Annotated in this window: 62 protein-coding genes, 4 tRNA genes and 1 pseudogene (1 of these 67 only partly in view); 35 read left to right on the top strand and 32 right to left on the bottom strand. The window is 42.9% G+C overall.

The genetic code is table 11. The features are described 5' to 3' along the window. The 4 genes from metC to D9A03_RS07360 form a co-directional block, all read left to right on the top strand. Positions 1-42: the end of a cystathionine beta-lyase gene (metC, locus tag D9A03_RS07375; protein WP_120496560.1), read on the top strand. Its footprint begins 1,140 nt before the window's first position; 42 of the gene's 1,182 nt are visible here — the last part of the coding sequence; the start codon falls outside the window, past its left edge; its stop codon occupies positions 40-42. An 11-nt stretch (positions 43-53) separates the two neighbouring features. Beyond that, positions 54-449 carry a phosphoribosyl-AMP cyclohydrolase gene (gene hisI / locus D9A03_RS07370; RefSeq protein ID WP_120496559.1) on the top strand — a complete coding sequence of 132 codons (396 nt, stop codon included), beginning with the start codon at positions 54-56 and terminating at the stop codon, positions 447-449. 203 nt (positions 450-652) lie between these two features. After that, positions 653-1,432: a two-component system response regulator gene (locus D9A03_RS07365; protein ID WP_120496558.1), complete on the top strand. Its 780-nt coding sequence runs from the start codon at positions 653-655 to the stop codon at positions 1,430-1,432. A 93-nt stretch (positions 1,433-1,525) separates the two neighbouring features. Beyond that, positions 1,526-1,846: a peptidylprolyl isomerase gene (locus tag D9A03_RS07360; protein WP_120496557.1), complete on the top strand. Its 321-nt coding sequence runs from the start codon at positions 1,526-1,528 to the stop codon at positions 1,844-1,846. Positions 1,847-2,264: 418 nt separating this feature from the next. Here D9A03_RS07360 and D9A03_RS07355 read toward each other — a convergent pair whose 3' ends face one another. Beyond that, the gene (locus tag D9A03_RS07355; protein ID WP_162938020.1) at positions 2,265-2,993 is read right to left on the bottom strand and encodes a protein phosphatase CheZ; all 729 of its coding nucleotides are present in this window, start codon (positions 2,991-2,993) and stop codon (positions 2,265-2,267) included. Between the two features lie 250 nt (positions 2,994-3,243). Between D9A03_RS07355 and D9A03_RS07350 the strand changes: the two genes are divergently transcribed. The 13 genes from D9A03_RS07350 (at position 3,244) to D9A03_RS07290 (ending at position 16,915) form a co-directional block, all read left to right on the top strand. Continuing rightward, entirely contained in the window at positions 3,244-4,245 is a 1,002-nt protein-coding gene (locus D9A03_RS07350) for a BMP family protein (protein WP_120496555.1), read from the top strand. A 60-nt stretch (positions 4,246-4,305) separates the two neighbouring features. Then, complete coding sequence (locus D9A03_RS07345) at positions 4,306-5,958, top strand: ABC transporter ATP-binding protein (RefSeq protein ID WP_174233637.1); 1,653 nt, start codon at positions 4,306-4,308, stop codon at positions 5,956-5,958. Next, positions 5,955-7,088, top strand: a complete 1,134-nt coding sequence (locus tag D9A03_RS07340) for an ABC transporter permease (protein ID WP_120496554.1) — start codon at positions 5,955-5,957, stop codon at positions 7,086-7,088. Before D9A03_RS07345 ends, D9A03_RS07340 begins: the two co-directional genes overlap by 4 nt. Further along, positions 7,081-8,055: an ABC transporter permease gene (locus tag D9A03_RS07335; RefSeq protein ID WP_174233636.1), complete on the top strand. Its 975-nt coding sequence runs from the start codon at positions 7,081-7,083 to the stop codon at positions 8,053-8,055. The genes D9A03_RS07340 and D9A03_RS07335 overlap by 8 nt, the downstream gene beginning before the upstream one ends. A 1-nt stretch (position 8,056) precedes the next feature. Continuing rightward, entirely contained in the window at positions 8,057-8,479 is a 423-nt protein-coding gene (gene cdd / locus D9A03_RS07330) for a cytidine deaminase (RefSeq protein ID WP_120496553.1), read from the top strand. Further along, entirely contained in the window at positions 8,451-9,269 is an 819-nt protein-coding gene (locus tag D9A03_RS07325) for a purine-nucleoside phosphorylase (RefSeq protein WP_120496552.1), read from the top strand. Before cdd ends, D9A03_RS07325 begins: the two co-directional genes overlap by 29 nt. A gap of 4 nt (positions 9,270-9,273) precedes the next feature. After that, complete coding sequence (gene deoC / locus D9A03_RS07320) at positions 9,274-10,029, top strand: deoxyribose-phosphate aldolase (RefSeq protein WP_120496551.1); 756 nt, start codon at positions 9,274-9,276, stop codon at positions 10,027-10,029. After that, entirely contained in the window at positions 10,029-11,351 is a 1,323-nt protein-coding gene (gene deoA / locus D9A03_RS07315) for a thymidine phosphorylase (protein ID WP_120496550.1), read from the top strand. The genes deoC and deoA overlap by 1 nt, the downstream gene beginning before the upstream one ends. 1 nt (position 11,352) lies before the next feature. Next, complete coding sequence (locus D9A03_RS07310) at positions 11,353-12,573, top strand: phosphopentomutase (protein ID WP_120496549.1); 1,221 nt, start codon at positions 11,353-11,355, stop codon at positions 12,571-12,573. Positions 12,574-12,626: 53 nt separating this feature from the next. Further along, positions 12,627-13,595 carry an adenosine deaminase gene (locus D9A03_RS07305; protein WP_254054989.1) on the top strand — a complete coding sequence of 323 codons (969 nt, stop codon included), beginning with the start codon at positions 12,627-12,629 and terminating at the stop codon, positions 13,593-13,595. A 39-nt stretch (positions 13,596-13,634) separates the two neighbouring features. After that, entirely contained in the window at positions 13,635-14,222 is a 588-nt protein-coding gene (locus D9A03_RS07300; protein ID WP_120496548.1) for a thymidine kinase, read from the top strand. Between the two features lie 127 nt (positions 14,223-14,349). Next, positions 14,350-14,931, top strand: coding sequence for a hypothetical protein (locus D9A03_RS07295; protein WP_120496547.1), 582 nt, complete (start codon positions 14,350-14,352; stop codon positions 14,929-14,931). 64 nt (positions 14,932-14,995) lie between these two features. Beyond that, complete coding sequence (locus tag D9A03_RS07290; RefSeq protein ID WP_162938019.1) at positions 14,996-16,915, top strand: PAS domain-containing sensor histidine kinase; 1,920 nt, start codon at positions 14,996-14,998, stop codon at positions 16,913-16,915. A 9-nt stretch (positions 16,916-16,924) separates the two neighbouring features. Here the strand turns inward: D9A03_RS07290 and D9A03_RS07285 are convergent, their stop codons facing one another. From D9A03_RS07285 to D9A03_RS07270, 4 genes are all read right to left on the bottom strand, one after another. Beyond that, positions 16,925-17,338 carry a biopolymer transporter ExbD gene (locus tag D9A03_RS07285; protein WP_120496545.1) on the bottom strand — a complete coding sequence of 138 codons (414 nt, stop codon included), beginning with the start codon at positions 17,336-17,338 and terminating at the stop codon, positions 16,925-16,927. 3 nt (positions 17,339-17,341) lie between these two features. Continuing rightward, positions 17,342-17,782, bottom strand: a complete 441-nt coding sequence (locus D9A03_RS07280) for a biopolymer transporter ExbD (protein ID WP_120496544.1) — start codon at positions 17,780-17,782, stop codon at positions 17,342-17,344. A 3-nt stretch (positions 17,783-17,785) separates the two neighbouring features. After that, positions 17,786-18,460, bottom strand: a complete 675-nt coding sequence (locus D9A03_RS07275; protein WP_120496543.1) for a MotA/TolQ/ExbB proton channel family protein — start codon at positions 18,458-18,460, stop codon at positions 17,786-17,788. A gap of 192 nt (positions 18,461-18,652) precedes the next feature. Continuing rightward, the gene (locus tag D9A03_RS07270) at positions 18,653-19,141 is read right to left on the bottom strand and encodes a GNAT family N-acetyltransferase (protein ID WP_216825408.1); all 489 of its coding nucleotides are present in this window, start codon (positions 19,139-19,141) and stop codon (positions 18,653-18,655) included. A gap of 143 nt (positions 19,142-19,284) precedes the next feature. On the opposite strand from D9A03_RS07270, the gene D9A03_RS07265 reads away from it, so the two are divergent. Beyond that, positions 19,285-19,605 (top strand): dATP/dGTP pyrophosphohydrolase domain-containing protein, encoded by a 321-nt coding sequence (locus D9A03_RS07265; protein ID WP_120496542.1) that lies wholly within the window; start codon positions 19,285-19,287, stop codon positions 19,603-19,605. On the opposite strand, the gene D9A03_RS07260 is transcribed toward D9A03_RS07265, so the two are convergent. Next, on the bottom strand, positions 19,602-20,354 hold the full coding sequence (locus tag D9A03_RS07260) for a hypothetical protein (protein ID WP_120496541.1): 753 nt from the start codon (positions 20,352-20,354) through the stop codon (positions 19,602-19,604). The two genes, D9A03_RS07265 and D9A03_RS07260, sit on opposite strands and share 4 nt — an antisense overlap. Before the next feature lie 134 nt (positions 20,355-20,488). Continuing rightward, entirely contained in the window at positions 20,489-21,049 is a 561-nt protein-coding gene (locus D9A03_RS07255; RefSeq protein ID WP_120496540.1) for a hypothetical protein, read from the bottom strand. 184 nt (positions 21,050-21,233) lie between these two features. On the opposite strand from D9A03_RS07255, the gene D9A03_RS07250 reads away from it, so the two are divergent. After that, entirely contained in the window at positions 21,234-21,458 is a 225-nt protein-coding gene (locus D9A03_RS07250) for a hypothetical protein (protein ID WP_162938018.1), read from the top strand. Between the two features lie 180 nt (positions 21,459-21,638). On the opposite strand, the gene D9A03_RS07245 is transcribed toward D9A03_RS07250, so the two are convergent. The 3 genes from D9A03_RS07245 to D9A03_RS07235 form a co-directional block, all read right to left on the bottom strand. After that, positions 21,639-21,715 (bottom strand) — tRNA-Arg (locus D9A03_RS07245). Between the two features lie 20 nt (positions 21,716-21,735). Then, positions 21,736-22,041: an ETC complex I subunit gene (locus D9A03_RS07240; protein ID WP_120496538.1), complete on the bottom strand. Its 306-nt coding sequence runs from the start codon at positions 22,039-22,041 to the stop codon at positions 21,736-21,738. A gap of 48 nt (positions 22,042-22,089) precedes the next feature. Then, positions 22,090-22,166: transfer RNA gene (locus tag D9A03_RS07235), tRNA-Pro, on the bottom strand. Positions 22,167-22,393: 227 nt separating this feature from the next. Between D9A03_RS07235 and D9A03_RS07230 the strand changes: the two genes are divergently transcribed. Continuing rightward, on the top strand, positions 22,394-22,732 hold the full coding sequence (locus D9A03_RS07230) for a DUF1491 family protein (RefSeq protein ID WP_120496537.1): 339 nt from the start codon (positions 22,394-22,396) through the stop codon (positions 22,730-22,732). An 88-nt stretch (positions 22,733-22,820) separates the two neighbouring features. Here the strand turns inward: D9A03_RS07230 and D9A03_RS07225 are convergent, their stop codons facing one another. Continuing rightward, complete coding sequence (locus D9A03_RS07225; RefSeq protein WP_120496536.1) at positions 22,821-24,398, bottom strand: peptide chain release factor 3; 1,578 nt, start codon at positions 24,396-24,398, stop codon at positions 22,821-22,823. Between the two features lie 308 nt (positions 24,399-24,706). Here D9A03_RS07225 and D9A03_RS07220 point away from each other — a divergent pair, with 308 nt between their 5' ends. Continuing rightward, a complete protein-coding gene (locus D9A03_RS07220; protein ID WP_120496535.1) occupies positions 24,707-25,393 on the top strand; it encodes a TylF/MycF/NovP-related O-methyltransferase in 687 nt (228 codons plus the stop codon). 354 nt (positions 25,394-25,747) lie between these two features. Then, complete coding sequence (locus tag D9A03_RS07215; RefSeq protein WP_120496534.1) at positions 25,748-26,050, top strand: hypothetical protein; 303 nt, start codon at positions 25,748-25,750, stop codon at positions 26,048-26,050. 32 nt (positions 26,051-26,082) lie between these two features. Here the strand turns inward: D9A03_RS07215 and D9A03_RS07210 are convergent, their stop codons facing one another. Further along, a complete protein-coding gene (locus tag D9A03_RS07210) occupies positions 26,083-26,469 on the bottom strand; it encodes a DUF192 domain-containing protein (protein WP_254054988.1) in 387 nt (128 codons plus the stop codon). Positions 26,470-26,813: 344 nt separating this feature from the next. Here D9A03_RS07210 and D9A03_RS07205 point away from each other — a divergent pair, with 344 nt between their 5' ends. Continuing rightward, the gene (locus D9A03_RS07205) at positions 26,814-27,644 is read left to right on the top strand and encodes a universal stress protein (RefSeq protein ID WP_120496533.1); all 831 of its coding nucleotides are present in this window, start codon (positions 26,814-26,816) and stop codon (positions 27,642-27,644) included. Between the two features lie 92 nt (positions 27,645-27,736). Here D9A03_RS07205 and D9A03_RS07200 read toward each other — a convergent pair whose 3' ends face one another. Further along, positions 27,737-29,194, bottom strand: a complete 1,458-nt coding sequence (locus D9A03_RS07200) for a sodium:proton antiporter (RefSeq protein WP_120496532.1) — start codon at positions 29,192-29,194, stop codon at positions 27,737-27,739. A gap of 315 nt (positions 29,195-29,509) precedes the next feature. Here D9A03_RS07200 and D9A03_RS07195 point away from each other — a divergent pair, with 315 nt between their 5' ends. Both D9A03_RS07195 and D9A03_RS07190 read left to right on the top strand, forming a co-directional pair. Further along, complete coding sequence (locus D9A03_RS07195) at positions 29,510-29,749, top strand: hypothetical protein (protein WP_120496531.1); 240 nt, start codon at positions 29,510-29,512, stop codon at positions 29,747-29,749. A gap of 301 nt (positions 29,750-30,050) precedes the next feature. After that, positions 30,051-30,521 carry a helix-turn-helix domain-containing protein gene (locus D9A03_RS07190; RefSeq protein ID WP_120496530.1) on the top strand — a complete coding sequence of 157 codons (471 nt, stop codon included), beginning with the start codon at positions 30,051-30,053 and terminating at the stop codon, positions 30,519-30,521. A 164-nt stretch (positions 30,522-30,685) separates the two neighbouring features. On the opposite strand, the gene D9A03_RS20190 is transcribed toward D9A03_RS07190, so the two are convergent. From D9A03_RS20190 to D9A03_RS07180, 3 genes are all read right to left on the bottom strand, one after another. Then, the gene (locus D9A03_RS20190; RefSeq protein WP_255312357.1) at positions 30,686-30,811 is read right to left on the bottom strand and encodes a hypothetical protein; all 126 of its coding nucleotides are present in this window, start codon (positions 30,809-30,811) and stop codon (positions 30,686-30,688) included. 151 nt (positions 30,812-30,962) lie between these two features. Beyond that, positions 30,963-31,316 carry a hypothetical protein gene (locus D9A03_RS07185; protein WP_120496529.1) on the bottom strand — a complete coding sequence of 118 codons (354 nt, stop codon included), beginning with the start codon at positions 31,314-31,316 and terminating at the stop codon, positions 30,963-30,965. Next, the gene (locus tag D9A03_RS07180) at positions 31,294-32,406 is read right to left on the bottom strand and encodes a phosphotransferase family protein (RefSeq protein ID WP_120496528.1); all 1,113 of its coding nucleotides are present in this window, start codon (positions 32,404-32,406) and stop codon (positions 31,294-31,296) included. The genes D9A03_RS07185 and D9A03_RS07180 overlap by 23 nt, the downstream gene beginning before the upstream one ends. 75 nt (positions 32,407-32,481) lie before the next feature. Here D9A03_RS07180 and D9A03_RS07175 point away from each other — a divergent pair, with 75 nt between their 5' ends. Beyond that, positions 32,482-33,132 carry a DsbA family oxidoreductase gene (locus D9A03_RS07175; RefSeq protein WP_120496527.1) on the top strand — a complete coding sequence of 217 codons (651 nt, stop codon included), beginning with the start codon at positions 32,482-32,484 and terminating at the stop codon, positions 33,130-33,132. A 9-nt stretch (positions 33,133-33,141) separates the two neighbouring features. Here the strand turns inward: D9A03_RS07175 and D9A03_RS07170 are convergent, their stop codons facing one another. The 3 genes from D9A03_RS07170 to dctP form a co-directional block, all read right to left on the bottom strand. Then, positions 33,142-34,419, bottom strand: a complete 1,278-nt coding sequence (locus tag D9A03_RS07170) for a TRAP transporter large permease (RefSeq protein ID WP_120496526.1) — start codon at positions 34,417-34,419, stop codon at positions 33,142-33,144. A gap of 9 nt (positions 34,420-34,428) precedes the next feature. Beyond that, the gene (locus D9A03_RS07165) at positions 34,429-34,911 is read right to left on the bottom strand and encodes a TRAP transporter small permease (protein ID WP_162938016.1); all 483 of its coding nucleotides are present in this window, start codon (positions 34,909-34,911) and stop codon (positions 34,429-34,431) included. A gap of 132 nt (positions 34,912-35,043) precedes the next feature. Further along, a complete protein-coding gene (gene dctP / locus D9A03_RS07160) occupies positions 35,044-36,033 on the bottom strand; it encodes a TRAP transporter substrate-binding protein DctP (RefSeq protein WP_120496524.1) in 990 nt (329 codons plus the stop codon). A gap of 250 nt (positions 36,034-36,283) precedes the next feature. Here dctP and D9A03_RS07155 point away from each other — a divergent pair, with 250 nt between their 5' ends. The 3 genes from D9A03_RS07155 to D9A03_RS07145 are packed head-to-tail and all read left to right on the top strand — an operon-like array spanning position 36,284 to position 37,924. Next, complete coding sequence (locus D9A03_RS07155) at positions 36,284-37,006, top strand: metallophosphoesterase (protein ID WP_120496523.1); 723 nt, start codon at positions 36,284-36,286, stop codon at positions 37,004-37,006. 37 nt (positions 37,007-37,043) lie between these two features. Next, positions 37,044-37,298, top strand: a complete 255-nt coding sequence (locus D9A03_RS07150; RefSeq protein WP_120496522.1) for a zinc ribbon domain-containing protein — start codon at positions 37,044-37,046, stop codon at positions 37,296-37,298. Beyond that, positions 37,295-37,924, top strand: a complete 630-nt coding sequence (locus tag D9A03_RS07145) for a hypothetical protein (protein WP_120496521.1) — start codon at positions 37,295-37,297, stop codon at positions 37,922-37,924. The genes D9A03_RS07150 and D9A03_RS07145 overlap by 4 nt, the downstream gene beginning before the upstream one ends. Positions 37,925-37,965: 41 nt before the next feature. Here D9A03_RS07145 and mfd read toward each other — a convergent pair whose 3' ends face one another. Continuing rightward, positions 37,966-41,448 carry a transcription-repair coupling factor gene (mfd, locus tag D9A03_RS07140; protein ID WP_120496520.1) on the bottom strand — a complete coding sequence of 1,161 codons (3,483 nt, stop codon included), beginning with the start codon at positions 41,446-41,448 and terminating at the stop codon, positions 37,966-37,968. Positions 41,449-41,521: 73 nt separating this feature from the next. After that, positions 41,522-41,800: a succinate dehydrogenase assembly factor 2 gene (locus D9A03_RS07135; protein ID WP_162938015.1), complete on the bottom strand. Its 279-nt coding sequence runs from the start codon at positions 41,798-41,800 to the stop codon at positions 41,522-41,524. 129 nt (positions 41,801-41,929) lie between these two features. Here D9A03_RS07135 and recG point away from each other — a divergent pair, with 129 nt between their 5' ends. Next, positions 41,930-44,011, top strand: a complete 2,082-nt coding sequence (gene recG, locus D9A03_RS07130; protein WP_120496518.1) for an ATP-dependent DNA helicase RecG — start codon at positions 41,930-41,932, stop codon at positions 44,009-44,011. Positions 44,012-44,021: 10 nt separating this feature from the next. Here the strand turns inward: recG and D9A03_RS19850 are convergent, their stop codons facing one another. From D9A03_RS19850 to D9A03_RS07090, 7 genes are all read right to left on the bottom strand, one after another. After that, a complete protein-coding gene (locus D9A03_RS19850) occupies positions 44,022-45,470 on the bottom strand; it encodes a DUF502 domain-containing protein (protein WP_216825407.1) in 1,449 nt (482 codons plus the stop codon). 146 nt (positions 45,471-45,616) lie between these two features. Beyond that, positions 45,617-46,435 carry a phosphodiesterase gene (locus D9A03_RS07115; protein ID WP_120496517.1) on the bottom strand — a complete coding sequence of 273 codons (819 nt, stop codon included), beginning with the start codon at positions 46,433-46,435 and terminating at the stop codon, positions 45,617-45,619. 3 nt (positions 46,436-46,438) lie between these two features. Then, positions 46,439-47,485 (bottom strand): ABC transporter ATP-binding protein, encoded by a 1,047-nt coding sequence (locus D9A03_RS07110; protein WP_120496516.1) that lies wholly within the window; start codon positions 47,483-47,485, stop codon positions 46,439-46,441. Continuing rightward, on the bottom strand, positions 47,482-48,282 hold the full coding sequence (locus tag D9A03_RS07105; RefSeq protein WP_120496753.1) for an ABC transporter permease: 801 nt from the start codon (positions 48,280-48,282) through the stop codon (positions 47,482-47,484). The genes D9A03_RS07110 and D9A03_RS07105 overlap by 4 nt, the downstream gene beginning before the upstream one ends. A gap of 4 nt (positions 48,283-48,286) precedes the next feature. Further along, positions 48,287-49,102: an ABC transporter permease gene (locus D9A03_RS07100; RefSeq protein ID WP_120496752.1), complete on the bottom strand. Its 816-nt coding sequence runs from the start codon at positions 49,100-49,102 to the stop codon at positions 48,287-48,289. Positions 49,103-49,173: 71 nt separating this feature from the next. Further along, positions 49,174-50,172, bottom strand: a complete 999-nt coding sequence (locus D9A03_RS07095) for an ABC transporter substrate-binding protein (RefSeq protein WP_120496515.1) — start codon at positions 50,170-50,172, stop codon at positions 49,174-49,176. Beyond that, positions 50,169-51,269 (bottom strand): LacI family DNA-binding transcriptional regulator, encoded by a 1,101-nt coding sequence (locus D9A03_RS07090; RefSeq protein WP_162938014.1) that lies wholly within the window; start codon positions 51,267-51,269, stop codon positions 50,169-50,171. Before D9A03_RS07090 ends, D9A03_RS07095 begins: the two co-directional genes overlap by 4 nt. Before the next feature lie 587 nt (positions 51,270-51,856). On the opposite strand from D9A03_RS07090, the gene dcm reads away from it, so the two are divergent. The 4 genes from dcm to D9A03_RS07075 are packed head-to-tail and all read left to right on the top strand — an operon-like array spanning position 51,857 to position 54,813. Further along, complete coding sequence (gene dcm, locus D9A03_RS07085) at positions 51,857-53,110, top strand: DNA (cytosine-5-)-methyltransferase (RefSeq protein ID WP_120496513.1); 1,254 nt, start codon at positions 51,857-51,859, stop codon at positions 53,108-53,110. Continuing rightward, on the top strand, positions 53,103-53,555 hold the full coding sequence (locus tag D9A03_RS07080) for a very short patch repair endonuclease (protein ID WP_120496512.1): 453 nt from the start codon (positions 53,103-53,105) through the stop codon (positions 53,553-53,555). Before dcm ends, D9A03_RS07080 begins: the two co-directional genes overlap by 8 nt. Further along, positions 53,552-53,701, top strand: coding sequence for a hypothetical protein (locus D9A03_RS19750; protein ID WP_162938013.1), 150 nt, complete (start codon positions 53,552-53,554; stop codon positions 53,699-53,701). The genes D9A03_RS07080 and D9A03_RS19750 overlap by 4 nt, the downstream gene beginning before the upstream one ends. Beyond that, complete coding sequence (locus tag D9A03_RS07075; RefSeq protein ID WP_120496511.1) at positions 53,701-54,813, top strand: type II restriction endonuclease; 1,113 nt, start codon at positions 53,701-53,703, stop codon at positions 54,811-54,813. The genes D9A03_RS19750 and D9A03_RS07075 overlap by 1 nt, the downstream gene beginning before the upstream one ends. 11 nt (positions 54,814-54,824) lie before the next feature. On the opposite strand, the gene D9A03_RS20185 is transcribed toward D9A03_RS07075, so the two are convergent. The 4 genes and pseudogenes from D9A03_RS20185 to D9A03_RS07060 all read right to left on the bottom strand — a co-directional run bounded on the left by D9A03_RS20185 (position 54,825) and on the right by D9A03_RS07060 (position 55,983). Beyond that, a complete protein-coding gene (locus tag D9A03_RS20185; RefSeq protein WP_256386290.1) occupies positions 54,825-54,959 on the bottom strand; it encodes a hypothetical protein in 135 nt (44 codons plus the stop codon). Positions 54,960-55,192: 233 nt separating this feature from the next. Continuing rightward, a pseudogene (locus D9A03_RS07070) lies at positions 55,193-55,454 on the bottom strand (transposase); the annotation flags it as partial. A gap of 231 nt (positions 55,455-55,685) precedes the next feature. Beyond that, positions 55,686-55,772 (bottom strand) — tRNA-Leu (locus D9A03_RS07065). 123 nt (positions 55,773-55,895) lie between these two features. Beyond that, positions 55,896-55,983 (bottom strand) — tRNA-Leu (locus D9A03_RS07060). Positions 55,984-56,444: 461 nt separating this feature from the next. Between D9A03_RS07060 and D9A03_RS07055 the strand changes: the two genes are divergently transcribed. After that, a complete protein-coding gene (locus D9A03_RS07055; RefSeq protein ID WP_120496509.1) occupies positions 56,445-56,807 on the top strand; it encodes a TraR/DksA family transcriptional regulator in 363 nt (120 codons plus the stop codon). The last annotated feature ends 36 nt before the right edge of the window (positions 56,808-56,843 follow it).

Here is a 56,843-nt window from a genome sequence, read left to right as displayed (position 1 = left end):
ATTATGGATCTAGAGGCTGGCTTCAAAAGAATGTCTCAATAGGAAATATCCTGATGAATAATTCCAAACTGGATAATCTTCTCTCCAGCCTCAAATTTAATGATCAAGGTCTTATCCCTGCCATTGCACAGGATAATGTTAGAAATGACGTCCTCATGATGGCCTGGATGAACAAGGAATCTATCAAAGAAACTTTCGACACTGGCCGTGTCTGTTACTGGTCAAGATCCCGACAAAAACTATGGAAAAAAGGTGAAACATCAGGACAGCATCAAGAGCTCGTCGATTTTCTCATCGACTGTGATCGGGATACCGTTCTGGTAAAGGTAAAACAGCATGGAGTCGCCTGTCACACTGGTCGACGCAGTTGTTTTTACCTTTCAGTATCCGAAAATGGCGACACAACGGAAACCATGGACGTTGAAATAGATCCTAAAGATCTCTACTGATTTAGTATCTATGAAGAAATAAAACCCAAAGCTGTTCTGAATAATCAGAACAGCTTTTTCTATTCCCCCTTTCATCTAATGGCTTAAAGCACGTTAAAAAAATCAAAAAAAACCAGATAACTATCTGGAATATTAGCAGAGCATTAACCCATTCACTCTATCTTGTGCCAAATATACAAATCAAAGATGTTAGGTGTGTGAATATGAATTCAGGTTCTGTTATCAGCGAAGAAGAAGCAGACAAACTCGCTGAAAGCGAAATGTTGGATGAAGCAAGAGATGTAGCATCCAGCCTGGAAGTCAACCTCCAGCAAGTAAGAACAGGTGGACTGGACGGAAAAACCGCTGCGGAACGTTTAGCGCAAGATTCGTCAAATCTCAGATTTAAAGCAAAATCGGTTAACATCCCGGGTTTAGCAGCTATTACCCACCGGCTGGATGAATATCTTGCTGGCCTAACAGATCTTGAAGACAAACATATTCAAGATCTTCAGACCTATAGCGATAAAATTTCTGCCCTACTTGATGGCGAAGCTTTACCTACAGAAAACATTGCCGAAGTTGTGCGCTCTATGCCGCACCAAATTACTTTCAATGTTGAAGATATCGAGATTACAAACACAGAGGTACTGCTGGTTATTCCACAAAAAACGGCCGGTAAGGTTGTTGCTCGCGAACTAGCCGCTTGTGGATACCGCGTAACATCACTCACAGAGCCTTTGGAAGCAATCACAATGATTCTGGAAACCAAACCAGATCTTGTCATTACATCAATGGTTATGCCACGTCTTGGTGGGGCTGACCTAGCCTGTGCCCTGAAAGCCATGCCATCAACCAAAAAATCTCATGTCGCCGTTCTGACCAGCTTGCCATCAGATCACCCTGACATGCAGGAATTACCAATGAATGTTGGCGTTATTCGCCGAGGAACAACCTTTGGTGATGATCTGGCAGATGTCTTGCAAAAATTTAATATTACCTAAAAGTAAAACAGGCATTGCTCATTTTGAGCCGCACGTTATGTATAAGGGGAATTTACCCCGCATAATGTGCGGTTCTTTTTATGGAGAAATACTATGTCTGATCAAGTACGCGCCTCACACATCCTTCTAATGTACGAAGGTTCCATGCGCTCTACTGCTACCCGCTCACAAGAAGAAGCTCAAACTCTCATTCAGGATCTTAAAACACAGATCGAGGGCGGTGCCGCGTTTGCCGATCTGGCCAAAGAACATTCTGACTGTCCATCAGGTAATGAAGGTGGTGATCTCGGCCACTTTGGTAAAGGCATGATGGTTCCAGAATTTGAAGCATCCGCCTTTTCGATGGAAATCGGTCAAACAAGTGATATCGTTGAAACTTCCTTTGGATACCACCTTATTCAACGCACTGAATAAGGCAGAATTAACAAAACTCTGCTCTAACTGATGCTAGCAAACTCAGCAGAACAGATATAGGGAGCAGGTTTTAGAAGCGAAAAGACAGGTCACCGTCGCCACACAAGACATCGAAAATCTATCCAGACATGATTAAAATCAATAACAACTGGAAAAAACTGATTGCTTCGATATATCTGGCGGCGGTATTTGTTTCTTGTCATTGATCCCCCCCTGAGCTTCATGAAAGCATTGAGCTTCATATTGAAGAATATTGGCGCTTTGAGGGTAAAACCATACGACATTTGACGAATGGTTCCGTTATTCAATTCAGCTCTTCTGCTCACATATTAGAACAGCTTGCCGCTGATCTTGATGAAAATAGAAAAAGCGGGAAAATCTCCCCGCTTTTTCTTTATATTATCGTTATATGTAATATTTAATCAAACAACGCATCAATATCATCTTGGGTGATGCCCTCGTTTTCAGCAGCAGGTCCATTCATAAGCTGATCATCGCCTTCGCGTCCGTCTTCAGAGCCAACAGGCAAATCTATGAAGGCTTCAGCCCCCCAAATATTAATCATGGATACAATACGATCTTCAATAAATCGAAGAGTATTGATAATCTTTGTCATTCGCTGACCAGTTATATCCTGAAAGTTTGAAGCTTCCAGAATTGTAATGACATTGTTTGCAATCTTGTCACAAGCCGTTTGCACATCCGTATCATCACTCATTAAAGCTGAAAGTTCGTTGACAGTCGCTTCTATCTGTTCGTTCGCATCCAGAATATTGTTTGTAGCCGTTTCAGTTGCCATTACAATTGCATCAAGCTCATTCGTCGACTGAGCAAAAGGATCATCAACATCGTCAGGATGCTTGATCTGAGCAATCTCTTTTTTTGTCTTGCCGATCATCCGAACCATCTGGGCAATTTCAACCCGGACATCTTCCGCATCATTATAACTTTTTTCTGCATCAGTTTGTTGAGCAGATGGTTGACGAACCGCCGCATTGGATTGTTTCAAGGCAACAATTTCAGACCTCAGTTCATTTATAGATTCAAACAATTGCATGTTTGAAACCTTGGCATCAGGCGATAACCCTCTACGAAGACGAACCCCTCGTTCCGCAGCATATTCTTTTCTTGGTTCGTTTCTACTCATCATTTACTCCCAAAAATCCCCCGGATTTGATAAAAACAATAACCCAACAAAATTAATGAAAATTGAATATGTTGTTATTTTTGCGATTAAATTTCATATTAATTTGACCAATTGAACAATTTTCTGTCCTTTGGCATTAACGATTGGTTGAACATATTGGCTTTTTGCCTCACCATATGTACTCGAGTCCGGTAAAAATCGGATCATGACAAAAAAATTTATAACTGATAGACAGGGATGGGACTCACAAATGAAAAAACTATTCCAGACGGTTGCAGCATCAATTATTGCACTAACAGCTACAGCCTCACACGCCGAAGATATCAAGCCAGCTGTAGTTTTTGATATGGGTGGTAAATTCGATAAATCCTTCAACGAAGGTGTTTTCAACGGCGTAGAGAAGTTTTCAAAAGAAACAGGTATTAAATATCGTGAGTTCGAAGTAACAAATCCTTCGCAGCGCGAACAGGCAATTCGTAAAATGGCACAACGTGGCGCAGACCCGATCGTAGGTGTCGGCTTTGCCCAGGGACCAGCCATTGAAAAAATTGCAAAAGAATACCCTGATGTTCGTTTCACAATCATCGATTCTGTCGTTGACTTGCCAAACGTCCAATCCGTTGTTTTTAAAGAACACGAAGGATCTTTCCTTGTTGGTGTTCTGGCTGCAATGGCCTCCGAAAACCAGAAAGTCGGTTTTATTGGCGGCATGGATATTCCGCTTATTCGTAAATTTGCGTGTGGTTATGCTCAAGGGGCGAAATACGCCGTTGGGTCCGCCGAGGTGTATAGCAATATGACCGGTACAACGCCATCAGCCTGGAACGATCCAAGTAAAGGCAGTGAGCTTGCGAAAAGCCAGTTTGATAAAGGTGCCGATGTTATCTTTGCTGCAGCAGGCGGGACCGGTATCGGTGTTTATCAAGCAGCTAAAGATGCTGGTAAATACGCCATTGGTGTGGATTCAAACCAAAACCATCTACAACCGGGTACAATGCTGACATCTATGATCAAAGGCGTTGATGTTGCTGCATATAATGCGTTTAAAACTGCAATGGATGGTACTTGGAAACCAGGAAAACATGCTCTTGGGCTTGCTGAAAATGGTGTAGATTGGGCACTGGATGACAACAACAAGTCCCTTATTACTGACGCGATGAAAGACAAAGTAAAAGAAGCACGTGATGGTATCATTTCCGGTTCCATCTCTGTTCATGATTTCACATCAGATAACAGCTGCCCTGCTCTGTAACCGGGTAACCCGGTAACCGATCTGAAATCAGAAAACTAAAATCAGATACTAGGTTTTTCTATGAGCGTAGAACGCATCAAGACCCAAGGGTCTGAGGCGGTGGGGGGGCAATCAGCTCCCCCACCCTCTATTGAACTGCCCGCTATTGAACTGAGAGCAATCAGTAAAAGCTTCGGCCCTGTAAAAGCGAACCAAAACGTCGATCTAAAAGTTCTCCCCGGAACTATTCACGGTATCATAGGTGAAAATGGTGCAGGAAAATCGACGTTGATGAGTATCCTTTACGGATTTTACGAAGCAGATAGCGGCGAAATTCTTATCAATGGGCAAAAAAAGAAAATTCACTCATCAAGAGATGCAATTTCCTATGGCATTGGTATGGTTCACCAGCATTTTATGCTCGTAGAAACCTTTACCGTACTTGAAAACGTTATGCTGGGTGCAGAAGGCGCCCCTCTTTTAAACAAAAGCAGTCAATTTGCCAGGGAAGAACTTTTCAAGCTTTCAAAGGAATACAGCTTGGCCGTTGATCCCGATGCGATGACAGGAAACCTCCCCGTTGGTCTTCAGCAACGGGTGGAGATTCTCAAAGCCCTCTATCGCGGTGCTGAAATTCTCATTCTTGACGAACCGACTGGTGTCCTGACACCACAAGAGACAGATCAGCTTTTCAAAATCCTTGATATCCTGCGCAGTCGCGGTGTGAGTATCATCCTAATCACGCACAAGCTCCAAGAGATCATGGCAATTACAGATCGCGTTTCTGTAATGCGTGCGGGAACGATGGTCTCGGAACGGGAAACATCAGAGACATCCAAAAACGAACTTGCTGAGTTAATGGTCGGGCGAAAGGTTCTTCTGGAAGTCGATAAAACTGACCCTGATCCGGGTGAAATTTTGCTGGAAGCCAAAAACCTTTCCTATAAAGAAGATGGCGTCACCAAACTGGATGATGTCTCTATCACCCTTCGTGCTGGTGAAATTGTCGGCATTGCAGGTGTATCCGGAAACGGTCAGACAGAATTGCTCGCAGCATTAAGTGGCATTTGCCCGCTTCAAACCGGATCTATTGACATTGGCTCTGTTCAAATCACACCCAAAAATCATAAAAATCCGAAAGAGTTTAGAGAATTAAGTGTTGGTCATGTTCCCGAAGACAGACATCGTATGGGAATGGTAACCGCCTTTAGCGCACAAGAAACTGCGATTATGGGGTTCCACGAAGATCCTGCCTATAATGGCAAGATCCTGATGGATAACAAAGCTGTTCAGGAACACTGTACCCGATTGATGCAGGACTATGACGTCCGTCCGGAAGATCCCAAACTGAAATCGGCTAATTTCTCTGGCGGGAATCAACAAAAACTGGTTCTTGCCCGTGAAATGGACCGACGTCCCGAAGTTCTTCTTGTTGGCCAACCAACACGAGGTGTTGATATCGGCGCTATTGAATTTATCCACAAAAACCTGATTGCCATGCGCGATGCTGGGTCTGCAATTCTTGTGGTCTCAGTGGAACTTGAAGAAATCATGTCCTTAAGTGATCGCATACTGGTCATGTTCGAAGGTCGTATTGTTGGCGAAGTCGCAGGTAAAGATGCAGATGCACGCCAACTCGGCCTTCTCATGGGGAATGCAGGCACACAGTCCAAGACAAGCTCTGAGCAAGACAACACTAATAACACGACACACTCAGAGGAGATCCCGGCATGAGCAGTCCTAGCAAAGCCCTTCCCGCATGGATTGATGCTGGTGTCATTCCCTTGATCAATATTTTACTGGCATTTTTTGTTTCCGGGATCGTTATTTTAATTATTGGTGAAAATCCTATAGAAGCAGTAAAAATTATAATCTATGGAGCTTTTGGGAACGATTATAATTTAGGCTATACCCTTCATTATACAACGAACTATATCTTCACTGGATTAGCTGTCGCTGTTGCTTTCCACGCAAGCCTTTTTAATATCGGTGGCGAAGGTCAAGCCTACATCGGTGGCTTGGGTGTAGGTTTGCTTTGCCTAGCCCTGGACCAATATGTTCCCTTTTGGATAATTTTACCTCTCGCTATTGCTGCTTCTGGCCTTTTTGGTGCAGCCTGGGCCTATGTTCCTGCTTATCTCCAAGCTTATAGAGGCAGCCATATTGTTATCACAACGATCATGTTCAATTTTATAGCTTACAGTGTAATGAATTATCTGTTGGTCAATGTCTTGATTGAACCTGGCCAAATGTCCCCTGAAAGCCGTGATTTTCTTGCCTCAGCTCAAATGCCAACAATGCAGGAAGCTGTTGGGTGGTTTGGAATAGATATTGAAAAATCACCGCTTAATCTTTCAATACTTCTTGCTCTATTTAGCTGTGTTTTTGTCTGGTTATTTATCTGGCATACACGTTGGGGCTATGCCATTCGGATGTTTGGATTTAATGAAAATGCCGCAAACTATAGCGGAATTAATACACAACGTTTAGTCGTTGGCACGATGTGCCTTTCCGGTGTTTTAGCTGGATTTGTAGGTATCAACGAGATTATGGGAAATCATAACAGGTTAATGCTTGATTTTATCACTGGTGCGGGATTCACAGGTATTGCGGTTGCACTGATGGGGCGTAACCATCCCTTCGGCATTGTTATCGCCAGCCTTTTGTTTGGGGCACTTTATCAGGGCGGTGCCGAGTTATCTTTTGAAATTCCAACCATACAGGTGGAGATGGTTAAGGCTATTCAGGGTCTCGTCATCCTATTCTGTGGTGCATTGGCTTATATGACCAGACCAACAATTGAACGTATTTTTACGGCCATTGTTGAAAGCAACGGTACAGCAAAGGAGCAGACAAATGGATGATTTGTTCCTATTACTTTTATCTACGCTAGATTCAACCCTGCGAGTGTCTGCACCGCTGGTGCTTTGCGCGATGGCCGGAATTTTTTCGGAACGATCCGGTATCATCGACATCAGTTTGGAAGGTAAACTTCTTGCTGCTGCTTTTGCCGCCGCCGCCGTCGCAGCGGTTAGTGGATCTGCATTTATTGGCTTGGGTGCGGCCATAGTTACCTCTGTCCTCATGGCGCTTTTACATGGTTTTGCCTGTATTACCCATCGCGGAAACCAGGTTGTGAGTGGACTTGCCATCAACATTCTCGCTTCAGGCTTAACGGTAACACTTGGCGGTGCATGGTTCCATAAAGGTGGCCAGACACCAACACTTAGTGGTGATGCTCGCTTTTCGCCCTTAACATTACCCGGGGTAGATTTTCTGTCAGAGATCCCGTTTTTGGGTACCATGTATGTTGAGTTAATTAGTGGTCATAACCTTTTGGTTTATATTGCATTCCTAGCCGTTCCCATTACTTGGTGGGCACTTTACAAAACACGGTTTGGACTGCGCTTGCGTGCTGTCGGGGAAAACCCGCAGGCTGTTGATACAGCGGGTATTTCTGTAACGCTCCTGAGGTATCGCTCTGTTATTATTGCTGGTATACTCTGTGGTATTGCAGGGGCTTATCTGTCCACAGGACAAAATGCAGCATTCGGTAAAGAAATGTCTGCCGGGCAAGGTTATATTGCCCTTGCGGCGATGATTTTTGGTAAATGGAAACCTGTACCGGGCCTTCTCGCCTGCATGCTTTTTGGCTTTCTTGATGCAATGGCTGTAAGATTACAGGGGGTCGCGCTGCCGGGTATTGGCGAGATACCTGTCCAGTTTATGCAGGCGCTGCCTTATGTTCTGACTGTTATCCTGCTGGCTGGCTTTATAGGCAAGGCTGTTGCACCAAAAGCCATTGGCCGTCCTTATGTAAAGGAACGTTGAGATGGAACGATCAGCAATCATGACTCAACTACGAGAGAACATGTCACGGGCATATGCCCCCTATTCCAAGTTTCATGTTGGATCTGTGATAAAATCAACAGACGGGCAGTATTATAATGGATGTAATGTCGAGAATGCTGCCTATCCGTTAGGTATATGCGCCGAAAGCGGCGCGATTGCGGCCATGGTACAAAACGGCAGCCGCGAAATAGCTGAAATTTATATCATGGGTGATGGTGATGCACTCGTTACACCCTGTGGCGGATGCCGACAAAAAATTCGTGAGTTTGCAAATGCAAAAACACAAATTCACATCTGTGGCCCCGAGGGATTACGGAAAACCTTTACAACCGAAGACCTCCTACCCTTTTCATTTGGACCTGATAATTTGAATAATGACGAACCCAAATCAATCCTCGAATGAGGCTTTAGACATTATTCGGAGCCGCCTTAATGGCGTTATCCCAAAGTTAGCTATCATCCTCGGGTCAGGACTTGGCCCCCTTGTTGAAGCTGTACAAGACCCAACGACAATTTCATTTACCGATCTCCCCGGCTTTCCATGCCCTTCCGTCGAAGGACACGCCGGATCTTTGATCCTTGGACAAATCAACGGAATAGAAGTTCTCATTCTACAGGGCAGAAGTCATTATTATGAACATGGTGATGCTACTGGTATGCTGATAGTGATTGAGACAATCAAGGGAATTGGCTGTAAGCAGTTGATTTTGACCAATGCAGCCGGAAGCCTACGTGATGAAGCCGGCCCTGGAAGCCTGATGCTGATTACAGATCACATTAACTATTCCGGTATGTCGCCGCTAATCGATTCCAGCGGAAATGATCGTTTTGTTGATATGACCGATGCATATGATCCAAACATACGAAACATCCTGAAAGTTGTTGCCGATGAAAATGAAATCAAGCTGTATGAAGGTATTTACATGTGGTTCTCCGGGCCAAACTTTGAAACGCCTGCAGAAATAAGAGCAGCAAAAATCCTTGGTGCAGATGCGGTTGGCATGTCTACTGTACCCGAAGTTATTCTGGCAAAACGCGCAGGCATTCCAACTGCAGCGATGTCCATTATTACAAACTATGGTGCCGGTATGAGTGATACAGCCCTGACCCATGAACAGACGATGAAAAATGCTAAAATTGCCACTGATAATTTAATTAAACTGATAAGTAATTACTTAAAGAATTTGAGGTAAGCTCATGACAAAAAACGCAAAATTGTCTTTAAGTTTGTTGGACCTCACAAGCCTTTCTGCTGATGATACAAACGAAAGCATCCAAACCCTCTGTTTGAAAGCTCTCACACCATTTACGTCTGTTGCAGCTGTCTGTGTGTTTCCTTCTTTTCTCTCCATCTGCCAAGATGAATTAAAGGGAAAGGATGTCAAATTTGCTGCAGTCGCCAATTTTCCTTCGGGTGGTGAAGGACTGGAAGCAGCCATTTCACAGACCAAAAACATCATAACACTTGGTGGTAACGAAGTTGATCTGGTTATCCCCTACAAAGAATGGATCGCCGGCAATAAAAGCTCTACACCCGACATGATACGTGCATGCAAAGATATTTGCGGTGATCAAGTAACACTCAAGGTCATTCTGGAAAGTGGTGCGTTTGAAAATATGAAAAGTCTTTACGACTTAAGTATTGCGGCTATTAATGCCGGGGCAGATTTTATCAAAACCTCAACAGGAAAAACAGACGTATCAGCCACAATCGAAGCCGCAGAAACTATGTTAAAAGCGATCAAGGATAGTGATCAAAAATGCGGTTTCAAAGCCTCTGGAGGTATTAGAACTCATGCACAAGCTGTTGAGTACATAGAGCTTGCTCAAAACATTATGGGTGAAAACTGGGTCTGTGCTGATAACTTCAGATTTGGCGCGAGTGGCCTTTTGAATGACCTTTTATGCGTTTTGGGTCAAACGACTGATTCTGAACAAAAAAGCACCTACTAATGTTTCTTCCCCAAGAAGTAATCCGAAAAAAACGTGAAGGGCAAGAACTTAGCAGCGATGAAATCGCCTATTTTGTCAAAGGAATTACATCTGGCGATATGAGTAACAGCCAAATTGCTGCCTTGGCAATGGCTGTGTTCTTTCAGGGGATGAGTATTACTGAAACCGTCAATTTAACTCAATCCATGACAAGGTCAGGCGAGAAAATTGGCTGGTCAGAATTACACGATTTAGGCCCTGTGCTGGATAAGCACTCAACAGGCGGTGTCGGAGATAAGCTAAGCTTGCTGGTGGCACCAATCATTGCCGCCTGTGGCGGATATGTCCCTATGATATCAGGTCGCGGTTTAGGACATACTGGTGGTACATTGGACAAACTGGATGCAATTCCCGGATACCAAACATCGATTAATATTAAACGCCTGAAATCCATCACAAAAACTGCGGGCTGCGCCATTGTCGGCCAAACAGGTGATTTGGCCCCCGCGGATAAACGTTTTTATGCTATAAGGGATATTACAGCGACCGTTGAAGCCATCCCCTTGATCACTGCATCCATCCTGTCCAAAAAACTATCAGCTGGGTTGGATTGTTTGATAATGGATATCAAGGTTGGCAGTGGTGCCTTTTCCAGCACTCTGTCCATGGCCGAAAAGCTAGCCGAAACCATCGTAAACGTTGCCAATGGCGCTGGCTTACCAACCAGAGCCCTCATCACGGATATGGATCAGGTACTTGGCTCAACAGCAGGAAATGCTTTGGAAATAAAAGAAGCCTGGTCATACTTGTCTGGCGGTCAGAAAGAAGAGCGTACTGATATTATAAACATGTCCTTATGCTCAGAGCTTTTAATTCTGGGTAATCTGGCAAAAACACATGATGACGCACATAATAAGGTCATAACCGTTTTATCCAACGGCAAAGCTTTGGAACATTTCCAGAAAATGATTTCTGGCTTGGGTGGTCCTACAGATTTTTGTGAAAGGCCCGATAGTTATCTGCAATCTGCAAAATACTGCGAAGACATCTATCTGGATACATCAGGGTATCTAGCTTCTATGGATACACGGGAAATCGGTATGGCCGTTGTTACCCTCGGTGGCGGTCGTTCCAAAGCAGGTCAGGAAATTGATCATGCCGTAGGTTTTGATCACATTGCTCCCCTTGGAACACGAGTTGATTCAAAGTATCCCGTTGCACGTATTCACGCCAATTCACAAGATCAGTTAGCACGAGCAAAAGCTCGATATCTAAATGGGCTGACTGTGGTTGATAAAGCTCCCAAACAACAACACCCAATTTTAAAATCATTAGTAAATTAATATGTCTAGAGCTTTTATATTATTGATGGATTCATTTGGTATTGGCGGTGCGCCGGATGCTGAAAGTTTTGGAGATAAAGGCTCAAACACCCTCGGGCATATTGCCGAACAGTGTACAATAGGCAATGCGGATAAAAAAGGCGTCAGGCATGGCCCTCTTTATCTCCCTAACATGGAAATCATTGGGTTAGGACATGCTGCCTATCAAAGTACTGGCAACTATCCCAAAGGATTTAGCTCTCAAATCAAAGCCACAGGATTACACGGTGCTGCCAGCGAAATAAGTAAGGGCAAAGATACACCAAGCGGGCATTGGGAAATTGCGGGTGTCCCCGTCAAGTTTGACTGGGGATACTTCCCGGACAAAATGCCTTGTTTTGACGACTCACTTCTGGATGGCATAGTTAAAGTTGGCAATCTACCCGGCGCCTTGGGGTTATGTCACGCATCCGGCACAGAGATTATAGCGCGCTTTGGCTTGGAGCATATCAAAAGCAGCAAACCGATTATTTATACCTCGGCAGATAGTGTTATTCAGATTGCTGCTCATGAACAAAGCTTTGGTCTAGAAAGGCTTATTGATCTTTGCGAAAAAATACGAATTCTTGTCGATCCCTATAACATTGGCCGTGTTATTGCTCGTCCCTTTGTTGGCAATGCTCCGGATAATTTTGAGCGTACAGGAAACAGGCGTGATTTTAGCGTTTTGCCACCTGCTCCAACCCTACTGGACAAAGTAAAAGAAGCCGGTCGGGAAATGATAGCCATTGGTAAAATTGCTGATATCTATGCGCATCAGGGACCTACACAGGTTATTAAAGCGTCGGGTCATGATAACCTTTTCCAACGTACACTGGAACAAGCTATAAAGGCGCCTGACGGCTCATTAACCTTCACCAACTTTGTTGATTTTGACAGCTTGTATGGACACCGACGTGATGTAGTCGGATATGCAGCAGCACTTGAAGAATTCGACAGAAAACTTCCAGAGCTCATTTCAATACTGAAAGACGATGATCTGGTAATTATCGCTGCAGATCATGGCTGCGATCCAACCTGGACCGGCACGGATCATACCCGGGAAAATATACCTGTTCTTGCTTTTGGTCCCCAAATTAAAGCACAAAATATTGGCACCCGGGAATGCTTTGCAGATATTGGACAGAGCATCGCTTCCTTCTTGGGAGTAGGTACCTTGGAAGCAGGAAAATCATTTTTATAACTCCTTGCTTTTAAAAGTCAGGAAGCACTGAAATACAAGAAAAAGTGAGATATATGATGGTTCTAAAAGCTGAGTTACACGCACATCTGGAAGGAACAACTTCTCCGGATCTTGTCAAACGTCTGGCACAGCGTAATTTAATGGACCTGCCTGATGGCCTTTTTAATGCCGAGGGAAATTACTGCTGGACGACATTTCTTGAATTCCTGAAAGCTTATGATCTTGCAAGTGCTGTGATCAAAACGCCTTTGGATTACAGGGATGTCACTTACGAATATCTCAAACAATGTGCTTATGAAGATGCCATTTACGTAGAGGTAATGTCCTCTCCCGATCACGCGGCTATGGCTGGTATGGGGTATCAGGATCATTTGGATGGTATCATTGCCGGCATAGAGGATGCTGAAAGAGATTTTGGTATCACTGGACGTATTATTGTTACCTGTGTGCGGCATCTTGGACCAGAACAGGCGGTTCATGTTGCCAAACAGACAGCTGCGATTCCACACCCCTTTGTTGTTGGTTTCGGCATGGGCGGCGATGAAAATGCCCATCATCCTTCTGATTTTTCAAAAGCATTTCATATAGCCCACGGCGCCGGGTTATCATGTAACGTGCACGCCGGAGAAATGGCCGGACCAGAGAGCATTATTGCAGCACTTGATCACCTGCCGGTTAAACGTATTGGACACTGCGTGAGATCAATTGAAAACCCCGATCTTATATCTCGCCTAATTGACGAAGACATAACCCTCGAAGTATGTCCTGGAAGCAATATTGCTCTTGAAGTTTATCCTGATTTTGACGCCCACCCCTTCCTGAAATTACGCGATGCCGGTTGTAAAGTAACCCTGAGTTCTGATGATCCGCCATTCTTCCACACTTCTATAGGAAATGAATACACTATTGCATCGCAAGAATTTAACCTAAGCGATCAGGATTTAGTCGAGATCACAAAGTGTTCTATAGAAAATGCTTTTGCTGACCAAGCGATCATAGACAAATTGCTGGCACGGCTATAGTTATGTCACACACTCTTAATTTCTGTATCTGATGTATTTATGGCCAAACTTTACTTTTACTATTCATCAATGAATGCTGGGAAATCCACCGTTCTCTTGCAATCCAGCTATAACTATCAAGAACGCGGTATGGATACACTATTGTTCACAGCTGCTTTGGATGACCGTTATGGCAAGGGAAAGATCTCGTCGCGAATTGGTTTACAGGCTGAAGCATTAATTTATAGAAAAGAAGACAATCTGTTACAAATGGCCCAAGACGAAATCAAGCATAGGAAAGTTAATTGCGTTTTTGTTGATGAAGCCCAATTTCTGTCAAAAGCGCAAGTGTACCAAATCAGTGAAATTGTCGATGAGTTAAATATTCCCGTGCTGGCCTATGGCCTGAGGACAGATTTCCAAGGTAATCTGTTTGAAGGCAGTCAACAGCTTCTGGCCTGGGCGGATGTCCTTCATGAACTCAAAACCATTTGTCATTGCGGAAGCAAGGCAACGATGGTCATGCGCGTGGATGAAAACGGCACTCCGATCCAGGAAGGATCACAAGTGGAAATTGGCGGAAATGACCGCTATGTTCCTGTTTGTCGCAAGCATTTTAAATTAGAGGTGTTGAGAAGGTCTTCATAATTACTTGTTCTGTTCAGGTATAATTAACATCTATCTCATATCCTGACACCGCTCACCCGATAAGATAAGCTCTCATTTCATAAGAAGAGACTAGTTCGCGTTTGGTACAAGGTCAGGATAAGCAGGTATGAGTACAGGCATACAAAGCTCTCTTCATAATTTTGGGCGTGCAACGTCCTTTCTGTATATTTCTATAATCGTTCTTTTATTCGGTGGCTTTATTACAGCCGTTTACAAGCTTGAGAACTATGCCATAACGCAACAAGAAAAATCTTTTAATGATCAACAACTTCTCCAAACTCAAATCACTCAAAGAGCCCTGCAAAACGCCATAGATAACATTCAACGTTTTGCTGTCAATTTAGCAAGTAATGATAAAAAGTCCTCATTTACCGGGGCTCTTGACAAAGACAATATAAAAAAAGATCTGGCCAAATCGATGGCTTTTAACCCTGCAATTATCGGCGTTTATTTTTACGATAAAGATCAGGTCCAACAGTTTTCAAGTGTTGAAAAATCAACCAGCCAACCTGTTTTGGAAACCAGCTTAGACGAATGGATTTCCCAAAACTGGATTGCCCTTAATTCATCAGAAATTGACTTGATTGTCCCCTCATTTCATGTGAAAGGAAGAAACACAATTTTTTGCCATTCTTGTACCCCTTCGAAACGAGAAAGGCTTTCAGGGAAGTCTGGTCACAGCTGTTGATTTGAATTTTTTATCTAAAAAATACATTGCACCATTACGATCCGGTCAACATGGCGCGGGGTATATGATAAATGAAAACGGTGTCATTCTCTACGATCATGAAACAGAAATTATTGGTCGAAATATTTATGATGGCATGCATAAAGGGAAACCGGGACTCCAACGGGTTGACCAACGTCTTTTGTCTGAAAACAGTGGACAGGATGAATATCGTTTTTCAGTTACACGTGCAGATGAAAATAAGCTCTTTCGGAAGTTAATCGCATGGGACACTGCTTTTATCGATAATAAAAAATTTATTATTGCTCTTTCAGCACCAGACAGCGAAATCGTTGGTCCAATTCAGGGGTTGCGCCAACAGGGTATATTCCTTGCTATTTTTCTCTCTCTGGGTTTGGTCGCCGTAACTATCCTCTTTTATCGCAATACAAACAAAACACTTGTTCAGACAACTCGCAAATTGGAAGAGGAAGTCGAGGCTAGAACTGCATCTTTAAACCAGATAGAGCGAAGCTTTCGTGATACAGTTGAAAATGCTGGCATTGGATTTTATCGGGTAACACCGGACGGTAAATTTTTAATGGCCAACCCTTATCTTGTGCGAATGAATAATTGTAAAAGCGAAGAAGAACTCATTCAAACCGTGCAGAGTAACGAAGAAAATTTGTATATTGAAAAAGATCGGCGTAGAGAATTTATACGCCTGATTGATGAAAACGGTTTTGTTGAAGGCTTTATCTCACAGATTAAAACTCATAATCATTTTGAGAAAAGGTGGATAAGTGAAACCGCCAGAGCCATAAAAGATGACAACGGAAATATCCTATTCTATGAAGGAACAGCACAGGATGTAACTCACCTGATGCAATTAAAAGATGCGCATAAAAAAAGCGAAGCAAACCTAAAAGCGCACATCACCGCAATGCCTGATCTTGGGATGATTTTTTCATTGGATGGTGAAATCATCAATATCTATGGCGATCAGGACCTCTTGAGTTTTGATAAAGCTAAGATGTTAGAGAAATCATTGCACCAGATTATGCCTGAACATCAGGCCAATGAATGGCTTTCCTTTATCCATAATACAGTTCAATCCGGACACGTTCAAACCAAAGAATATCGACTGAACATCAAATCTGAACCAAAGGTGTTTGAAGCCCGCAGTGCGTTGATTAAAGATCTAGAAAATGCTCCTGACCGCGTAGTGATCCTAGTTCGAGACATCACCCAACACTATCGAGACAAGCAGAAAATGTTATCCGCAATGGAAAATGCCGACATTGCAAACAGATCCAAATCAGAGTTCCTCGCCAATATGAGCCATGAATTAAGGACACCCCTCAATGCCATTCTTGGCTATTCTGACATTATGCAACAAAGCCTTTTTGGCCCGATAGAAAACTCGAAATATCAGGAATATATAACTGATATCCACGCCAGTGGCCGACATTTGCTGGATATCATCAATGATATTCTGGACCTGTCAAAAATTGAGGCTGGCAGCTATAGTTTGGAAGAAGAAATCATAAATTTCCCTGTTCTGCTGGAAGAAACAGACCGTATTATAGGTGGATCGGGACATGCAAAAAACATTGAATATTTAAAAGGGCACATTGATAATTTATCGCTTCGGATCGACGTAAGGGCGGTAAAACAGATCCTGATCAATATTCTGTCTAACGCCTTTAAATTCACCCCGGATGGCGGTTCCGTAACCTTGTCAACCTCTACGACAAATTTTGGATTTGATATAATAGTGGAAGACACTGGCATTGGTATGGATCAGGCTGATTTACCCCGTATTCTGGAGCCTTTTGTCCGCATAGGAACATCATTGACAACAGAAGCATCGGGCACAGGAATAGGCCTGTCCTTAACCAAAAAGCTTATTGAATTTCATCAAGGCACGTTGAATATTGAAAGCACCTTGGGCCAAGGCACAAAAGTAACGGTTTCACTGCCAAAAGAACGATTTGTTCAATAGTGGTTGATGTCAGCGACCCTGTATCGTCACCAAGTCCTGCTTCTCTATACCTAATGCCTTGAGCTTTACCAACAATGCGAACAGTTTTCCCGCATCTGTTTTTTCATCTGCCCGTATCGTAAAGCTATTGCCTGTAAGAAGGATATTCTGTTTCTCGATCTCAATGACCTTTAGAAACTCAGTCTGGCCAAATATTTGCCCCAGATAATGGATCTGAAAATTTCGAGAGATAGAAACGTTAGCCAAATCGCCATGCATCTCTGCTTCAATAGAAGATTGAGGTAAAATAATTGCAGCATGTTCTTTTGGCTGTATCCGTCCCGCGACCATAAAGAAAATCAGCATCAAAAAAACAATATTGATCAAGGGTAGCATTGTTTCAACAACAGGCTCGTTCTCTGATCTTTTCAAAGGAACACGCATTTTTTATTCCTTTGCCCCAGTTAGATCCTGACGATTATCTTGAATTTGATCAGAACTGGGCATCAGGACAGTGTCGTTCAGTCCACTCAACGCCAAGGCGTCCACCGTTCCGATAATGTCCTGCAGCTTTGTTCCTGCCCTGGGCGTAAGCGCCACAACAGGCAAAACATCGCCCTGCCCTTGCCCATGAATTATACTGCCTATCTCGTTACAATCATGAAAAGCTTCATCCAGATAACACCCTCCATTGGAACCAACGGTAATTCTAACAACAGGTCGCTCAGATATACTCCCTTTGCCACCTGTTGCTGGCTTTAGAGATAACAACCTCGGCATATCAAAAGATGTCGCCACCATAAAAAAGATCAATAAAATAAAAACAACATCAATTAACGGCGTTAGGCCAATATGCGCTGTACTGCTTCCCTGTCTCTTCACCTGCATTGTTTATTCCGCAGCTTTAGGGGTGATCAGGCTTTGGTTAATCTCTTCTGTCCTATTGAGATACAGATGCTCGGTAAGGTCGTTTACTTTTTCCACAACCGCAGTCAGTTGCTTGTGAGCCGCAGATTTTAAAAGCGCGTGAAGCACCATAGCTGGCATAGCAACAACCAAGCCCAAAGCAGTTGTCAGCAATGCTTCCCAAATGCCCCCCGACAAAAGGCTGGGATCAACATTATTTCCTGCACTTTCCAATGCCTGAAAAGCCGAGATCATGCCAATGACGGTGCCGAGCAACCCCAGAAGCGGACTTAAAGCTGCAATCAAGGCAATAATACTCAAACCACTTTCCAGATTGGTCAGAAGTTTATCACCGAGCTTTTGCGCCTCATCGTCCCAGTGTTGTTCTTCATCTCTGTTGATGGCCAAACCTTTGTTAAGCGCGGCATAAAAGAGCTTTTGGCTCCAGACAGTACCACCATCGGCAAGTGATTTTGCTTCCAGTACTTTGCCGCTACGCACCAAATCCAGCGCTTTGAATAACCCTTTTTGGCAAGAGAACCTAAGCCATAAATATTGTAAAATCTTGGAAAGAGAAATTGTTAAAGTAAGAAAAGACAATCCCACAAGGCAATAGCCGACAACACCTGCTTTTTCGAGCATTTCATAGGTTTGCAGCACAGTCAGATCCTCTAGAAGAAATTATATGATAATGATTATCAATCTTATTTACTTCTTGAGGCGTAAAATCAAGTAAAAACTGGCAAATGAATCCTTATTGCTTAAACCTATAGATCAAAGACGATTGTTACCTCATAGCTGTTTTAGCTTCATTTTTGCTCAAGACTCAGAGACAGACAGGTAGATAAACAGCTATAAATGATAAGATTTCGAGAAGCGATCAACCAAAGTACCATCCTTTAGCGGCACGGCTTTTGTCGTTTTATAGGTGGTAAAGCCCATCTTTTCATAATACCGAAGCCCGCTGCTATTATCAGCACGAATTGTTGCGTTAATCGTGGAAAAACCTTCACCCACCAAATACTGACAACTTACAGAAAATAACGCTTTTCCTACACCATAGACACGGGGGTGCACTCTGGCAAAGGTGCCAATATCAGCCCAATCACCGGGAAGTTCAGAATGTCTTCCCAGAACCTGAAATCCTGTGATCGCCCCCTCATCGTCTTCGCTGACATGACAGCAAATACAATGATCTCCGGTTAGGAAGTAATGTTTGAACTGATCAACGTTCAAGCTTTCTTCCATCGCTGTCGTGCCACCGATTTCAATGATTTCATTCAAAAGACCACAGAGCTCTTCCGCATCATCTTCTCGCGCAAATCTGACTTTAATGCTCACTCCATTCCCCCTTTTAAAATCATTACCTATGACAGGCTCTATGCTATAAGGAACCTTCCTCGATTTACATATTAATTTCTTTCAGAAAACGCCTCACTTAAGCATCACGCCAGAATCTCTCCCTCAAATTATCCAGAGAAGACATGAAGAACACAGACGAAACAGCCCACAATTTCCTGAAACTTTATCAAGCACATCAAAGCTGGAGCGAAGAAACCTTTGGCACAGAAAAAGGCCCCATCGGCCCTCTCCGCCACTTGATCGACGAAGCACAGGAAGCCATCGACTGCCCGGATGATATCACCGAATATGTGGACTGCCTGTTCTTGGTTACAGACGCCGCAAGGCGTGCCGGGTTTAGTCTTGATGACCTGATTTCAGCAGGATTTGATAAGCTGGAAGTACTTAAAGGCAGGAGTTACAAAAGAACACCCGAAGGCGAACCGTCTTATCATGAGAATTAAAAAGGAATCTCATCAGAATCAGATGGTAAATCCTGTTCATCATCTAACACTATTCTTCTTGGTGGAATTAGAGCCGTATGGGTCTCTGTTATAGGTAATTGTTGCTTATCATCTTCAACCTCTTTTGCCTCTCCAACAGCTTGAAGGATATTTGTCGTCAATTTGCTCGCTACATCATAAGATGCCCACAAGGCACCTGGAGCAGATAGAATGACAAAAGCAAGTTTTGTAACAGCTACAATCGATAATTTTTGCGCTTCTAATTCCCTTTCAAATTTCTTTAATTTCTCATGCAAACTAGCGCGTTTTTCTTCTGAAAATTCTGAATTATCAATAGCTATCTTTAACCCATTAATGTAGCTCTTTATTTTGTCTTTCACTATTGGCTCGATATAAACAGAATCTCTTTTCTTTTTCCTACTGTTTCCGATTAAAAGCTGGGCCATATAATGATCTAGATCTGCTTGATATTGACGGTAACTAAGTGAACTAGCGCCCCTATCATCAACCCTTGGAACATCTATGTTTTCGAAAGGTTTAATCTTATAATTTTTTGCAAAGGCTATGGTTACATTCATAAATCCATGTTGAGCAGATTCAATTAAATGCCATTCATGTTCTTCATCAATTGTTTTTGTATATTGGTTTAACCTTTTTTGAGCATGATGTATAAATTCTATAAACGCTAATTCTGGATCGTCAGGTAACGCATCTATCTCATCTTGAGTTATAAATTCAAAAATATTCATCTAGAAAAAATGCCAACCTTGATCATCAAATACCCTATGGTCATAACTAATTTAATATCGTAACACTCTTATTAAAGCAACTTTTACGGGAATTTTAGTATAAAAATTTGGCATATAAAGCACCACATTATAATTTAATCAGGTGGATCAAGAGTTAAGATATAGCTCCCCAGGTTATCAGATATATTGGGTTCTAATCCGCGTGGAATCAAACCAACTTTGAAAATCAACTGTCGCGGCCATAGATCTGACTTTGTAAATCGCCCGATTAACTCATCAAGATTGATGCCCTGAAAAACCACTCTGTGATCATCAGGAGCATTGGTTTCTATTTCGCGGTACAGGATACCGGGGAACTCAACTTTCGAACTTTCCAGAAGCTCTAAATCCGAGATCCCCTCTCTCGCTGACCAATCTGTTTTCCCCACGACAGGAATAATATTCAGAATAACAGCAGCGGCTAGATTTCCCTGAAAATCAACCACCACATCTACCTTTGCGGGTGCCGCATCATTATGCAGATTATATTTTGTTAGTTTTGGATAAGCACCAAGCCGCGCCACATCAGGGTGATCCAATGCGATGGCATAATGAACCGCTACCTCTTTAACCCGCACACCTTCATCTGCGAAAGCAGCTGGAACGTATGTCAGATGCAGCAATAAAGCCCATTTCAGCGCACACTTTAAGTTCATTGGTAAATCCTGATGCCCTTAATTTTCTTCTGTTTTGAACCCATCATATAATCACTCACTATTATGTCGTACTTATCTTGGAATTGGTTCTTGAAAAGATCTTAAAACCTACCCGCCTCTTGAGGCGAAGCTTCTTTTATTCTCTCCAGCGTAATCACAGGCTTTCTTGCAAAGCTCACCCAACTTGCCATTCAAAACTGTAAACATTCGGATAGAGGCTTTAACCGAATGGCTTGCTACGCATGAACACATGACTCTACTCACAAATAAAGAGAAGCTAAAGGGCAAGACAGTATCTACTGACACTTTCCAGAAAAGCATGCGAGCAGCTTTAAAAGAGGCGGGTCTGAAAGGCACCCTTCACGGCTTGCGCTATACAACTGCCACACGGGCTTATGAACTGACTTAAAGGTTGGGAGTTAGTAAGCTTGATTACAGCGCGCTAAAACCGCAATTGAGCACTTGAATACCATCCGTCGTAACTTTAAAGATCAATGAAGAGTGGGAACCCTTACAAAAATCAGTGGGAACCCCTGCAAAACGAAAAACCCCTAACACTCATTTTCATAAAGAGTATCAGGGGTTTATATGGCGCGTCCGGCAGGATTCGAACCTGCGACCTACTGATTAGAAGTCAGTTGCTCTATCCAGCTGAGCTACGGACGCTTTATTCTTTTGTCAGGTGATTAGTGTGTCCAGCGACCGAGGCGGTTGTTACTGAAATTATCGCCGTATCCTTTGGGCTTCAATTTCCGTTCCTTTGGCTCTTCAACGCTGTACATAACACCTTGACGTTGTGCATATGCGATCGCTTCTTCTTTACTATCGAACCACATACGAAGCTGTCCGCGCGTATCACGAGAAGATGTCCAGCCCATAAGCGGTTCAATCTCGCGCGCTGCGTCAGGTTCATATTCAACCAGCCAGCGTTTGGTGTTTGCACGACCAGACTGCATTGCATTTTTCGGCGGCTGATAAATACGAACTTGCATGTTTACCTCTAGTATCAGGTCTTCAAGAAACCAGCGATATAATTTTAGTGGTCGGGGAGAGAGGATTCGAACCTCCGACCCTCTGGTCCCAAACCAGATGCGCTACCAGGCTGCGCTACTCCCCGTATCCACGGTCATCGTATAAGACAGAGTAACACGCAAGGCAACAGTCTTTTTTTAAATCATTGTAATTTTCGCCTTAAAAGAGACAATGCGCTGAATAACTTAAGAAAGTCTTTAACCCCGTTCTGATAAACAAGGCGGCTAAACGATATTGCGCGGCCCCCAAAATTCCCCTAAGACCTCTCCTTTATCGACCACCATAGAGATAGCAGGCTATAACAGGTAACCTATGACAGACAATTCCCTCGGATCAGATCTCTGGATCATGGCGCAGGTCAGACAGTCCAACCAGAATGGAATCCCGGCTATGGTCATCCACAAAGGCGATCCGGATCGCGGGAGTTTGCTGTTAAAGATCAATCTTCTGGGACCCGGCTGTCAGGTGTTGAGCCAAACGCGCGATATTGACGGAAATTTGGCCTGGCTTGCCGCGAACAAGGGCGGGCTTATGGATGACTATGCTGCCCACGAATATGTAGAACGCGCCGTCAAACGCGACCCTGACCTTTGGGTGGTAGAGTTCGAAGACAGAAACGGCGTAAATCCCTTTGGCGGAGAAATTCTCTAACACCGGAAGTTTACGCCATCTTTTTAATTCGAGCTCACAGGACAGAGCACCTGATTTGTAATCAGGGGGCGCAGATAACGGAAATCCCCTACCGCTCTCTGGTGGCCGTAAAGTTGAGCTTGGGGTTATCTTCCTGAATACGGCCCATATCCCAGTGGTTACGTGCCATATATACCGGGCATCCGTCTCTGTCGTCTGCCAGAGAGCCTTTGTTGCGATCCAGGAAGTGTTTCATCGCGGCGGCATCGTCTGATGTCACCCAACGGGCTGTCACAAAGGGTGCAGGTTCAAAACCAACATTAATACCGTATTCCTGCTCGATACGAGACAACAGGACTTCCAACTGAAGCTGTCCGACAACCCCAACAATATAGCTGGCGCCGATGATCGGGCGAAATACCTGTGTCACGCCCTCTTCCGCCAAACTCTCCAAAGCCTTGGAAAGATGTTTTGCTTTGAGTGGATCATCAAGACGCACCCGTTGCAGGATTTCCGGTGCAAAGCTTGGAATACCCGAGAAGCGTATGTTTTCGCCCTCTGTCATGCTATCCCCCACCCGAAGGGTTCCGTGATTGGGAATACCGATAATATCCCCCGGCCATGCCTCTTCGGCCAGTTCTCTGTTCTGGGCAAAGAACATGATCGGGTTATGGATGCTCATGGATTTACCCGTACCGATCTGGTGTAGTTTCATGCCACGCTTGAACTTACCGGAACAGATACGCATAAAGGCAATACGGTCCCGGTGTTTCGGGTCCATGTTCGCCTGTACCTTAAAGACAAAGCCGGTAACCTTGCTATCAGAAGGTTCAATCGCTTTTGGTTCTGCGGGCTGCGTCGTTGGCGCCGGGGCAAACTGTAAGACAGCATCCAAGAGCTGTTTCACACCAAAGCTTTTCAAGGCCGATCCAAAATATACAGGCGTCAAATGCCCCTCGCGGTAGCTTTCCAAATCAAAAGCAGGATAACCATCCATCGCCAGATCAGCTTCTTCCAAGAGCGTATCGTACTGATCGCCAGGAATAAGATTTGGTAGCTCGTCACCAAGAAGTTCAGCTTTTATTGGTGTGCCATAGCTATCTTCCCCGGTGAAGGGAATCATTTCTTCGCGGACAAGATCATAACAGCCTTTGAAAGTACCACCGCCGCCAACAGGCCAAACCATCGGCACTGTATCCAGAGCCAGTGCTTCGGCAACTTCATCCAGAATTTCGAAAACCTCGCGGCCTTCGCGGTCCATCTTGTTGACGAAGGTAATAATTGGAATATCGCGAAGGCGACAAACTTCGAAAAGCTTGCGCGTTTGCGCCTCAATACCCTTGGCGGCATCAATCACCATGATCGCAGAATCAACCGCAGTCAGTGTGCGGTAGGTATCTTCACTGAAATCTTCGTGGCCCGGCGTATCCAACAGGTTAAAGGTTGCCCCTTCGTATTCAAAGGTCATAACCGAAGTTGTAACCGAAATACCGCGCGCCTGTTCAATCTTCATCCAGTCAGAATGTGCACGTCTGTTTTCGCCCTTGGCCTTCACCTGCCCCGCCATGCGAATAGCACCACCCAACAACAGTAATTTCTCTGTCAGTGTCGTTTTACCCGCATCGGGGTGCGAAATAATAGCAAATGTGCGGCGGGCTTCGGCCTGTTTGGCAATTTCAGAAGTCATGATTTCTTGTTTCTGCTAATATGTACACAGCTATGTACACATTTGTAGGAAGTCCCATAGTGCACATACTCAAATCTGGGGAGACAATCTCTTTTTATAACTATAACGTCAAGTTAGAAGCCAATAATTTAAAAGCTCCATGAAAGATGTATTTCTCTAAAAGTAATTTTTTACATGATCGCACTTAGGCTATTTTTTAATTGAAGAAAATTTAAAAATTGATATTTAATACTCTGATTACTTAGAAAATCCAAACATCTAAAAACCTACATCCTTTAAAAAATGAATTCTACTGAAGGGAAAATCTGTTGGGTAAACGTGGTATTACTTGGGGTATTGATCAATATCACCTTAACAAAATTTGGAAAAAATACCGCAATCTGACAATGATTTCTAAAAAACAGTACTTAGATAATTTAGCTCTGGTAAAATATTACGTAAATAAAAACCACTTAGAAAGATACAGCATCATCGAATGCGGGACGTGGCAGGGTGGTTTATCATTTGGTCTAATTGATGTTTGCCCGAATAATAGTGATTTTGTTTTTTTTGACTCATTTGAAGGCCTACCAGAAGCTACCGAATTGGATGGGGGAACCGCAATTCGTTTACAAAAAGAAAACGAATTGTGGCACAATAATAATACAGCCTCCTATGATTTGTTTATGTCTGATTTAGACAAATTTGGTTTAAGTAAAAGGGGGGTTACAGTTCATAAAGGATGGTTTGAAGATACTTTACCTAAGTTTGACAAAAAAAAACAAATTGGCGTTTTGAGACTTGATGGTGATTGGTATGAATCTACGTATTCTATACTAGATAATTTATACGATCAGGTTGTTGAGGGAGGACTTATCCTAATTGATGATTATCATGATTGGCAGGGCTGCTCTTTAGCCGTTCACGATTATCTTGCAACAAAAAAGAAAACAGATGTGATTTGTCAATCTTACCCAAGTAACGTTGCTTATATACTGAAAAAAAGTAATGAGTAAGCTTTTCCATTTCTTAATATTAGACGTAAATATAAGATAATATTAAGAGACAAGCATAGATACTCGAACGTTTTTCTATCCTAATTTCAAGCTCAAAGCAAAGCCTTACATTCAAATTATATTTGATATTTCTTGGAGATGAATGTCTAAGAAATATCACAATTTTGTGTATAACATTACCAAACAATCAAGCTAACCATCTGATATTAATATATATCGTTAAATTTGGGCTCCTCCCCCAATATTCAACTTCTAGTCGAAATTTGGGTGTTTAATTGAAATTTAAGATACATGGCGCAATATATTAAGCAGAGCAGGTGCTCGCTCTAAATGGCACCCTGAAAGGAGGCCCCTATGTTAAAGTACATCACTCTCGCTGTGATCGCTTTTACGGGTTTCGCTACGACATTACCGGCTTATGCGCAAAATCAGTGTGATAAGCGCGATAGCATTCTTGAAATGCTTTCTGATCGGTATAGTGAAAAAACTCAAGCTGTTGGCGTTACCAACAAAGGCGGTTTAATCGAAGTTCTCACCAATAAAGATGGTGCGACCTGGACCATTATTGTAACCACACCCCATGGTATCAGTTGTCTGGTTGCGGCTGGTGAAGGCTGGAAACAACTGGAAAAAGCAGCTTTAGAACCAAAGGTTTAGTAAACGACTGCGTTTAAGTTTTGAATATTGCACTATTTCTGCAAAAAACGATGCTGTGCAATATCCCCTACTTTAATGCCAAGCTTGAATGCTGTTCCGGCATTAAGTTCCAATACCCCAATCACATCCTGATCTGAAGAGATGGTTTTTGTTGAATGCGGGGTTGTATTCTCTTTTATATAAACGATCTTACCTTCAGAATTTAAAAACAACATATCCAACGGGATATAGGTATTTTTCATCCACATCATGATATTGTTCGGCTTTTCGTAAACAAACAACATGCCTGCGTTTGTTGCCATGTTTTTCCGATACATAAGCCCTTGAGAACGTTCTTCATTGCTTGAGGCGATTTCAATATCGAATTTATGCGCTTTTCCTGTCGCAGAAAAAATAGTCAGCGTGTCTTTTTCAAACACAATCTGTGCATTGCCTATGTTCATAAACGTAAAAAACAGAGCAAATACAAAACCAATATTTTTTAGATGTTTTCTTAGAAGGGGCATTGAGATTTAGTCGTTCCTGTTTTTCTATATTGGTGTTTTGATTAATATCAGATCAGGAGTATCACCTAAAACCAATCAACATCACTGTTCTCTCGAACGCTAATCTGTGCACCGCCTTTAAACAACCGCAAAATATCTCGGTGACATTACTTTGACTTTAAAGCAGAAAGATCTTGTCTTTACCACAACATCCTATGTTAATATTTATTTGAAATATCAATCTGTTGTCGCCAGAGAAATCGATAAGGGAAAAACCGATGAGTCACAAGAGCATCCTTGTTCACTTAGCCAATGACGATGAACACAAAACACGTCTGGATGTCGCTTTGCGACTTGCCAAGAAAAACGACGCTCATATATCGGCTCTTTTCATCACAACGCCCATCGGTATGCCCGTTGAGGTTTATGGGCGCGGCGCTTCGGTTCAATATCTTTTGGATGCAACAAAATCTGCTGAAAACCGGGCAGATGAACTTGAAAAAGAGTTCAAAGATATCTGCCACCGAGAAAATATCTCTCATAACTGGCTAGTCGAAGAAGGTGATCACATCAGCCTGTTGGCCGATCATGCACATGCTGCTGATATCATTATCGTTAGTCAGCCAACCTTTGAGCATTTTGAAGATCGTTTCAGAACACGCCTTGTCGAAGAGATTACTCTTCTCAGTGGCCTCCCCTGCCTCATGATTCCACAAGGATATGATGCATCAAAAGAAGTTGGCAAACGCATTATGGTTGCCTGGAAAGGAACCCGCGAAGCGTTACGAGCCGTCCGGGATAATATGAGTTCATTGCAAAAGGCTGACAAAGTCTTCCTTTTAACAATTCAGCCAGAAACAGAAGATGCGCTTTCTCTAAGTGAAGTGAACAATTATTTAAAACGACATGGAATTGAAGCTGAAACCGTAAAGATCGCACAAACAGAAACGTCAATCGGCCAAACCATTCACGACGCAGCGGCGACACAATCCTGTGATGTTATCGTCTGTGGTGCTTATGGACATAGTCGTCTGAGAGAAATGCTTCTGGGTGGCGTTACCAAACATCTGGTAAAAGAGGCAACAATCCCGGTTATCATGTCCCACTAAATCTACTGTTTGAAAATCACCCAATAATAAAAAACGCTCTTGAAATCGAACCTGAAATCGAGAGTGTTTTTTTATTGATCGAGATATATGCTCTAGATAAAGAACATAAAGGTCAGCAAAACAAAGCACGGGATAAGTACAGCGCCAGACCAGAGCATATACCCAAAGAAGCTTGGCATTGGTACACCGCTTTCTTCAGCAATAGAGCGGACCATAAAGTTTGGTGCATTGCCCACATAGGTATTTGCGCCCATAAAGACGGCACCAGCTGAAATCGCCAGCAAGGTATTTGAAAGCTCCCCGGTAAGGGTCGCTACATCGCTTCCCGTTGTATTAAAAAACACGAGGTACGTCGGCGCATTATCCAGGAAGCTTGAAAGAATACCTGTGGCCCAGAAATACATGTAGTTAACTGGCTCACCCTCTGGTGTACTAACTGATTCAACAATGACACCCAGAGCGCCAGATGTGCCTGCTTTTAAAATGGCAATCGCTGGAATAATGGTAATGAAGATACCGATAAAAAGCTTCCCAACTTCGAGAATAGGAAACCAGTTAAAGCCATTGTCTTTCCGGCTTTGATCATTTGTAAGTTTTAAAGACAAGTAGGCGAGCATCAGGAGAATTACATCACGGACAATATTTTGAAGTTCAACATGTACGTAATAAATATCAAAAGAAATACCCGGTTTCCAAACGCCAGACATTAGAACTGCCGCGACAACACCAACCAATAACAAGAGGTTAATTTTCCCGTCCAACGCAAAAGAAACATCATCAGTAGACTCTTCTGCCTCGGGCGCAGTAGTAATCGGCCCTTCCCTGTTATACAAAAAGCTATCCAGTGCAAAATACAGCAATAACAGAACAATAGACAAGAACAGCATTGGCAAAAACATGTGAACTGTTGGCCAGAAAAAATCGACGCCCTTTAGAAAGCCCAGGAAAAGTGGAGGATCGCCAAGCGGCGTTAATGAACCACCAATATTTGCAACCAGGAAAATAAAGAACACAACAGTATGTGTTTTGTGCTTTCGATGTTCCATGGCACGAATTAAAGGACGGATGAGCAGCATAGCCGCCCCTGTCGTTCCCATGAAACTTGCCAACGCCGTACCGATTAGCAAGATAATCGTATTCAAAATCGGAGTGCCTGTTAACTTCCCGCGCACTCGAACACCGCCCGCGACGGTAAACAAACTGAAGAGTAGGATAATGAATGGAAAGTATTCTAATAATCCAACGTGCAGAGTTTCATAAAGCGCAAGCTCATACCCGAAGAAAATAGTGAAAGGAATTAAAAAACTAACCGCCCAGAAACCTGAAACTTTTCCAAAATTCTTATGCCAGAAATGAGGTGCAACAAGAGGAAATATCGCTATAGAAAGCAACATACAGGCAAAGGGGATAACCCAAATCAAACCAAGATCTTTCCCCTCCAAATGGGGGGCACCTGCACCAGCAGCAAGTGCAACAGTTGGAAACAAACCCATAAGAACCATGAAAAGGCCAGATGCAGTAATTTTACTGAACCAAGGTTTAAATTCCATTTTATCCCCTACCTGTATTTATTTTGTACTTTAGAAACTCAGCGCATTGTATTTTTATAGTGACCATTTTTTAAAGACATTGCACCTTAAAAACAAGCTTTGGATCATGTTTTCAATTATTAAATAGACAGAAGTGAAAGCATCAAAATCACAAAAGAATATAGTACAATGAAGTGGATTTAGATTAAATTCAGCCCGATTTTTGCTGGACATGTAAAGCATTGAGTTTGCTTACCTCTCAAAAAAATTGTTGCGACAAACCTGCCTCTTATGATTAATCCTGTGATCTAATAACTAATATTTGAAAGCACCGCGATGACTAAACCAACAAACATACCTGAGATTCAACAACGTCTTGAAGCTTTGAGCCAAGAACTCATCGTGCTTATTCAAGAGTACCAGCTAGATGCTCAGGACCCTTTGGATGTTATCCCTGTCGCACGTCAGAAGGTCTCTGATAAAGATGATTACATCAGATTTTTAGAATTATCTCTCGAAGGACGCTTGTTGGGCGAAGCTGCACAACATCTTGAGTCCTCTTCATCAGAACAATAAATATGCAACACATACAGTAACCATTATTTTGAATAAAATATAAATTATTCTTAGGAAATAATTCTTCCCCACAAAGAAATTTGATTAGCACTTCACTTAAACTGAATGAGATAAGTTCATTAATAGATAACTGATTTATGATCACTATTTAGTTACAAATTTCCATCAAGTTAAATATCCATTGAAAAAATATCGAATTTTATTTTATACTAATAGTTTATTGATTGGTATTCACAGGCGAATACTTGGGGGTGTAAAAAGCGGTATAGTAGAAATACCATCGCAACCATCAAGGTTAAGCATGAGAAATAAAAAATCACTTCCAAAAAGAATTACGGGTGTACCCAATGCAGTTGATGTACACGTCGGACAAAGATTAAGGCTACGACGTACCCTGCTTGGTTTAAGCCAGGAGAAACTCGGCGAGGCACTTGGCTTGACATTTCAACAAGTACAAAAATATGAACGTGGCACCAATCGTATTGGCGCTAGCCGCCTCTATGATCTGGCCCGCGTACTGGATATTGATGTCGGCTATTTCTTTGATGAAATGACTGATGAGGTTTCCCATCGTTCCCCTGGACAAATCAGAGGCATGGCAGAAGAAGGCCAGGAGCTTCCTTTTCAAAAAGATCCAATGGCCAGGCGGGAAACACTGGAACTTGTCAGAGCTTACTATAAAATTGAAGAAACAACAGTTCGCAAACGGCTTTTAGAAATGGCAAAGACACTTGGCAAAGTCACCAGCGACCAACCTGATTCTTCGGAATAATTTCAAGATACATCAACTTGATTTTTGATTTATCAACTACAGCAAAGGCGCAAACATTTGTCTGCGCCTTTGTGTGGTGAAATTAGCTATACAATTTTTATCGTGAAAAACTTAAATGTTTCTAGCCTTACTTTTAAGATATTCGTCAAAATAAAAATATAAACTTACTGAGCCATAACCTGAAAAGCCGTCAACCACCCATATGAAAGCACGAACAAGAAAAAACCGAAACTACCAAACGCCACTAAACTGCTTAGTAAAAAATCCAACATTTTTGTTTCGTCTTGCATATCAGGCTCCTTAGCTTAGACATCATAAGAACAATATGTGAACATTTATGCTTTAAGATCATCACCCTGTCAAGAACAAAAAGAGAACAAAAATATAAAATAAGAACAAAATTCTACAAAACCATTTACAATCAATGTATTACAGAGTTGCTCATTTCGTTCTTTTGGGCAAACATTCGGGAACTTCCAACAACGGCACATAACGCACAAGACTATCCGGGCTTATACTTTCCAAACGCTTTTTGTTATCGTGAAGAAGTTGATGAAATAGTTTTTCATCCGCATCATACTTCCGATTTCTGATGTCTTTTTTCATCTGAGTAACATGAGTTCCGAGCACAACTGTACTTTCGATCTCTTTGTCTGCAAGTGATGACACAATCCAATCAATACGTTGAATAGCCTTTAATTCATCATCTGACACGGTCGTGCTATTTTGTGCGCAGGCATATTTCAATTCTTGTGCCTGTTTATGTAATATCTCAGCGTATTTGTGCACAGGCATTCTCCCGCCCCTCGAAACTCGTCCAACTGGCTGGTGATGTGAGTTCTAACAACACCTGTTCGATTTCCGGTGGACGAACAAGGCCAGTAAGTCCTAACTCCAAATCCTTTTCACCACCGATGAAGTTTCTATCCCCTTGCTGAATGGCAATAACAAGCCAACTTAGAAGCGACATTACCTCCCAAAAAAGCACCCGGTCATTGTCAACTCTTTTGCTTGATACAGAACTATAGCCCTTGTAGAAACTCGTTCTGGTGGAGACCCCGCCTGCTGGTGTAGCTTCCATGCCGTATCGCCAGCACTTTGCACAAAACCACCCCAAATCACTATAAGGGTCCCCCCAGCCGGAAAATTCCCAATCCAACAAGCCAGACAAACCATCTGATGTCACAAGATAGTTTGCAGTTCTAAAATCACCATGTATCAGGGTTACAGCAGACGGCGTCATACCTTCCAATCGGGATAAACACCACCGCATAGCCCATTCAGATGGTAGATTGGCTTCACCCCGGTCATCAAAAAACTCTTGATAGGATTTTATCTTTTGTTGAACAAAATCTTTGGAAGATAAGCTTTTAACACTATGAGTCTCATCAGGTTTAATCGTATGGATTTTTGCCAGTTCGACGCCCAGTTCATAACCCAGCGTTTCACCAATATTTAATTGACGTATTTGGTCAAAATCAGTCGTGCCAGGTAAATATTCCAAAAGAATAAAAGGTTTCCCGATGATACTCACATCCTCACAAAGATATAAAGGCTCAGGCACTTTCACGCCTGCCTGCCAAGCCATTGACAGGAAATTGAATTCTTGTTTTTTTGATAAACTTCCCGGGATTTTTGTCTTGGCATCAGTTCGCAAAACAATGGAAAATTCTTCACCGTCATCAGATCGAAGATCCATTTTCCAGTTTTCCTGAATGGCCCCTCCGGACATTGTGAACAGCTTTTCAATGTGAAGTCCTTGACGTCCAAGTACCTTGCTCACAAATTGAGCGAGTGTCGCGTTTGTTTTTGTATTGCCGGGGGCCAGAAGCACGGCTTGTCCTTTTATTACGATGTAAGTGTTCCTATATCCGAAGTAACTCATAACAAATAGATCCAGCCCAACAAAGTCAGAAACAGACCGAAATTTTTCAAAACACGCTATAAGGCCAATACCGCAATGACCAAAACACCTATTGAAATCGATGTATACTCCGACCCAATTTGTCCTTGGTGTTACATTGGTTATAAACGCTTTCAAAAAGCCAAAGAGTTACGCCCGGATTTTGACGTCAAAATTCGCTGGCTATCTTTTCAGTTAAACCCCGATATGCCGACAGAAGGAATGGATCGCCAAACTTATCTGGATACAAAATTCGGAGGTCGCGCCAACGCAACACAGTTTTACAGCCAGATCGCAGCAGCCGGAAAGTTTGAAGGGATTGATTTCAAGTTTGATGACATCCAAAAAACACCAAACACTGTCGAAGCCCACCGTCTTTCTCTTCTCGCAGCGTCACAAGGCAAACAGGATGAACTTATGGAACGCCTGTTCGAAAGCTACTTTCTGGAAGGCAAAAACATTGGTGAACGTGACGTGCTTACAAAGATCGCAGCTGAAGCCGGTCTTGAAGGGGCTGAAGAATATCTGGACAGTGCCCAAGGGCACGAAGATGTTTTATACACAGATCAAAATGCACGTAATCTCGGTTTGACAGGTGTTCCCTGTTTTATCGTCAATCGGCAACACATCCTTCCCGGCGCCCAAAGCCCGGATACCTTGGCACAAATGCTGGACATCGGCCACCAGCAGTTAGTCGAAAAGAGTTAAAGAGTAAACTTAGAACTTAGTGCCATAAGGTATGTACATCGCCAATCCGGGAATGAACCAAAGTAGAGCCGCGGTCCCTAACATAATCAGGACAAAGGGCCAGACACCTTGAATAACTTCAGACAGTTTGGCTTTTCCAACGGCCTGAACAACAAAAAGGTTCATGCCCACTGGAGGGGTAATTAAGGCACATTCGATCATGATCACAAAGAGAATACCAAACCAGATCGGGTGTATTCCCATTGGGGCTAATGACTCAAATAAAACGGGCATCATGATCAGCAGCATGCTCAATGATTCCAGAAACAACCCCATGACCAGCAAGACAACACAAATCACCAAGGTGAAAAGCCATGGTTCGGAAAAAGCGGTTGCCACAAAGGTCGTAATGTCTTGTGGAATTTGATAAATCGTAATGGACTTTCCAAACAAGGCAGCTGCAGCAACAATCAGGAGAACCGTTACGGTTGTTTTCATGGCAGCCATTGTTGCCGCGTGAATGTCTGCGAAAGTATTCTTTCGTTTGCCGAGCACAATCGCCAAAGATAAAAAGAACCCAACGCCTGCGGCTTCACTTGGCGTAAAAAGCCCTCCATAAATGCCACCAACCACAACAAAAGCAATCAAACCTACGGGAAGAGCAGCTATGGTCGCAGAAAAGCGTTCTTCTTTTGTCGCCTTTTCAGATCTGACATAATTTTTGTTAAAGCGGGCAAAACAAAAACTGTAAAGAATAAACATCCCGGCAAGGAAGATACCTGGACCAATGCCTGCTAAAAACAGCTTTGGTATAGAGGCCTCAGTTATAACCCCATAAATGATCATGGGAATTGACGGTGGAATAAGAATGCCAAGTGTTCCCCCGGCAGCAACCAACCCAAGAACAAAAAACTTGGGATATCCTCTTTTCGTCATTTCAACGATAACGACAGTCCCGACAGTGGCCGCCGTTGCGACGGAAGATCCCGAAATTGCAGCAAAAAGAGCGCAGGTAAGAACAGTAGCAATGGCTAATCCTCCGGGCCAGTGCCCAACCCAGGATTGAACCGCTCGAAACAAGTCAGAACCAACGCCACCAACAAGCAGGATATGAGACATCAAAAGGAAAAGAGGCACAGCCAATAGCTCAAAGCTATCTACACCAGAAATCATAAACTGGCTGACCATGATCATTGGCAAGCCTTTGAGCCATAAAAGAATAACCCCAAGGGATACCATTGCGATAGCAACAGGAACCCTTAGTAATAAAAGGCCAATAAGGGAAAGAAGTATAAGGATGGTTTCCATAATATGGCCCTAATTCACCTGATCTAATTCGCTCAACGTTTCTTCTGTCCCGGTACAGGTCTTGTAAAACTCTGATAAACACTGGAGGAAAAGAAGACTCAAGCCGATGGGCAGCGATATTTGAATCACCCACATAGGGACCGCCAAAACACTATCTGTTGTCGCGGAATTTTTAAGGGAATAACCAATATCTTTGAAGCTGTTTACAGTAGCAACAATGCAAAATAGTGCCGTTAGAATAATAGCAAAAAGATCCAAAACCTTACGCAGCGTACTATTTATATTGTCACCAATGATATCAACGATGATAAGGCTCCTTTTTTGCAGTGCAAAAGCAATTCCTAGATACACACACCAGATTTGCGCGATTTGAGAAAACTCTTCCGACCATTTTGTCGGCATTCCCAATTTGCGCATGACAACTTCGTAGGTAATAAAGAAACCAATCAGGAAAAAGAGCCAGGCAGCTACAACACCTGCTGATCCAGACATATTATCTATCGTTTTTGAGAACCGGCGCAAAAAGTTCATAGGATTACAAAATCAGTTTCATTAAAGAGCACATGTCATCCATGAGGGCTAAAAAATTTAGCCCTCACATATTAATGATATCAGTAATTGATGTTAGAGCTTACCAGCCGCATCAACAATTGCCTGACCATCTGCCCCTGCGCGTTCAACATAAGCCTCGACAACAGAAGACGTCGCTTTTTTCCATTTCGCACGTTGTTCATCTGTTAGTTCAATAATGTTGATTTTGTCAGCCAGATATTTGCGAGCTTCAGCTTCTTTGTTAGCAATAGAAGTTCGTAGCTCCTGTTCTACACGCTTTCCAGCCTTCGTGATAATTGCCTGTTCTTCTTCAGACAAGCCATTCCAGACATCATTGTTAATAACAACAATGAATTCAATGTCGGCATGATTGGTCAGTGTTAAGTGATCCATGACCTCATATAGCTTTCTAGACTGAACAGCTGTTATACCAGTCATGCCAGCATCAACCGTCCCATTTTGGTAAGCCAGGAACTGTTTGGAACCAGACATGATCGTCGGGGCCGCATCAAGAGCTTCAATTGTATCCGAAATCGTAGCGCCAAATGATCGTATTTTTTTGCCCCTGGCATCCTCGGGAACAACAATAGGCTTGTCCCCTTTTGTCAGAATAATCGCACCACCAAATGCCTGATACCACAAGGGTTTTGCACCTGTTTTTTCGATTGCCGGATCTAGTATTTTACGAATTGAGCTTCCGGGGGCAGCGGCGGCGGCCACTTTATCACTGCTATCAAATAAAAACGGTACGTAAAAAGCATCAACGGCCGGGACTGTTCCCACAAAACGCGTCAATGAAGCAATACCCATTTCAATAGCTCCAGAGGCAACAGCTTGTGGAACTTCCTTGTCTTTAAATAACTGTGCAGAAGGAAATATTTCTATTTTCAAATCGCCGTTAGACTCTTTTTCAACTTCTTCTTTAAAGCTGGAAATATTCTGTCCTAGTGGATGTTTCAAAGGAAGTTGCAGTGTTAACCGAAGTGTAGTTTCTGCATGGGCAGTACTTGCTATTGTTGAAAAAACAGCGCCAGCCAATAAACCACATAAAGCTTTTTTCATAAGATTACCCCCTAAGTATTTATTATTTTTTTGATCTTCACGGATTTAGAATTGGACATCCGCAACCATTGTGTGAAGATTATTGAATAATAGAGAATTCAACTTAAATCAATTGATTTGAGAATAAGACGCAATAATAATACTTTAATCAGAGGCAAATTTGTTCATTCCCACACCTCTGTATCTTTAAAATATTTTATAATTTCTGAATAACTTATTGAGAGAAGATTATAACGAAGGGTATTCGAAAATGCAGATAGCAATTATATCAGATATCCATGGAAACCTTCTGGCATTAGAAACCGTTCTTGAAGATATAAAACGACGTAAGCCTGATCTTACGCTTAATCTGGGTGACTGTGTGTCAGGCCCATTTTGGCCTAAAGAAACTTATGATCTTCTCAAGGAACTAAATTTACCAACTGTATGTGGCAATCATGATCGATGGCTCGCTGAACGTAATGTAACAGAAATCAATCCGGGTTATAACTTTGCTTGTGAAATACTGTCAGGGTTTGAAAAGCAGAAACTTGGTAATCTGCCCTCTCGCCTTCATCTGGATGAAGATATCTTTGCATTTCACGGCACACCAGACAGCGACACAAAATATCTACTCGAAGATAAAGTCGACGGACGTCTGGCATTAGCTCGCGGCGAAGATGTACTCAGACGTATCGGTCAAAATCATAAAGCAAGTTTGTATCTTTGTGGTCATAGTCATTTGGCACATATCGCAATGGGACCAAACAGAAGTACCATTATAAATCCCGGCAGCGTTGGATGCCCGAGATATACGGATACAGAAAATCCCTTGGAAGCCGAGAATGGTATAGCGCTCGCTCATTATGCCGTTGCAACAAAAACACAGCATCGCTGGTCTGTAGAACTTATCGCTTTAGACTACGATTGGTCAAAAGTTGCCCAACAAGCTGAACTCAACGGCTATCCCCGCTGGGCAAAAATTTTTGGTTAACGCCTCTTTTAACGGTCTTACATGAGAAGGCTAGAAAATGAATACAAAATGTCAAAGCTGCGACATACCCTTTACCAAGGACTCATCAAATCGAGGAACCGAAGAAAATGGCGATCTCAATAACAGCTATTGTTCTTATTGCTACGAAAACGGTGCTTTCTTACAGCCAGATTTCACAGCAACCCAGATGCAAAATCACTGCATTACTCAATTAAAGAAAAAAGGAGTCCCCCGGTTTCTTGGATGGCTTTTCACACGCGGTATTCCAAAGCTGGATCGTTGGAAATCATGACCGATAGTATTCTATCACAAATGTCTCATTCACTGGGGCGAAAGGATGAAGAACCCAACATCATCTTAGCTCATAAATTAGTGCGAGAAAAAGATATCGAAAGCATTGACCTTGTTGCAGGCATATTAAAAACAGGCCGTGGCCCAGCACAGAAAGATGCAATTAAAATTCTCTACGAAATCGGAGGGGACGCCCCTGATTTACTCGTCCCTTACACGGAATTTTTTTTGAAAAAGATGCAGAGTAATAATAATCGGATGGTATGGGGAGCTCTTGCTGCTCTTGCTGAAATAAGTAAAGTTGAAGAGAAAACAATTGGAGCAAATCTTGATGCTATATTGTCTGCAGCAGATGCCGGGTCTGTAATTGCTAAGGACAAAGCAATAGAGATTTTGATACAGCTAACAAACAGACCAACGTTCGAACAAATTGCAAGCAATCATCTGATTTCCAAATTAAAAACCGCAACAATTAACCAACTACCTATGTATGCAGAACGCATTCACAATTGCTTAAGTGGCGAGTTCCTAGCAGCATTTAAAACAGTCGTTTTCTCACGCTTGGATGAAAACATGTCTGACAGTAAACGCCGTAGACTTAAGAAAGTACTTGAGAAATTGTCCTAGTTTCAACACCCAGATATTCTATTTTAATTTGATCTCTGTCTCTAAGTAGCTTTAGCCAACTTAACCAATTCTTCCATCATCATCTTAACGCCTTTCAGGCGGCTCGCGGCATCATCCCAGGCACGTCGATAGACCAACTTGTGGTCTGGGCGAATTTTAACTGTACCAACCTGTTCTTGAATAAACATGATAAGAGCGGACGGATTTTCAAAAGTATCATTCCTAAAGGAAACAACGGCACCTTTAGGGCCAGCATCAACCTTCTCAACACCACTTTGTTTGCAAAGTCCCTTGATCAACATGACTTGTAACAGGTTTTCCACCTCTTCAGGTAAATCCCCAAAGCGGTCAATAAGTTCGGCTGCAAAACCGTCAATTTCAGATCGCTCTGTCAAGGATGATAAACGACGATAAAGTCCCAGACGCACATTCAAATCGGCGACATAACGGTCTGGAATTAAGACAGATGTGCCAATATTAATCTGCGGCGACCATACCTGATCTTCTTCACTGTTCACTTCATCACTGCGCAACGTTGCAACAGCTTCTTCCAGCATCTGTTGATAGAGTTCAACACCAACTTCCTTGATGTGGCCGGATTGCTCATCTCCGACCAGGTTCCCTGCCCCACGGATATCCATATCGTGACTGGCAAGATTAAATCCAGCGCCAAGACTATCCAGCGTTTGCATAACTTCAAGACGACGTTCAGCCGTTTTGCTCAATAACTTGCCAACAGGCAGGGTCAGATAGCAATAGCCCCGGATTTTGGAACGACCAATACGACCACGGATCTGATAAAGCTGGGCAAGACCAAACATATCGGCACGGTGAACAAGCATCGTATTAGCGCTTGGAATATCCAGACCGGATTCAATTATACTCGTCGAGAGCAAGACATCATATTGATGATCACAGAAAGCAGTCATCACATCTTCCAGATCACTCGCAGCCAGTTGTCCATGTGCAACACAGATTTTCACTTCCGGCACGAGCTTTTCCAAACGCTCTTTCAGTTCTCTCAAATCCGACAGGCGTGGACAGACATAAAAGGTCTGTCCACCACGATAGTGTTCCCGCAAAATAGCTTCACGTACAATGACCGGATCAAACGGCAGCACAAATGTACGTACAGCCAAACGATCAACCGGTGGCGTGGCAATCAGACTCATTTCCTTAACCCCGGACATTGCCATCTGCAATGTCCGGGGTATAGGTGTTGCTGTTAAGGTCAGAACATGCACATCAGAACGTAGTTCTTTCAGGCGTTCTTTCTGTTTGACGCCAAAGTGCTGTTCTTCATCGACAATCAACAAACCAAGATCAGAGAACTTCATGTTTTTCGCAAAGACAGCATGGGTTCCGACCACGATCTCAACCGTACCTTCGGCGAGGCCTTTTTTCGTTTCGGTCTGCTCTTTACTGGTCGCCAGGCGAGATAACTGCCCTATGCGTACAGGTAAACCTTTGAAACGTTCGACAAAGTTATTGTAGTGCTGACGGGCCAATAGTGTTGTCGGCACGACAACGGCTACTTGCTTGCCACTCATAACGGCAACAAAGGCTGCTCTGAGTGCAACTTCGGTTTTTCCAAAGCCAACATCACCACAAACAAGGCGGTCCATCGGTCGCCCTGATCTCAGATCTTCGAAAACATCCGCAATCGCATTAAGCTGATCTTCTGTCTCGGGATAAGGGAAACGGGCAGCAAACTCGTCGTACAAACCTTCTGGCACATCAATGGTTTCCGCTTTTCGTAAAAGTCGGTTCGCCGCAATACCTATAAGCTGGTGCGCAATTTCCCGGATACGTTCCTTAACCCGCGCTTTTTTGGCCTGCCAAGCCGCACCGCCCAAACGATCCAACTCTGCGCCACAATCTTCAGAGCCATAACGAGACAGTATTTCGATGTTTTCGACAGGCACAAAAAGCTTATCACCACCGCTATAAATAACCTTGAGGCAATCATGCGGCGCTCCGCCAACATCAACGGTTTCCAGACCAATATACTGTCCGATACCGTGTTCCATGTGGACAACAAAGTCTTTGTCCTGAAGAGAGGAAACCTCTTTTAGGAAGTTATCTGATTTACGACGCCTTTTTTGCGCACGGGCAAGGCGCTCGCCAAGAATATCTTGCTCAGTAATAAACACGACATTTGGTGTAACCACACCGCGTTCCAATCCCAACGTCAGGAATTGGACCTGCTTGCGCATTGTCTTTTTGTGAATTTTCCAATCTTTTAGAACATCAGTATTGGTCAGACCGTGTTCATGAAACATAGAAATAAGTCGATCACGAGATCCATCACTAAAACCGGTAACGATAATCTTTTTACCATTCGTTTGATGAAGCCGGATATATTCGCCGACCTCGTCAAAAACATTAACGTCTTCACGATTTCTGGCTTCGGAAAAATCTTTACCTTGCTTGCCTTCGACTTCAATCAGGTTTTCAAGATGATCAGGTAATGTAAAACCAGAAAACTGTGTGACAGGTCTTTTGGATAGAATGCCATCCCAATCTTCAACAGACAGGAACAAGCGTTGCATTGGAACAGGTTTGTAAACCCAACCTCCTTCAGCCGTATTTTCCATTGTCTGTCGGGCTTGGAAGAAATCGGTGATGGACTCGATCCGGGCATCTCTTGCTTCTGCTGCTTGACCATCCAGTGTCACGACAGCGGTTGGAAGATAATCAAACAACGTTTCCAGATCGCCATAAAAAAGCGGTAACCAGTGTTCCATTCCAGGATATTGTCGTCCTTCGGATATGGCTTCGTACAAAGGATCATCCTTTGCAACAGCACCAAAGGTTTCGCGATATCCTTTTCGGAAAGACTCGATTGTCTTTTCATCAAGAATTGCTTCACCGACAGGTTTAAGCTCCAGGCTTTGCGCATCTCCTGTTGTTCTTTGTGTCAGCGGGTCGAAATACCGCAAAGTATCCAACTCATCCCCGAAGAAATCCAGACGCAGTGGGAGCTCTTCACCCGGCGGATAGACATCAACAATCCCACCACGAATAGCGTATTCGCCCGCTTCGCTAACCGTCTCAGAACGCAGATAACCATTGGTCGAAAAGAATTTCACCAAATCTTCGTTTTTGATTTCAACGCCCGATTTGGCAACAAGAGTTCTGTTTTTGAATAACTCTCGAGGTGGAATTTTCTGAAGTGAGGCTGAGATCGTCGTAAGAACAAGGCGACCAGACTTGGATGCAGGTGTTGCCAGTAACTTAGCAAAGGCATTAATACGTGCCGCCAAAATATCTTTGTGCGGGCTCACCCGGTCATAGGGTAAACAATCCCAGGCTGGAATTTCAATAATCTCGATATCAGGTGCAAAAAAACCAACAAGTTCGGTAAGAACAGCCAGACGATTATCGTCAAGTGCAACATGTAAAACAGGCTGTGGTGCCAATTCGACAACAAGCTCAGCAAGAAGTTGGGCATCATAACCTTCGGGAGCTGATGATATCTGGTAATGATCGGCGGCTTGAAGTCGGGTTGCGAGTGTTTTCACTGTTACAATTCTTTATAATAATCGTCGTTCTGAACGTCTGAGGCTAGGCAATAGAACGTATTCAATAAGGTAATTATCGTTTGTTCGGGGTGTATTTAAAGCTTAGCAAAGCATCAAGGACTTTGTTGTGCATATTTTCCGTCGGAGCTGAATTCCCAATGATCCAGTCATAGAGGACAGGATCCGGGATTTCGAGTACACGTTCGAAAAGGTCCAGTTCTGTCGCGTCCATATTACCAACGTTTTGATCTGCAAAGGTTCCAATAATAAGATCCGCTTCTTGCGTTCCGCGATGCCAGCTTCTGAATTTAAGCTGTTTACGCCTTTTATCTAACTCAGCGTCAGCTGCCATACACATAAATCTCACCCGCTATTGAATTTTATACGCTTGTTCGTTTCGCTTGCACATTAAGCTGTGATATAGGAAACATTACTAGAACATTTAATAAACATCCGATTTAATTTCTGCAAGTTAAAGCCCGTGCGTCCAGAGATTCTCTTTCCACTCTTTACTCCAGTCTCAACTCTTCAAGGTGTTGGACCTCGGTTAAGTACGCTTTATGAAAAGCTGGCAGGCAGCCGTGTACTTGACCTTTGCTGGCATCTACCAGTGGGATTGGTTGATCGTCGCTATTCGCCAACTATTACCGATGCAATCTCTGATCGCGTTGCAACACTGAAAATCACAGTATCTCGGCACATCCCGTCCCCAAATCGCCGTAGTCCTTACCGCGTTATTTGTCATGATCACACGGGTGAGATGACATTGATCTTTTTTCATGCACGCAGTGATTATCTCATGAAACTCCTTCCTGTGGGGGAAGAGCGTATCATAAGTGGTAAGCTGGAACGCTTTGGGGATGTTCTTCAAATGGCCCATCCGGACCATATGGTGCCACTAAATGAAGAAGAAGACGTAAAAACAGTAGAACCTGTTTATCCTCTTAGCGCAGGCGTAACACTCAAACCACTTTCAAAAGCCATCAAGGCTTCTCTTGCTTTGGTTCCTGCCGTACCAGAATGGCTTGATAACTCACTAAAAGAACAGGAAAACTGGCTCGATTGGCATAGCTGTCTTCAAAAGATCCATCATCCCCAATCGGAAGATGAGCTAACAGCATTTTCACCCTATAGAAAACGATTGGCCTATGATGAGCTTTTGGCAAACCAGCTAGCGATATCCCTTGTTCGGGAACAGCAAACAGCAGCAAAGGGACGCATCATTAAGGGCGATGGATCGCTTCGTGAAAGAATGCTGGACATCCTGCCCTTCAAGTTGACCGGTTCACAGGACCAATCAATTCGGGAAATCGTTGCCGATATGGAAAGCTCTAATCGGATGCTCCGCTTGGTGCAAGGCGATGTGGGAAGCGGTAAAACAGCCGTCGCGCTCTTTCCCATGCTGGCTGCGATAGAAAGTGGTTCTCAGGCAGCTTTGATGGCGCCTACAGAAATTTTGGCACGCCAACACTATAAAACTCTACAGCCCTTTGCTGAAAAACTTGGGATTTCTATCGTCATCCTTACTGGTCGTGATAAAGGAAAAGCACGCAAAACCATTCTGGAAGGTATCGCCGATGGTACGACACAAATGGTTATTGGCACCCATGCACTTTTTCAAGATGAAATTGATTTCTCTGATCTCGCTTTGGCTGTGATTGATGAACAGCATAGATTTGGTGTTCACCAACGACTTTCCCTCGCACGAAAAGGGGCTGGTGTAGATATGTTGGTTATGACGGCGACACCTATTCCTCGTACACTTATGCTGACGGCCTATGGAGACATGGCCGTTTCCCGTCTGACAGAAAAGCCAGCCGGACGACAGCCCGTTGATACACGCACAGTTTCCGTCGAACGGATTGATGATGTTATCAATGGCGTTGCAAGATCTTTGGATCAGGGAACAAAGGTCTATTGGGTTTGCCCCTTGGTTGAAGATTCGGACAAATCTGACCTTGCTGCTGCAGAAGAAAGACATCGGGAACTAAACGAACGATTTGGCGACCGGGTTGGTTTGGTTCATGGCCGAATGAAGGGGCCTGAAAAAGACGCCGTTATGGAAAAATTTGCCAAAGGTAATGTTGATCTACTTATTGCAACGACCGTTATTGAAGTCGGTGTTGACGTTCCTCAGGCAACCATAATGGTGATTGAACATGCCGAACGCTTCGGCCTGGCACAACTCCATCAGCTTCGGGGGAGAATTGGGCGTGGTAGTGAGAAATCTACCTGTATTCTGATGTACCAGGGACCTTTGGGGGAAACCAGTAAAGCCCGCCTCAAAATCATGCGTGACAGTGACGATGGCTTTGTCATCGCCGAAGAAGATTTACGCTTGCGCGGCGCGGGGGAAGTCTTGGGAACAAGACAAAGCGGGCTACCAGAATTTAAAGTTGCTGATCTGGCCTGTCATGGTGAGTTACTGGCAACGGCGCGTAATGATGCCAAACTCATTATGGATAAAGATCCAACACTTCAAACCCCACGCGGCCAAGCTCTGCGAACACTGTTGTACCTGTTTGAGAGAGATACAGCTGTTAAATACCTAAAGTCAGGTTAACTCGCTGTACTTACGAAGCCGCCTTCCGAGACTCTTCGCCTTTATCGCCTTCCTTCACTTTTTCAGCAGAGTTTGTTTCCTGATCCGATTTGGTTGTTTGTACGGTCAGCTTTTCCTGTTCTTGCTCCGGGGTGTGATATTCGGGGGTAACAATCCCACCCGAGACAACCATCTTAATCCCCTCTTCAACAGACATTGTCAGCATTCTTGCTTCTTTGCGAGGAACAAAAAGCAAAAACCCGGATGTTGGATTAGGCGTTGTTGGCAGGAAAACATTAATTGATTCGTCTTCAGAGATATCTTTAATCAAGCGGTTTGAATCCCCGGTATAAAATCCTAATGCCCAAGATCCTGGTCGAGGATATTGGAATAATACCACCTCGCGAAATGCATTTGAATGATCCTGAAAAATCGTTTCGATAATTTGCTTGATCGCCCCATAGACTGTTCGAATAACAGGCATTTGATCCAACAAGCGCTCACTTATACGTAAGAGTGTTTTCCCAACAATTCCCGCTGTAAGAAAACCGATCAACGTCAGACTGACAAAAATAAAAAACAGGCCGAGCCCCGGTAGCGCAAAAGGAAGATATGTTTCTGGGTTCCACTTTAATGGAATATAGGGACGCACCCAGCTATCAATGAGAATAATGATTTCCCAAGCCAACCAGAATGTGAGACCTATCGGTGCCGTCACCAACATGCCACCAAAGAAATAGTTTCTCAGCTTCATAAAGACGCTTGGCTTATGATGTGCATGCGCTTCTTCTGCTGCCTTCTTGGCTTTTTCATCCTGAGTAAGCTTCTTGATTTCAGAAGGCGACAGTATGCCCCCTGAAATGACGAGCTTGATCCCCTCTTCCACTGTCATATCCAGATGATGAACATCCTGTTTGGGAATAAAAAGCAGGAAGCCTGTTGTCGGGTTTGGCGTCGCAGGTACAAAAACATTCACAACAGTATCATCTGTCAGGCTTTGTACTTCGCCTTTGGTACGTCCGGTGATGAAACCGACAACCCAGCAACCTCGATGGGGATATTCAACAAGCACGACCTCGTTAAAAGCAGATGAGTTTTGGGAAAGTACTGTTTCAAAAACCTGATGAGTCCAACTGTAAACACTCCGAACCACAGGAAGCTTTTTAACAATAGCTTCACTCGCTCGCTTCAACAGCCGCCCAATATACCCTGCAGTTAAAAAACCAATTAGGGTCAACCCGACAATAATAACAACCAAACCTAATCCGGGAACACCAAAGGGAAGATAATTTTCCGGGTTCCATTTCAGAGGAATAAGCGGGGTTACCTGACTATCGACAAAGGTAATAGCTCTCCAGGCAAGCCACAACGTTATGGTTACAGGTGCCGTTATCAAGACCCCGGCCAAAAGATAATTACTTAGCCGCTGCGCAAATGATTGCTTCAATTTCGGAGCGGCCTTCAAGCCTTTATCTTTCATATACTCAGATTCCACATAACAACTATTCAAATCATCAGAATAAATGGTAACGTCTTGTATTTATAGATTGCCTCTACATCAGAGGTTTTCAAGCATGAATATATAATCAAAAATACTTCACCACAAATATCTCTGAGTAAAATAAATTATAATCCGAAACTATAAGGACCTTTAAAAGGTGAAACCGGGACAAACTCAGATCTAAAGCAATAATCTCTGGTCTCTGGTATAAGCGTATGGAGTAAAATCCCTCCCGGTTCCAAAGTGAAATCTGACGGGCCATTTTCTCTATGGTCAAGAGCAACAGCATGCGCCGGCGATGGAGAAATAACAATCGGACAACGTTTGTCAAAATATGTTATGTGCCGATGAACGTGGCCGCATATAACCTGTTTTGCACCCTTATGTTGAGCCACTATATTCAGGAATTGTTCCGAATTACGAAGACGTTGGCGATCCATATGCCCAATGCCAGTGACAAACGGAGGGTGGTGCAACGCGATACTTACAGGTTCATTTCCCAATTCACCTAGTTCGCACTTCAACCAATCTAAAGTTTTATCTGTAAGAAGACCGTGCGGACTGCCTGTGACTAAACTATCCAGCGTAATCAAATGACAATCACCAAACTTGACATGAGCATTCAAAGGGCCTGTCTCATTAGTGAAATCAAAAGCCGTACGCATTTGTTCACGGTTATCATGATTACCTGGCAATACAAAGACAGGAAATTTAAGAGGTTTTATTAACTCCTTAAATCTTTGATATTCCTCGGCAGCCCCAAAATCTGCTAAATCTCCAGTTACAACAACGCCGTCAATTGGTCCAATATATTCGAGTAATCCATTTATTACTTTTACAGCACGTTCCAGATACTCTGCTGTATTGACGACGCCGTATGCTAGTTCTCCCTCTCGAACAATATGTGTGTCCGTAAGTTGAACAAATTTAGTTACTTTCCTCATAATTTAATCGTCTCTCAAAACAAGAATATCCTCAACCTGAATCAAAAGGCCTACTTCTTGACCTATTTCATATTTCGAGAATGGATCTGTAATAACATTGACCAACCGCTCACAAACATCAGACAGCACAATTTTTTGAGAATTCCCCAAAAATGTGCTCGAAAGCACTTTACCTTTTAGTTCAGATTCCGAAGGGGGGATTAACTTAATCGCTTCTTGACGAACATATATCTTATCGTCACTTACCGCCGATATTCCTTCCGGCAGTTGCAAGCTTCCACCCTGTAAAGAGAAAAGATTATTATTGAGTCTGCCTGATAGTTCATTGGCAGCTCCAACAAACCTGGCAACAAATGCGTTATCGGGCGCTGTATACAGTTTTCTTGGGTCATCAATTTGTAATACGTGCCCCTTTTGCATGACAGCAACCCTGTCAGCAATTGCCATGGCTTCGGCCTGATCATGAGTCACAAATACTGTCGTAATCGATAAAGACCGAAGCAAAATAGCAAGCTCATCCCGTAACTGATCTCTCAGGCCTGCATCAAGCGCTGATAAAGGTTCGTCAAGAAGTAAGATTTTCGGTTGAGGTGCGACTGCTCGTGCAAGCGCAACGCGTTGTCTTTGTCCACCTGAGAGTGCCTTGATATTTCTCTCGCCTAAACCTTCCAATTGGCATAATGCCATGACTTCATCTACTCTATCGCGAATTTTCTCAGTGGAAATCTTTTTAATTTTAAGGCCATAGCCAATATTTTCACGAACCGACATATTGGGAAACAGAGCATAAGACTGAAAGACCATTCCAACTGATCTTTTTTCGATAGGAATAGAAGTAACATCACTATCATCAAAAAAAACCTTTCCTGTTTCATCAGGACTTTCAAGTCCGGCTATAATACGTAACATCGTTGTTTTGCCGCACCCCGAAGGACCAAGCAGAGCCAATATCTCTCCAGGTGATACGTTTATGCTAGTCGGAGACAACGCACGCGTCCCGTCAGGAAAGGTTTTGGAACAAGATTTTAACTGAATTTGTGTGCCGCTCATCGGCTTTCTCCAATTTTTTGCGTACGTGTCGATAGCCATTGCAGAGCAACCAATAGAGGAACAATCATTATGAAAAACACCAACGTATATGCAGACGCAATTTCAAGTCTCATCGATGCATAGCTATCCGCTAAACCAACAGGTAGTGTTTTGGTTAAAGGTGTATGCAACATCCACGTTAGGTTAAATTCACCAATTGATAGTGTCACTACAGTTAATGAACCTGCCAAAATTCCGGGTAATGCATTTGGGACTGCAATATCTTTGAATCTTTGCCAAGAAGAAGCCCCGAGTGAACTGGCCCCCTCTTCAAGCGCTTTAAGATCAATTGCTGTGAAAATTGCCAATACAGACCTAATCATAAAAGGCAGAGTGTAGAGAACATGGCCCGTTAAAATGAACCAGGATGACAACCTAAATCCACTCATAGTTCCGTATAGCTGTAACAGGGCTAATGCCAATGCCAACCCTGGTATTGACAACGGTAAGGATACAAACTCTTCAAGTATTCTCGCAAAACGTGGTTTCATCTGATTCAAGGCATAAGCAGCCGGAATACCAATAATCAAAGTAAAAAAAAGGCAAGCAATAGCCAGAATGATAGAGCGTCCAATACTATCTGCATATAATTCCCAAACTTCTATAATCCACTTGATGGTAAGACCGCTTGAGATGCCTTTAAAATAATTGGCTGTAAAACCAGCCATGATCGACATAACAGCAGGAACAAGCAAGAAAGCACAGGCTAATAACGTTACGGCGAGTTGAAAGGTAAAACTTGGAGATATATTTCTCATTTTATTACCCCGCTGCAGCAACATTATTACCAGTCAACGATCGACTGAATATCAATAAAATCCATGTAACAAGTCCGAGTACAACCGAAAGGGCACATGACATCGCAATGTTGGCTGACAAAGTAAATTCAGTGTAAATAATCATAGGCAAGACATCTATGTTTGTTGCCAGAGTAAACGCTGTACCAAACGCCCCCATAGCCGTAGCAAAAGCAATCGCACCAGAGGCAATTAAAGCAGGTGTTAGCGCTGGTAAAATGACATCTCGTAGTACTTTTGTCGGCGAAGCACCAAGAGAGCGTGCAGCTTCTTCAAGCGACAAATCCAACTTTTCTGCCGCGGCCATTACTGTTAGCAAAACTCGTGGGATGGAAAAATAAAGGTATCCTAAAAACAGACCGGTCATCGAATAGGCAAAAATCACCCGTGTATCAAAAAGATTTTGTGCCAGCATATTGGTCAGGCCTTGCCTCCCCCCCAGAAGTATAATGAGAAAACCAATAACAACACCGGGAAATGCAAGAGGGAAAGTAAGGACTGCAATCAGTACTCTGTGACCCGGGAAGTGATTTCGTACGAGGAAAAGACCTGCTGTTGTGGAAATAAATAAAGCTGCAATTGTTACCGCTATTGACAGCAGTACAGTATAAAGCAGGCTATTCATGTAACGTGCATTCGTCAGTATTTCCAGATAGATACCGAACCCTAATTCAGAATCAATTGATGCAAAAAGCAGTCTCACCAATGGCAGTGCTAAAAATGCAAATGAAAAAGCAGCCAAAGGTAGCAAGCAAGAAATAAAGAAATATCGTGAGTTCATGGCTAATCCGGTAAACAGAAGAAAAAGGGAAGCAACAAAAGCTGCTTCCCCCAAAAAAAGTGCATCAGTATCTACTTCACTTCTTCAAGATACCTATTACCAAAGCTCTTCTGAACTTTTTCCATTTTGGCATAATCAACAGGCTTTGCCCGCTCATATTCACTATCTGGCAAGAATTTGGCAGCAATTTCAGGAGCCAGTTTAACTGGACGAGCCGGTTTCAAATAAGCATTTGTCCAAATCGCTTGTCCTTCATCAGAAAGAATATAATCGAGAACTTTCTTACCAACAGCTGGTTTAGGACCATTTTTAACAAGACTCATAACATAGGGAACAACAACAGTTCCTTCACAGGGGATGACAAATTCAAAGTTACCATCTTCTGTATACTTTGCACGATAAGCGTTGAAATCGTAATCGAATAGAATTGGAATTTCCCCAGATACGACGCGCGCATACGATGTTTGCTTAGGCACTATCGGGTTATTGTCAGCAAGATCCTTGAAAAACGAAATTGCAGGATCAAAATTATCCAGATCACCACCAAAAGCTCTATTGACTGCTACAGCACCTGCATAACCAACAAAAGCACTTGATGGGTCCAGATACCCAACCATACCGTTGTATTCTTTTTTCTTCAGATCAGCGAAGCAAGCAGGAACAGGTGCACCACCCAAAGCATCTTTGTTTACAAACATACCCAGTGTACCATAATGGATTGTCACCCATTTTCCATCCGGATCTTTCAAACCATCGGCAACGTCATCAAAACCTTTTGGTTTATAGGCAGCCGCAACATCTTCTTGAGCAGCTTTGATTCCTGAAGTCACACCATAATAAGCAACATCTGCAACAGGAGAGTCTTTCTCTGCAATAAGCTGGCTCAGGGTTTGACCAGAATTTTTATTATCGTGTGGCATCTGTACATCGATGTTTTTGTCGATAGCTTCCAGCATGCTTTTCCAGTCAGCCCATTGAGGGGGACAATTGTAACAGATTGAATCCTCAGCTTGTGTCGGTGTTATTGCAAGAAATGTTGCCGCAACTGCGGCACCTAGTATATATTTCATTTGTCTGCTCGCTTCGTTTGAGATGATTTCATTTGCAGTGATGAAGACGGCCGATGCTCAGGGGACAGCCTGTGCATCGGCACATTCGTCTGGTTGAATGTTAGGCTTTGACCAGAACGAAATTCAAAGGGAAGCATCACCGACTGGTGCGTGACCTTCCTGTTATTTTTAATCGCATCAATAACGAGAGCTGTTGCTCTTCGACCCATTTCCCGATTTGGTGTAAAAACAGTCGCGATAGTCGGGTGAACCAGACTAGTCAGCGCAATTCCATCAAATCCAACAATACTAACCTCTTCAGGAATTTTTTTACCCAGAGAACGAAGGGCCCTGACACTAGCCAGAGCCAACATATCATTTGATGCAAATATAGCGCTGACATCAGGCCTTTTAATAAACAATCTGGAAAGAGAATCTTCCAGATTGTCCGGTTCATAATTGACTTCAACCAAATCTGGCTTCGCAATTCCTGAAAGGCGTGTAGCCTCGCAAAGGCCTGAGTAACGTTGCCGAGATCGATCTGATGAGGTCATCTGCACAGCCAGAAATGCAATATCCTTGTGACCAAGCTTAATGAGCCTTTCCCCGACATTTTGTGCGGCAAGTGCATTATCAATACAAACTGCCGGGCTATCGGGATTTCTTGATTGATTAAATATCAAACAATATGGAACAGAATCTTGTTCCAAGCGCTCAATTGCCAGGCTATTTTCGACATCACTAACAGTTAACACAACGCCATCAATTTGATGTGCCATAAGGGTTTCCAGGCTTTTAAGCTCTTGTTCGGAATCATAATTCGCAAATCCCAGCAAAATCCTGTACCCGGATTCTGCTGCAGATGCCTGAATACCTTCTACTGCATCAGCAAAAACCGGATTTGAAATAGTCGGAATAATAACAGCAAGTGTTTTTGATGACTGACGTTGAAGAGATCGACCAACTTCATTGAATTCAAAATTAAGTGTTTCTGCTGCTTCAAGGACTCGTTTCTTGTTTTCCAGACTTGAAGGACCTGATTGATTTAGAACACGAGAAACAGTGGCAATACTGCACCCTGCCAATCGCGCTACATCTCTTATCGTTACCTTCTTCATCACACTATATCCAAATCGTGGAAACGTTTCCATTTGATTTCGGCGTTAAGCTATCAAAGTACTGTAACAGAAATATTTCAACTGTATATTTTTATAGAGACAAATAAATCAAAAAAAACAACTCAAATAATTACACAATGTTTGTAAATAGTTATACATGTTTTTTGATTTAAATATTCAGAAACATGCGATCATGTCATCATGAAAAATCGCTGTATGATTGAACAAAAATCTATTTAAAATGGAATTTTTCCTGAACTCTCAATCATATGGTGCGCCCTAGGGTACGTTATTAGAACCTGTAGGGACACCAATCTTGCTATTATTTCGATGCCTGTACCTTATTTAAGCTGCTGCTCTTGGCAGTTTAGAGCAAGTTAAAAGCTCGACACTGCCATAAACATTAACTTTTGAAAGACACCCCACTGGTTCGGGAATTTCCGTTTTAATCAGTCATTTTTGTATTTATTTTCTTCCCGTTTTTTACCTCAGGACAAACACAATTGTTCCCTTTACGTTCTTTTTTTTGCGTGTTACGCTGGGTAAAAAATGGACACTATGACCAAAAACAACCCGGAAAAGACGATATGTATCATAATGAATCCAGTGCAGAATTTTTATCCCTGCGAGAAAAGGCTGGCCTCTCGATTGACGAGACAGCAAATCTTATTGGCAGGACGGCACGCACTGTCAGGAGATATGAAGCGAAAGACAAAACACAATCTGAACCTCCGGTTCTGGTTATTGAGAAATTAAGAGACTACATCGAGAAAAGATGTAGACAAGATGAAACATCTGAAAAAAAGTTTCGCTTTATTGATTTGTTTGCAGGCATTGGTGGATTGAGAATTCCTTTCGAGGAACTGGATGGTCAATGTGTTTTCACGGCTGAATGGGACAGGTTTGCCAGGGAGACTTATGCAGCTAATTTCAAAGATGATGAAAGCCATCAATTTGCGGGAGACATAAGACCATATGCAGAAAACCCCGAATTGATACCACAACATGACGTTTTGCTTGCAGGGTTTCCATGTCAGCCTTTTTCAATCGCCGGTGTGTCAAAGAAAAACTCTCTTGGTAAACCTCATGGCTTTATGTGCGACACTCAGGGTACCCTGTTTTATGACCTTGCAAAAATTATTGAGCATCATAAACCATCTGTCTTTTTGCTTGAAAATGTTAAAAACCTTGAACGCCACGATGGTGGTCGTACCTTTAAAACAATTATGCATGTTTTGGAAAAAGAACTCGGGTATGAAGTTCATAAAAAAGTTATAAGCTCTCATCCATGGGTTCCACAGAAACGGGAGAGAATTTTTATTGTGGGTTTCAGGAGTCGGTCCTTGTTTGATTTTGATGATTTTGAAATCCCCGAAACAGACCAGCCTGTACTTGGCGATATACTGGACTCTGACATACCTGATAAATATACATTGACAGAAAAACTCTGGGCATATTTGCAAAATTACAAGAAGAAGCACCAAAAAGCTGGTAATGGATTCGGTTTTTCGCTTTTTAACTCAAACGATGTCACAAGAACCTTATCGGCACGATATTACAAGGATGGTTCTGAAATCCTGATTAATCAGGGAAAGAAGAGGCCTCGTAGATTAACACCCAGAGAATGCGCACGCCTTATGGGTTTTGACAAACCTGATAGTTCGGATTTTATTATCCCGGTTTCAGATACCCAGGCATACAGACAGTTCGGGAATGCTGTTGTTGTTCCTGTCGTTCGTGATGTGGCTCAGCTTATGAAACCACATATTGAGAAAGCACTTGCTGTTCAAGACCAAGAACAGTTTCAGCAAGAGCTTCAATTAAGGAAAAAGCGTGCCTGACGTCGTCTCTCCAGAAGTTCGTAGCCGGATGATGTCCGGTATACGTTCAAAAAACACAAAACTGGAGCTTGTTATCCGAAGTGGCCTGCATAAAAGAGGCTTTAGATATCGCATCCATAAAAAAGATTTCCCTGGAAAACCGGATCTGGTGTTTAGAAAATATAATGCTGTTATATTTGTTCACGGGTGTTTTTGGCATAAACACGATTGCCATCTTTTTAAATGGCCCAAAAGCCGGGAGGAGTTCTGGAGAGCAAAAATACTGGGTAACGTTAAACGCGATAGAATTGTCGAGGAACAAATACTATCGGCGGGGTGGAGAATCGGGATAATATGGGAGTGCGCACTGAAAGGTAAAACCCGTCTTTCTCTAGATGATATTCTGGATGAATGCGAAACATGGCTATCGGGAAAAGCGCAAAAGATGGAAATAAGAGGGCAATGAAACAGGGATACCTTTCACAATACTTCACCGGAGCAGGAACCAAGATTCTGACCCGTGTCGATGCAACTGCACAATCCAACCAGCATGAAATTGGTGATGGGCCAACCAGCATGAAATTGGTGATGGGCAACAGGGTGAAGCCCTGATGCGCGTTTTGGGTAATATCGAACGCAAGGGCAATAATCGTTTTGTTGCAAAATATATATGGCTTCTGGATGAACAGGAGACTATCACAGAAGACGGCTTTCTTTCTTGGTATGACACAAGAGCTAACCAATCTCATCGCAGCGCGGAATGGCGACTTTACTATCAAACTAATGCTGTAACTGAATTGATGAATGAAGGCGATCGACTTTTCATTGCGAGGCAAAGGGATGAGACAATCCTGTTTATTGTGACACCGGCACATAATTCCATCGAAAGCGGCTTGCTATGGCTCTTTGGGTTAAATTTGCAGAGCAAGTTGCCCTTTGGTGCACAGGAGATAACCAAAGCAGATGACACAAAACTGGATTTTACTGCACGCTTTATTCTGGATGAAATAGGTGTTGAATTTGAAGATCCGAATGCCAATACGCTTGATTCAATTATTGAAAGATTTGAAAATCAATTTCCATCAACCAAAGCATTTTCTGATCTGGCGCGACTTACACTTCCTGAACTTGATGCAAGGGATGATCCGGATATTGCCTTGCTGACATGGCTGGATCATGAAGAAGCCATGTTCAGGCGCCTTGAAAAGAAGATTGTTTCTAACGATATATCCAAAGGCTGGATGAAGGGCGGTGAGGCAGATGTGGACTCATTTATAAAATACTCGCTGAGCGTCCAGAACCGAAGAAAATCACGGATGGGGCATTCGTTTCAAAACCACCTCGGAGCTGTCTTTGATGCATTTGAGGTACGATATGATCCTCAGATCATTACTGAAAATGGAAAAAAACCGGACTTTATCTTTCCGGGTAAAACTGAATATGAAGATGTATTTTTTGATACAGGACTTCTGACAATGTTGGCAGCAAAGTCATCCTGTAAGGACAGGTGGTCACAAATTTTACCGGAAGCCAAAAAGATCAAACAAAAACATCTTGTCACGCTGGAACCGGCTATTTCGGAAGCACAAACTGCAATAATGAAACAGACTGATGTTCAGTTAATTGTTCCGGGGCAAATAAGAAAAAGCTACACAGCTTCACAACAGGAATGGATATGGTCGATTAATGACTTTGTAAAACTTATTTTGGAACGACAGAAATAGTACGAGACTACTCACATATCTTCCCATTCAATATGAATTTCACCAGCCAGTGTTTTGATTGCTTTCACTAGTGCTTCTCCCGCGTGGTTCTTTTGTATGCGCCCATTTAGCTCCTTGAAAATATGTTTTTGTGCCCGCCAGTTCATCAAGTTCAACCATATTGATATTCAAATCATAGGCGCGTTGACGAATGTCATCGATAATGGCGTGCCCGGTTTTCTTATAGAACGGCTTATTCCGACGAAATCCTGTATATTTTACTCTGCGCTTGACCTGCTCCCATGTTGCTACGTTTAAAGCTTCCAGAATTTCCTCTCGCGAAGCTGCCGGGTATAGTCTCCGCAGTTTTAAGTTGTCTGCTGCTGTCTAGGGTCAGGACTCATGCTTTGAGATAGAATATGACGGAAGCCGCAATGCAAAATAGCCGAGAAGAAAGTATGCGCACACTTGCCATATCGTGTTGTAATTCTTCTCCAGTCTTTGAGTTTAGCAAACATGTTTTCAACTTTATGTCTTTGTTTGTAAAGTTTCTTTGAATAACGATGCTTGATCTTTCTGTTTGAGCGCGGCGGGATACAGGGCGTTATTTTCTTTGCCCTGAGAGCTTCGCGGAACTCATCACTGTCATAACCCTTGTCCCCAGTTTTTTTTGCCAGTGCGTTCCATTTGTAGCGTATACGGTCAGATGCAGTTATTCCTTTTAGGGCGAAATCAAGACTCATTATTATGTTTTATTATGTTTTATTATGTTTTTTTACTCTGTCTGCACTTTCTATCAAATCAGGAATAGTTTCAGATTCACGTCCTCTAGAGGTGCATACAACAATTGAACATTATTATTGTTTAAGATCAACTTCTTGCATGAAAACATGTGGTGCGGCAAAGAGGACTTGAACCTCCACTCCCAGAAGGGAACTAGCACCTGAAGCTAGCGCGTCTACCAATTCCGCCATTGCCGCATCGTTATCAAAACTCCTGCCTGTGTATATGTGTCTCAAGTAAGCAATTAACTTTGAAAACCAAAATTGCCAGAGAAAACAGGAGAGCTAAGAGTGTTTTAGTGAGCAACAACATTCCAAATTTGGTGCGGTCGAGAGGACTTGAACCTCCACGGGCTATTAGCCCATAACGACCTCAACGTTACGCGTCTACCAATTCCGCCACGACCGCATCGCTATTGCTGATGGCGATATATACTGATCCACTCAGAAAGGGCAAACGAAAAATTTCAAAAAGATGAAATTTATTGTGGATAAATCAAAAGCCAGTAAATCCAAATACCTTTGTGCATAACCACAAATCTTTTCAATCTACTCACTATTTCCAGTCAACAAATTATTTATAGTAACGATCTGTTAAACATCGTTAATTTTTGATCATTTAAGTATCATTTTGAACACAGAAACATCACAACCATTTCTTTGTTTGTTTTGATATGTTTTGGGAAACACCCCGGAACGAGACATTGGCCATACCGTGCCTGTTCATGGTAACCCCCATTTGGCCGTCCCCCTGTTTTGCTCCGGGGTGTTTTCTATTCCCGCCTTTCTATTTGATACTGCGCCCTCTATTTTATTATGATTAGGGCATTTGTTTGCTATGATGCTATTCAACGGGGATAGCGAGGCACAATGTCTAATCAAAAAATCAATATCAATATTGAAAAAGTTACGACTGAACTGGAAAAGCGAAAGACCGAAATATCTGATATTCGCGCAGCCTGTCAACAATCACGAGACGTCGTAGAACTGGATCAAAGTAAGGTTGGCAGATTGTCTCGAATGGACGCGCTTCAGTCTCAGGCCATGTCACTCGAATCTGAAAGACGTCGGCAAGTCGAATTAAGCAAGATTGAGACAACGCTAGCGCGCCTACAAAATGGAAATTATGGTTATTGTTTGCGGTGTGGCGAAGAAATACAGTTGAAACGTCTGGAGCTGGATCCAACGGTCACTCTTTGTATTGATTGCGCAACTAAAAAAGGAAATGATTAAGTCTATAAAATACCGCGGTATTTAAGCGCTATTTTA

Origin of the sequence: Kiloniella sp. EL199 (assembly GCF_900313065.1) — a bacterium.
GTDB lineage: Bacteria > Pseudomonadota > Alphaproteobacteria > Kiloniellales > Kiloniellaceae > Kiloniella.
Note: the sequence above shows the minus strand (reverse complement) of the source record. Positions and strands in the feature narration are given on the sequence as shown.

Bases quoted from the DNA above. Each gene is read 5' to 3' on its own strand.
- hisI (WP_120496559.1), top strand. From the start codon at position 54: ATGAATAATTCCAAACTGGATAATCTTCTCTCCAGCCTCAAATTTAAT.
- D9A03_RS07365 (WP_120496558.1), top strand. From the start codon at position 653: ATGAATTCAGGTTCTGTTATCAGCGAAGAAGAAGCAGACAAACTCGCT.
- D9A03_RS07360 (WP_120496557.1), top strand. From the start codon at position 1,526: ATGTCTGATCAAGTACGCGCCTCACACATCCTTCTAATGTACGAAGGT.
- D9A03_RS07355 (WP_162938020.1), bottom strand. From the start codon at position 2,993: ATGAGTAGAAACGAACCAAGAAAAGAATATGCTGCGGAACGAGGGGTT.
- D9A03_RS07350 (WP_120496555.1), top strand. From the start codon at position 3,244: ATGAAAAAACTATTCCAGACGGTTGCAGCATCAATTATTGCACTAACA.
- D9A03_RS07345 (WP_174233637.1), top strand. From the start codon at position 4,306: ATGAGCGTAGAACGCATCAAGACCCAAGGGTCTGAGGCGGTGGGGGGG.
- D9A03_RS07340 (WP_120496554.1), top strand. From the start codon at position 5,955: ATGAGCAGTCCTAGCAAAGCCCTTCCCGCATGGATTGATGCTGGTGTC.
- D9A03_RS07335 (WP_174233636.1), top strand. From the start codon at position 7,081: ATGGATGATTTGTTCCTATTACTTTTATCTACGCTAGATTCAACCCTG.
- cdd (WP_120496553.1), top strand. From the start codon at position 8,057: ATGGAACGATCAGCAATCATGACTCAACTACGAGAGAACATGTCACGG.
- D9A03_RS07325 (WP_120496552.1), top strand. From the start codon at position 8,451: ATGACGAACCCAAATCAATCCTCGAATGAGGCTTTAGACATTATTCGG.
- deoC (WP_120496551.1), top strand. From the start codon at position 9,274: ATGACAAAAAACGCAAAATTGTCTTTAAGTTTGTTGGACCTCACAAGC.
- deoA (WP_120496550.1), top strand. From the start codon at position 10,029: ATGTTTCTTCCCCAAGAAGTAATCCGAAAAAAACGTGAAGGGCAAGAA.
- D9A03_RS07310 (WP_120496549.1), top strand. From the start codon at position 11,353: ATGTCTAGAGCTTTTATATTATTGATGGATTCATTTGGTATTGGCGGT.
- D9A03_RS07305 (WP_254054989.1), top strand. From the start codon at position 12,627: ATGATGGTTCTAAAAGCTGAGTTACACGCACATCTGGAAGGAACAACT.
- D9A03_RS07300 (WP_120496548.1), top strand. From the start codon at position 13,635: ATGGCCAAACTTTACTTTTACTATTCATCAATGAATGCTGGGAAATCC.
- D9A03_RS07295 (WP_120496547.1), top strand. From the start codon at position 14,350: ATGAGTACAGGCATACAAAGCTCTCTTCATAATTTTGGGCGTGCAACG.
- D9A03_RS07290 (WP_162938019.1), top strand. From the start codon at position 14,996: ATGATAAATGAAAACGGTGTCATTCTCTACGATCATGAAACAGAAATT.
- D9A03_RS07285 (WP_120496545.1), bottom strand. From the start codon at position 17,338: ATGCGTGTTCCTTTGAAAAGATCAGAGAACGAGCCTGTTGTTGAAACA.
- D9A03_RS07280 (WP_120496544.1), bottom strand. From the start codon at position 17,782: ATGCAGGTGAAGAGACAGGGAAGCAGTACAGCGCATATTGGCCTAACG.
- D9A03_RS07265 (WP_120496542.1), top strand. From the start codon at position 19,285: ATGAAGAACACAGACGAAACAGCCCACAATTTCCTGAAACTTTATCAA.
- D9A03_RS07260 (WP_120496541.1), bottom strand. From the start codon at position 20,354: ATGAATATTTTTGAATTTATAACTCAAGATGAGATAGATGCGTTACCT.
- D9A03_RS07255 (WP_120496540.1), bottom strand. From the start codon at position 21,049: ATGAACTTAAAGTGTGCGCTGAAATGGGCTTTATTGCTGCATCTGACA.
- D9A03_RS07240 (WP_120496538.1), bottom strand. From the start codon at position 22,041: ATGCAAGTTCGTATTTATCAGCCGCCGAAAAATGCAATGCAGTCTGGT.
- D9A03_RS07230 (WP_120496537.1), top strand. From the start codon at position 22,394: ATGACAGACAATTCCCTCGGATCAGATCTCTGGATCATGGCGCAGGTC.
- D9A03_RS07225 (WP_120496536.1), bottom strand. From the start codon at position 24,398: ATGACTTCTGAAATTGCCAAACAGGCCGAAGCCCGCCGCACATTTGCT.
- D9A03_RS07215 (WP_120496534.1), top strand. From the start codon at position 25,748: ATGTTAAAGTACATCACTCTCGCTGTGATCGCTTTTACGGGTTTCGCT.
- D9A03_RS07205 (WP_120496533.1), top strand. From the start codon at position 26,814: ATGAGTCACAAGAGCATCCTTGTTCACTTAGCCAATGACGATGAACAC.
- D9A03_RS07200 (WP_120496532.1), bottom strand. From the start codon at position 29,194: ATGGAATTTAAACCTTGGTTCAGTAAAATTACTGCATCTGGCCTTTTC.
- D9A03_RS07195 (WP_120496531.1), top strand. From the start codon at position 29,510: ATGACTAAACCAACAAACATACCTGAGATTCAACAACGTCTTGAAGCT.
- D9A03_RS07190 (WP_120496530.1), top strand. From the start codon at position 30,051: ATGAGAAATAAAAAATCACTTCCAAAAAGAATTACGGGTGTACCCAAT.
- D9A03_RS20190 (WP_255312357.1), bottom strand. From the start codon at position 30,811: ATGCAAGACGAAACAAAAATGTTGGATTTTTTACTAAGCAGTTTAGTG.
- D9A03_RS07185 (WP_120496529.1), bottom strand. From the start codon at position 31,316: ATGCCTGTGCACAAATACGCTGAGATATTACATAAACAGGCACAAGAA.
- D9A03_RS07180 (WP_120496528.1), bottom strand. From the start codon at position 32,406: ATGAGTTACTTCGGATATAGGAACACTTACATCGTAATAAAAGGACAA.
- D9A03_RS07175 (WP_120496527.1), top strand. From the start codon at position 32,482: ATGACCAAAACACCTATTGAAATCGATGTATACTCCGACCCAATTTGT.
- D9A03_RS07170 (WP_120496526.1), bottom strand. From the start codon at position 34,419: ATGGAAACCATCCTTATACTTCTTTCCCTTATTGGCCTTTTATTACTA.
- D9A03_RS07165 (WP_162938016.1), bottom strand. From the start codon at position 34,911: ATGTCTGGATCAGCAGGTGTTGTAGCTGCCTGGCTCTTTTTCCTGATT.
- dctP (WP_120496524.1), bottom strand. From the start codon at position 36,033: ATGAAAAAAGCTTTATGTGGTTTATTGGCTGGCGCTGTTTTTTCAACA.
- D9A03_RS07155 (WP_120496523.1), top strand. From the start codon at position 36,284: ATGCAGATAGCAATTATATCAGATATCCATGGAAACCTTCTGGCATTA.
- D9A03_RS07150 (WP_120496522.1), top strand. From the start codon at position 37,044: ATGAATACAAAATGTCAAAGCTGCGACATACCCTTTACCAAGGACTCA.
- D9A03_RS07145 (WP_120496521.1), top strand. From the start codon at position 37,295: ATGACCGATAGTATTCTATCACAAATGTCTCATTCACTGGGGCGAAAG.
- D9A03_RS07135 (WP_162938015.1), bottom strand. From the start codon at position 41,800: ATGGCAGCTGACGCTGAGTTAGATAAAAGGCGTAAACAGCTTAAATTC.
- D9A03_RS19850 (WP_216825407.1), bottom strand. From the start codon at position 45,470: ATGAAAGATAAAGGCTTGAAGGCCGCTCCGAAATTGAAGCAATCATTT.
- D9A03_RS07115 (WP_120496517.1), bottom strand. From the start codon at position 46,435: ATGAGGAAAGTAACTAAATTTGTTCAACTTACGGACACACATATTGTT.
- D9A03_RS07110 (WP_120496516.1), bottom strand. From the start codon at position 47,485: ATGAGCGGCACACAAATTCAGTTAAAATCTTGTTCCAAAACCTTTCCT.
- D9A03_RS07105 (WP_120496753.1), bottom strand. From the start codon at position 48,282: ATGAGAAATATATCTCCAAGTTTTACCTTTCAACTCGCCGTAACGTTA.
- D9A03_RS07100 (WP_120496752.1), bottom strand. From the start codon at position 49,102: ATGAACTCACGATATTTCTTTATTTCTTGCTTGCTACCTTTGGCTGCT.
- D9A03_RS07095 (WP_120496515.1), bottom strand. From the start codon at position 50,172: ATGAAATATATACTAGGTGCCGCAGTTGCGGCAACATTTCTTGCAATA.
- D9A03_RS07090 (WP_162938014.1), bottom strand. From the start codon at position 51,269: ATGAAGAAGGTAACGATAAGAGATGTAGCGCGATTGGCAGGGTGCAGT.
- dcm (WP_120496513.1), top strand. From the start codon at position 51,857: ATGTATCATAATGAATCCAGTGCAGAATTTTTATCCCTGCGAGAAAAG.
- D9A03_RS19750 (WP_162938013.1), top strand. From the start codon at position 53,552: ATGAAACAGGGATACCTTTCACAATACTTCACCGGAGCAGGAACCAAG.
- D9A03_RS07075 (WP_120496511.1), top strand. From the start codon at position 53,701: ATGCGCGTTTTGGGTAATATCGAACGCAAGGGCAATAATCGTTTTGTT.
- D9A03_RS20185 (WP_256386290.1), bottom strand. From the start codon at position 54,959: ATGAACTGGCGGGCACAAAAACATATTTTCAAGGAGCTAAATGGGCGC.
- D9A03_RS07055 (WP_120496509.1), top strand. From the start codon at position 56,445: ATGTCTAATCAAAAAATCAATATCAATATTGAAAAAGTTACGACTGAA.